This is a genomic window from Nostoc sp. (genome assembly GCF_036917135.1).
Classification (GTDB): Bacteria; Cyanobacteriota; Cyanobacteriia; order Cyanobacteriales; family Nostocaceae; genus Nostoc.
This window is the reverse complement of sequence record NZ_JBALEA010000077.1, coordinates 115,344-173,014: the sequence shown is the minus strand read 5'-3', so window position 1 is coordinate 173,014 and position 57,671 is coordinate 115,344. Positions and strand designations below refer to the sequence as shown.

Below are 57,671 nucleotides of genomic sequence, written 5' to 3'. Positions count from 1 at the left end.
TCGCAGTTAACCACAATCTCAATATCCCTGGTTTAACTGTCGCCCAACTCAAAGATATCTACACGGGCAAGATTATTAATTGGCAACAGGTGGGTGGGCCAAATTTACCAATTATAGTCTACTCTCGCACCAAAGAAGCTGGAGGGACAGTGGACTTCTTTGTGGAAAATGTTCTAAATAAAGAGAATTTTGCTGCCAATGTTAGTTATGTTGACAACACCACAGATGCAGTACGAAAAGTAGCAACGAACACTGGCGCAATTTACTATGCTTCTGCCTCAGAGATTGTACCCCAATGTACGATTAAGTCCCTACCAATAGGGCGGATAAGTGGTCAATTTCTGCCTCCTTACCAAGAACCAGTTATACCTCAATCTGAATGTCCTAACAAGCGTAATCAGTTGAATAATAAGGTGTTTCGTAGTGGTGACTACGCAATTACCCGCAACTTATTTGTAATTGTTAAAGAGAATGGTCAAACAGATCAGCAAGCTGGCTTTGCTTATGCAAATTGGCTGCTGACACCTCAAGCTCAAGAACTGATCCAAAAGGCTGGATTTGTCAGAATTAAATGATCAAAGTACTTAGATTTCAGAAAATAATCAAATAATAAACATTTTTTCTTTATTGAATTCATGTCCCAAAAGAATGAAACCAAAATTTTAGCCTTGGCTCTGTTGCTGACAGTTGGCATAGTTTGCGGTGGTTTTTGGTGGTTTACTAACAACTCTGGAGTCAAAATTGGTAATACTGCAAATCAGGGAGCAGTTAGCAATCCATCCTTACAAGATCGCACTAGTTTTGGTGAAAAATCCTTGACTCCGGGTGACGTGTCTCCAGTTAAACAAGAAGGAGTACAGGCGATCGCTGCGAAAAGTTACGATAAAGCGATCGCTAATTTCACAGCCGCCCTAAAACTCAACCCTAACGATCCAGAAACGCTAATTTTTCTTAACAATGCCCGCATCGGCTCTTCCAAGAGCTACACCATTGTGGCTTCTGTACCATTCGGCACTGATCCTAATGCTTCTTTAGAAGTTTTACGTGGCATAGCTCAAGCCCAAAATCAAGTTAATCGCTCTGGAGGAATCAAGGGAGTACCTTTAAAAGTAGGGATAGCTAATGACGACGACAATCCAGAAATAGCCAAGCAAATCGCTTCTAGCCTAGTCAGCAATTCCGAAGTATTAGGTGTAGTTGGGCCGATTACTAGCGATTCCACCTTAGCCGCAGGTACTATCTATAATTCTGGACAACTTGTAGCCATATCTCCTACCAGCACATCTGTAAAAATTTCTAACTTTAGCCGCTACGTTTTCCGCACGGTTCCCAGTGATTTTATGGCTGCTAGAAGTTTAGCCAACTATATGGTGAGAACCTTGCAGAAAAAAAATGCCGTGGTTTTCTTTAATTCTCAGAGTAACTATAGCCAGTCTTTAAAGTCGGAGTTTGTTTCATCTGTTTCCCTAGAGGGTGGACAGGTATCCAGCGAATTTGACTTATCCAAGGCGGATTTTAGCGCGGCTAAAAGCTTAGAACAAGCAACAAAGCAAGGTGCAGAAGTGTTGATGTTAGCTGCTAACACTGAAACTCTCGATAAAGCGCTGCAAGTAATTCAGATTAACCAGAAAAAGTTAACTCTGCTGGCAGGAGACGATGTTTACACCGTTAAAACTTTAGAAATTGGCAGAGAGCAAGCTGTGGGGATGGTATTGGCAGTTCCCTGGCATATTGATGGCGATCTTAAGTCAGATTTTCCTCAGAAATCGCGGCGCCTATGGGGCGGTGATGTGAGTTGGCGAACTGCCCTCAGCTATGATGCCACTGTAACTCTAATTGCCGCATTAGAACGCAATCCCACACGTTTGGGAGTCCAAGAAGCATTAACCTCCTCTGACTTTTCTGCCACTGGCGCTTCTGGCACAATTCGGTTTTTAGCATCAGGCGATCGCAATGCGTCAGTCCAACTTGTAAAAATTGTTCCTGGTTCTCGCTCCCGCACTGGTTATGACTTTGAACCAGTACGATAACAATTCAAAATTAAAGACATTTTGTCTACGGCACGCTATGCGAACAGACGGTGATTTAAACCCCGTCTGAAAATGATACTACGTGTAGACTTAAGTGGCTTAAACCCTTGAATTTACGATAAACTTTGCTTTCTCTTAACTTTTCATTAATTTTCAGGTAACAAAATACAAAGGTAGAGATTTTTAGCAACTGGTGAGGTAGGAGTAACTACCAAACCTAAAGGGCTAATGGACAAGTGGTTTAATAGCTTGTCCCTTGTGGGGAAAATCAAGAATAATTTGATGCGATGGAAATCGGATCAGGTTATAGGTGCAGTCATTTCTGACTTCTGGATTTTTCTTTATACCTTCAAGCCTAGCGATCGCAGTCTCTTCACTTTGGGATTATTTTCGGTGTGCAAAAAGCGCACTTACCTAAATATGGGCAAAAATATTAAGACCAAACTTATGCTGAGTGCAACACCTTTAAAAAGGTTATCGCCAGCAACTGCTACCGCAGTAGTTGGTTTTGCTATGCTTGCAGCTATTGGCACAGATCCTGCCCAGGCTGTCAATTTGAAAACATTTAATATTTCAGGAGATTTTGCTTCTGCGGCTCTTGATGGTTCAGTAGGGCTACCTGTTAATTTAGCAAATGCTTCTTTTAGTGGGACTTACACAGTAGATGTGGATCAATTACCCGCTTCTAGTGGTTTTGTGGGTTTGAAAAGTTGGACACTCAACTTAGTCAAAAACAATACTGTTTTACGAACATTATCCAACAGTTTGGCTGGCAATACAGCTTATATTCAAGAGAACATACTTGCTTTTTCCGACGCAGGTTTATTGACAGGTAAAAACAACAATTTGTACAGTTTGCAACTGGATTTTGACAGCAATTTCACAGGCACTGGTAGTACCAATGATGGAAAATTTTTGGACAATAGTGACCTGGGAATTGTCCGAAGTTATGGCATTACTGCCGTTAGTTTCGTGAAAATTCAGCCTGTTCCTGAACCTGGAACTTTTGCAGGAACAGCAGTTTTTGCTACGAGTATTTTGTGGCTGAAAAGAAAGCAAAAAGCTTAAATAGCGGCATAATTTTGCTTTTCCTCAATGGTGTTAAGTTTTTCTCAATTTCGGAACCAATAAAGTACGGCGTAACCAAAATACCTATTCTAAATCGATGAAATGCTTGCAGTATGTGAAGACTAATTCTAAATTCCGTGTAGCGATATTAACTGGATAGAAATTACTAAGGAGATGTGCTTTGAGACGATTTACAAAGTTCTATTTTGTTCTGGCACTTTTGCTACTTCCCTGCTCTATCGTCCCAGCGATCGCAGAGGATTCTTCTCCACAAAACTCAACTATTACGACTCAGCCAGATGCAACGCCAGACGTGGCGCGATACTTAACTGATCCAGCGAAGGAACCTCAGCTACCACCGAAAGTACTCAAAAGACTGCTTCAGGAGCGGATCAAGTACGTCTTCGTCATCTTTAACGAGAACCACTCCTTTGACAACGAGTATGGCACATTACCCGGTGTGAATGGACTCTACTCAGATGGACAAAAGCCTCGCGATCCAAAGAAAACGCCGGGCTTCACCCAGACTTACACGGATGCTAACGGCGCAACCGTGACGGTTCAGCCATTCCGAATCGGGGCAGAGCAGAACGCCAGCGCCGTTGACAGCGTTGACCACTCCCACACCGGACTAGCAACCAAGATCCATGTTGTGGACAGCAAGCCACAGATGGATCAGTTCGTCAACGACGAGTACACGCGCTTTGCCTCCAAGGGTGGAGCCGCCAACATTGCTGAGGGCAAGCAGTTCGCACGCCTTGTAATGTCGCACATCGACTGCGACACCATTCCGTTCTTCTGGAAGTGGGCTAGTCGTTTCACTGTCTTCGACAACATCTTTGCAACCGAGGACACGCCCTCAACCCCCAATGCGGTAGCGATGATTGCGGGGCAGTCCGGTGAAACGCAATGGGTCAAGCACGGTGCGAGCGGCAAATCTTACACCGTAGGCAGCCACACTGGTACAACGCAGGGTGTACCCCTAGTCAACGATCCACAGCCCTTCTATGGTTCCCAGTTCGACACAACCACAGATAACAAGCAACCTGCTGGCGCGAAAGAGAGCTACGCCGATGGCAATATTTCTTCAAACCTGACCTTCGCCAGTCTGCCGCTCACCTTCCAGGGGCGCAATATTCGGTCGGTTTTGGCTGGTAACAACAATCCTTTATTCGATCTAGCCGACGTCCAGAAGGATATCCCCTATATCCACAAACTCCAGACTGAGCCTGTGAATTGGCGCTGGTATCAAGAAGGCTACGATCTCGAACCAACCGATACCAACGGCATCGCTTCCCACAATGCCTATGTCAGCCATCACAATGGCGCACAGTATTTTGGCTATATTGCCAACACGCCACAGGTGAGCAAAAATCTCCGGGGGCTGAATGACTTCTTTAGCGACATAGCCAACAATACCCTACCGAAAAGCGGCGTGTTCTACATTCGTGGTGGCTACACTAACCAGCAGGGTCTGAAGCCGCCGATCACGAACCCCAACACGCCGGCAGATGAGATCGCCGCCATTAATGCCGCGAAGTCTGGTGATGACGACCATCCGGGCTACAGCGATCGCCAACTCAGCGAGGGGATGGCGGCCAGGACAATTAATGCGATCGCCTCAAATCCGAAAATCTGGCAGCAGAGTGCCATCATCATTACCTACGACGAGTCTGATGGTTTCTACGACCATGTACCACCAAGGATTTTGTCCTATGGTCCTGATGGGCTGCCGCTTTCCCGTGGTGTCCGTGTACCACTGATCCTAATCTCACCCTACGCCCGGACACACGCCGTTTCCCACGTCGAGGGCGATCACAACTCGGTGATCGAAACAATTAATACGATCTTTGGTTTGCCCGCCCTTGCCAGCTTGCCCGATGAAGCACAGGCACTCGCTGCTGGCAACTCCCCAGAGTTCAACAAGTTCGGGCCGCCAGGATTCCAGCAGAGGTACCTCGGCCCACGGGACATCAATTCGCCGATCACGGACAGCTTGCTGTCAGGCTTCGATCCCAAGCGCCTACTTGGTGTCACACCGCCACTGCCAGCCTCCTTTGCGAAGATTCCAGATGATGTGGTGAACACACTACCGCACTATGGTGGTGAAGGCTGCCGAGCGATCGGAATCACACCGGAGGACAAGCGCCAGGGAATAGTTAACAAAATCCCCAAGGGCTTCAATCCGCTACCAAGCACCTATCCAGCCGCTAACCCTTAAAGACTTAACGTGAGTTCGATGAACCTCTCCCTCCCAGCCTCCCTCTCCGAAACGGAAAGAGCAACGAAAAATTCAGCTTTTTGCTCCCCTCTCCGTGTCGGAGAGGGGCTGGGGGAGAGGTCAAATAAGACTTGTCGAACTCACGTTAAAGACTTAGATCGATGGGGCACAACCCATCTATTCTTCAGTCTAAGACACCTTTTGATTGCACTGACTGCTGAGTGAGGGACTGACAAATAAAAAACATCCCAAATTTTCTTGTGGGATGGGTGTCCCCACCCGTCCCATATTCAGGGCGGGCAGGATGCCCATCCCAGAAGATGGATAATTTATTTCTTGTCAGTCCCTAAAGAAGTGAGATTCCCCACTCAACAATCTTTATACCCCGGTTTTTCGATATTCCCTGAGGAGAATTCATGCGCTTTGTGTTAGTCTTCCTGACTCTGTTTGGTGTCTGCTGCTCAATTTCCGACGCTCAGGCGGGTTCCGTCATCAAACGTGTAAAGGAACGCAATGTGGTTCGTTGTGGTAGCGTCGAGCGGGCGGGTTTAGCAACTCAAGCCGAGCCAGGTGGCTGGAGTGGTGTTAACGTCGATATTTGCCGTGCGATCGCCGCCGCCGTGCTAGGGTCTTCTGACCGCATCGAATATCATGAGTATGAAACATCAAAGTCCTTCGATGCGGTACGTAACCAGCAGGACGACGTATACTTTCTCACCGGATCGGAGATTGAGGAGCAGAAGTTGACTGGTAAGGTGCTGCCTGGTCCGACTGTCTTCGTAGAATCCAATGCGGTGATGGTGGCGTCCACCTCGGCTGTACACCACGTCAGCGACCTGGCTAAAGAAAGCATCTGCTTCATGATTGGCAGTTCAGTTGAGCGGAGCCTCACAGCTTACTTCGGTGCGCTCCACAAAAACTGGTTCCGTCGGCCTTTCTCTGAGGATGGGGAGATGATTGATACATACAACGTGCAAAATTGCCACGCCATCGCCGGTGAGATCACAACCCTGGCAAATATCCGCCTTGACCCTGGGGTGAACCGATTATCAAGCCGCATTCTCCCGGAGTCGTTGACTACCTTTCCGGTGATCGCCGCCACTGGAACCCAGGACGGCGAGTGGTCGGCGATTGTCGGGTGGACAATCCATACATTGATCAACGCAGAGAGACCGGAAACAAGCTGGTATGCAGGCGGTGCTGGGGTGATGCCGATATCCGCACCAGAACTGGGTCTAGACAAGGATTGGCAGCGCCGCGTTCTTGGATCTGTAGGTAACTACGGCGATATCTTTGATCGCCATCTAGGGAAAGGCTCCCCACTCAAGCTCGATCGCGGATTAAATGCGAACCATTTCCGGGGAGGACTTTTTCTAAGTCCGTTCCTTGAGTAATTTCAACCAAACTATTGAGGTGTCAGAATTCGTTAATAAAATACCCGTCCTCCAAATACAATCTCAAGTAGCAAGCACTTGTTTTGAATGGACGCGCGGTTAATTTAGTATGTCCCAAAAAAATGAAATACCTATTCTTGTCTTATCCATCCTAATCACCGTCGGGCTAATAGCTGGTGGTTTTTGGTGGTTCAGCAGAAAGTCTGGTCTTAACCTAAATACAATTAATTCTGGTAACACCAAAACGCCCCAATCGGCATCAGAACAGCCTAGTGGTAAGACTTTTACCTCAGTACAGGATGTTCCTAAAGGATTATTTAATTACGGGGGCAGTACATCTTGGGCACCGATTCGACTAGTAGTTGATCCAGTAATTCAAACCGCGCGACCAGAGTTTCGGCTGCGCTATGTAGAACCCAGTAATGCCTCTCCTGGTTCTGGTACTGGTATCCAATCCCTGATAGACGGTCAACTAGCTGTTGCCCAGTCCTCCCGACCAGTTCTAGATCAGGAATTAAGTCATGCCCAGCAGCGTGGATTTACTTTAAAACAAATTCCTGTGGCAATTGATGGTTTAGCGATCGCAGTTAACCCCAACCTCAATATCCCAGGACTAACAATAGACCAGTTAAAGTTAATTTACACAGGAAAAATTAATAATTGGAGCCAGGTGGGTGGCCCCAATATCCCGATTAAGCCCTATTCCCGCCGCATTACTGATGGCGGTACGGTTGAGCTTTTTGTCCAAGACATTTTGGGTGGCCAAGCTTTCAGCCCCAATGTGGAATATATCTCCACAACCACCCAAGCCTTGAAAAAATTGGCTGATAGTGCTGGTAGCATCTACTACGCTTCTGCCCCAGAGGTGATACCTCAATGCTCAATCAAAGCCTTACCGTTAGGGCGGACGCAAGGACAATACATTGCTCCATACCAAGAACCTTCTGTCCTCCCGTCTGAATGTCCTGGTAAACGGAACAAGTTGAACATTGAGGCTTTCCAATCAGGAAAATACCCAATTACCCGGAATCTGTTTGTGGTGGTCAAACAGAATGGTCAGACTGAGCAGCAAGCAGGTGTCGCTTACGCCAACTTACTGCTGACTGAACAGGGACAAGAACTGATTAGCCAAGCTGGGTTTGTGAAAATTCGCTGACAATTGCGATCGCCCACCGAGGGGCAAAGCCACTCGCACTCAAGACAGAGTGGCCTAAATCGCCGCTCTGAACTGTACTTTAACCAGCTCTATTAATCGACTCTGCTGGCAAGCATATTAGATTATCGCCTTGAGTCAGAATTAAGCCACGTTGACGTAGCTTACCCATTAAGCGGGTGACGGTGACACGAGTAGAACCGATCGCGCTACCAATTTGGGCATGGGTGAGGGGGAAGGGCAGACAATAACCGCGAATCACATCAGGATCAGTGTCGCTCATTGCTGGCTCTCCATATTCCTCAATTAACAATGTGAGAAATCCTAAGAGTCGGTCAATTGTGCGGCGTTGTCCTAAGGCACTCAGCCACAGCAGCTTACGCTGGTGCTGATACCTAAAGGCATCCATAACTTCGCGCCGGAAATGAGGCCAATTGTCTAAATCGTGCCAGTACATCCACAGCACCGCAGTTTGGTCAACATGGGCGTAAGCCTGGAGTGTGAATGGTGATTGAGCAACAATTTCAAATGGCTGCCCCGCTCCCACAAAACCCAAGAACGCTTCTTCTGGAGTTCTATTGATTCGTCGAGACGTTAGCTGACTAGCAGTAGCACTAACCTGTGCGGTTCCTACCATGCGGATCGCACCCCTTTGCACCAAATACAGCAATCCAGGTCTAGCTGGAATGCGCTCATCTTTGCTAAAGGTACGGCAGCGGTAGTGTTCTTGAGCCCAGTCAAGAATTCGTTGCCAAGTCAAAAAAGGCCGTGATGCCTCAGAAAAGGAGGATGGAGATTGCATAGGTAACAAAGAGCGTTCGGCTGAAGACAAAGACGTAAATAAAAAGGTGCAAGGAGTGTCTTTGTGTTGGCAAGGCAGGCTTAACGCCTAACAGCGCCAGCCAATCCAAAGAATAGAAAGCAAATTACTCTCTAATCTTTGTTATACTTCCTACTGTACAATGATGGTAGTAAAGTTTACTTACTATTCATCAATTATTCATCAAATTTTATCCTCTTCTCATTTTTCTTCATCTAAATTAAATTTATACCGCAAGAAAGATGACAGAAAAGTAACAAATATATCTTACATGATGATTTAAATAATATTACGTGCATTATAAATTACCAGTTAGCAAATATACGTCAATAAAACAGCTACTATACAGTTATTTCATAAAATCACTAAGCATTGATACTTATAATGCAGAAAATAGATGCATAGGGGATGTAAAAATACATCTATATAAAGATAGAGATGACAATAAAGTTTTATATATATCAAGTGTGTGTCTGGGACTATCAAAATCTCAGAATCGAAAAGCGATGGAGCTTGCCAGGGCGATCGCCTCAGATATATCAGGGATTTGTGAGGACGTTTTTAGCATCCAAGTAGTTCCTCCTGGTTGGATACATTTTGAATTAACTCACTCAACCTTAGCGACTTGGTTACAAAGTCTCGTAGAGGGGAGTGGGGAGTGGGGAGTGGGGAGTGGAGAAGAAGCAGGGGAGCAGGGAGCAGGGAGCAAGGGAGAAGAATTTTCCCCTCTGCTCCCTGCTCCCCGCCCATCTGCCTCTTCTCCATGCCCAATGCCCAATTCGCTGTTTAGTGTTCAATATGCTCATGCACGCTGCTGTTCGCTAGTGCTTCTGGCTCATCGAGAGGGATTGATTAAACTTAGAGAACCAGTTCCAAATACTAGTCCAGCATTTTGGGATGTGATCTCTCCCAGCCCCCTACCTTGGCTTAATTGTGACGGAATACTGCGGCTAAATCACCCAGATGAGCGCCGTCTAATTGGTGAGTTAATACAAGTGGTAGACAATATTGAGTGCCCTGATGTTGGTAATTCTGTGAAATGGGAAAAAGTAGCGCTGAATTTGAGCCAAGCTTTTGAAAAGTTTTGGTGTAATTGCCGAATTTGGGGTGAGGTGAAAATTACATCACCAGAGCTAGCCCAAGCTAGACTGGGATTGCTCATGGCTACTCAGTCAGTATTAAGATTTGTCCTAGAGGAAAACCTGGGTGTTTTTGCGGCTTTGAAGTTATAAATCGGTAATCTCGCTTAGGCAAAAATAAAAACTTTTTATATAGCTATTGACTCAATGCACCACCTCGGATACATTAGCAGGTGTGTGAGGAGCGAACCAGCTAGGGCACCGAGACGAAACACGGCAAGTCGTCGGTGTCCTTTCTGATTTGTATGGGTTAGATTTGAAAAAATGCCCTCACTAGTAGTCCACCACACTAACTTTCATGGGTGAATAAGTTCGTAGTAAGGACTTTAGTGCTTGACTTGACGGACTACTAGAGCAAAAACTTTTCAATTGCTACTGCTACTCCATCTTCTTCTACGCTAGGAGCCACCCACTGGGCGATCGCTTGTACTGCTGTTGGTGCGTTGCCCATAGCTACACCAAGTCCAACATACTCCAGCATTTCCACATCATTGAAGTTATCACCAATGGCCATAACGTTGGCTAACTGTAATCCCAACAATTCCTCCGCTAGGTAACGGACAGCAGTCCCCTTGTTCACAGAGGCGTTAGTTGCTTCAAAAAAGGTAGCAACGGATTTTGTAAGATAAAGTTCAGCCGGTGTGTATTGGCGGCGCAAATTTCCCAATAGCTTGTCGATTACATCAGTGTCATCACACAAAGCAAGAATTTTTGTCGGTTCATTCGTTAAAACTTGACGCAAATCACCTACGGGAATCGGGATAACACCAGAACGTTCTGCATAAATTTGGGTTTCTCTAGTTAATTCACGGACGTATAGCTGATCATTGATATAAAAGTGGACAGATAGGAGCGATCGCAACTCAGGTTGTTCAAAATAGTCGAGTAACTTGTGGGCGATTTCCCTGGAAACAACCCAATGGCGATGAATTTTTTGGGTGATTGGGTCTTGAATCCAGGCTCCTTGATAAGCCATTAATGGTAGGGTAGAGCCGATATCTTGGTGAAAGCGCAATGCTGAACCATACATCCTACCTGTTGCGATCGCTACTTGAATTCCTCGTGCTTGCGCCGCAAAGATTGCTTGCTTTACAGCTGGGTTGAGGGTGTTAGACTCTCCTGCGATCGTGCCATCTATATCCAAAACTAGTAGTTTAATGTCTTTTGCAACAGCCTGATGATCGGTAGATGCCTTCTGCATAATTTCCTAGATTTTAAGTTCCAGTAAGAGTTGTATTAAATCAGTGATTTCTTATCTAAAACACTTCAAACTTGATCAGGTTAATCAAGTTTCTCTTGTAACCATACTTCAATTGCATCCCAAAACTTGGATTGCCAATTAGGGATTGGACTGACCTTATCCCGGATACCAGGACGTAGCTTTAAAGTCAATGGTTTAGGATCTAGTGATAAAATTCTGTTGGCAGAAAACGAAATTCGTGATTTTTCGGAAATGGCATTGCTCAGAGTTGCTAATACTCGTCGTATACTCGTATGAGTATCAAACATAAATCCATGTTTGCCATCAAGCGAGAATTAAAACTGAATAATGTTGAAACTTCCTTGATGCGCGGCAATGCAGGCTTTAAGCGGCTTGTTTACAACTATGGGCTAGACCTGATTCAATCCTCTTGGGATTTTGAAGATATAAAAGCCTCTGATAGTAAGCGCCTTGATGCTATCAAAAAAGTATTTACTCAAGTGACAATGCACAAGCCTGAATATGCATGGATGAGATTATATCCATCCACAGTGTATCAGTCTGCATTTATCGACTTAAAAAAGGCTTTTGAGCGATGGCGCAAAGGTATATCCGGGTTCCCTAAAAAAAAGTCCAAGAAAAAAGGAGATTCGTTCAGTGTATACAAAACTGCTGGAATTTACCCAGAAAAAGGTAAGCTACCATTAGCATTCACCAACCGAGTTGTAATTAAGTCGGGTAAAGAAATTAAATTACCTGGACTGAAAACATTCCGACTAAAGGAACGAATTGACTTTACCTGTAGTTCTCAGACATTTACTGTGTCCAGAACTGCTGATAAATGGTTTGTGGCGTTTATGTTGGATGCAGAAAAGCTTCCGCCTATTATTCATCCAATTGAAAAAATCGGAGTGGATTTAGGTGTTAAGGTTTTAGCAACTTGTTCCGATGGTACAAAATACGATATGCCTATTACTACCAAAACGGCGAAAACCAAGCTGGGTAAGCTACAGTGGCGTAATCGGAGTAAAGTCCAAGGTAACAAAAAACTAAAAATCAAAGCATCAAACAATGCCAAGAAATACTACACTTGTCTATCTCGATATCATGCTCGAATTGCGAATATCCGGCAAGATACCATCCAAAAAATGACGACTGACTTAAGCCACAAAGCTTATGTAATTAGGATAGAGGATTTGAATGTTCAGGGGATGATTGCTAACCAGAAATTAGCACAAGCTGTAACTAATAATTGCTTCTATGAGATCCGTAGGCAGTTGATATACAAACAATCTCCTTATGGTACTAAAGTTGAGTTAGTTGATAGATGGTATCCATCATCAAAGATGTGTTCTAATTGCGGACATATTCAACCGATGGGATTAAGTGAACGTGTTTACAACTGTGGTAAATGCAACAATATTCAAGACCGTGATCAAAATGCCGCAAACAATTTGAGAGATGCCCCTCAGGGTAAAATACGCTTGGCTTGAGCGAAATTTACGCCCTTGGACAAGCAGATGCCGACATCCTTGGTGGAAGAGGGAAGAAATCTCTATTCTTAGCTTTGACTAAGTTTAGGTAAGTATTTTGAAGCAGGTTAACAGGCTCTAGCGACTTGTGAGGGAATGAATTTCTCTTGTCGCCAAAGCAAAGCTGAACGAGTATCAGAAATTGCTAAGGGACTGACAAGAAATAAATTATCAAAATGAACGAACCACAGAGGCAAGGCAGCGCGGTCTTGGGGGTTTCCCCCATGAGCGACTGCCGCACAGAGAACACAGAGAAAGGAGAAAGGAGAAATATAGAGGGTTTTTGGGTCAGTTTTGGGACATTTTTTTATTTGTCAGTCCCTAACTATGTGACAAAGCTTCTGGCTAAAATAGGGCTATGTCTGAAACTTTCACTTCTGCAACTGCAACACGCCCCACGTTCATCCTTGTAGATGGGCACTCCCTGGCTTATCGTTCATATTTTGCTTTCGCCAAAGGGCGAGATGGAGGACTCCGTACTAAAACGGGCATTCCCACCAGTATATGTTTTGGTTTTGTGAAGTGCTTGCTGGAGGTAATGGCAACACAACAGCCCCAAGCAATGGCGATCGCTTTTGATTTGGCTGAGGCAACTTTTCGCCACGAAGCTGACGAAACTTATAAAGCCGATCGCCCGGAAACGCCAGAAGACTTCATTCCTGACTTAGCAAACCTCCATGAGTTGCTGAATGGCTTCAATCTGCCATTTTTTACTGCCCCTGGTTATGAGGCAGATGATGTTTTGGGAACCTTAGCACAACGAGTCACTGCTGCTGGGTATAGGGTGAAGATTCTCACTGGCGATCGCGATTTATTTCAACTAATCGACTCTGACAAAGAAATCACTGTTTTAAATTTTAGTCCAGATGCCCTAAAGCGCTCTACAAATAGCATCACGGAATTTGAAGCAGAACAAGTCAAAGAGAAGATGGGCGTTTTACCTTCACAAATTGTTGATTTCAAAGCTCTTTGTGGTGATAAATCAGATAATATTCCTGGTGTCAAGGGAATTGGGGAAAAAACAGCAGTGCAACTGCTAAATACATACAGTTCACTTGAAAATGTTTATGCTGCCTTAGATGAAATTAAAGGCGCAACTCAGAAAAAACTGGCAGCAGGTAAAGAAGATGCTGAAAAGTCTCGCTATTTGGCAACCATAGTTTTAGATGTTCCTATAGAATTTGATTTAGAAGATTGCAAATTAAAAGGGTTTGATACAAGCGTCTTATCACCAATTTTAGAGAAATTAGAATTCAAGTCTTTTTTAGGCAGAATCAACGACCTTCAGCAACGTTTTGGTGGGCAAATTGAAGAAAAACAAGAAGCCAAAAAAGATGTAAGTAATCCCAATACTAACTCAGAAATCAGCGCTGATGAAGATAATGATTTGTGGTTTTTCAGTGCTAGTGATATAGCAGCAGTTCCACAAAAATCTACTTCACCAATTACACCACGCATCATTAACACTGAAGCAAAATTAACTGAGTTAGTGGAACTTTTACAAAAATTTACTAATCCAGAAACACCCGTCGCTTGGGATACTGAAACCACCGATTTAGAACCAAGAGATGCTGAGTTAGTAGGAATTGGTTGCTGTTGGGGAACTAACCCAGATGAAGTAGCCTATATTCCTGTGGGGCACAAAACTGGGGAAAATTTGCATAAAGATTTGGTGCTAGAAGCATTACGCCCAATTCTCGAAAGTGCTGATTATCCCAAAGCTTTACAAAATGCCAAATTTGACCGCTTAGTTCTAAGATGTCAAGGAATTAACTTGATGGGAGTAGTGTTTGATCCCATGCTGGCAAGTTATATTTTAAATCCCGATTCAAGTCATAATTTGATGGATTTGTCGCAGCGATATTTGGGATTGATAGCTAAGAGTTATTTAGATTTAGTTCCTAAAGGCAAAACTATCGCTGATATAGATATTCCCGCCGTAGCAGATTACTGTGGTATGGATGCTTATTCTACCTTTGGTTTAGTGTCTAAATTGCGCGAGGATCTAGAGAAAATTCCAGCTTTGTCTACGCTATTAGTTGAAGTGGAACAGCCGCTAGAAGCAGTTTTAGCCGAAATGGAATATACAGGTGTTCGGATTAATTCGGCTTATTTGCAAGAACTTTCGCAGCATTTAGAAACAGAGTTAGCCAGGTTGAAAGAGGAAGCAACTGAAATAGCTGGGGAAAATTTTAACTTGGGTTCTCCTAAACAATTAAGTCAAATATTGTTTGAAAAGTTGGGGTTAAGTACTAGACATTCTCGTAAAATTCAAACAGGATTCTCTACAGATGCAGCAACACTAGAAAGACTCCAAGAAGATGATAAAACTGGGTTTGTTGAGGCGATTATTGAATATCGCACCCTATCTAAATTAAAGTCTACTTATGTTGATGCATTACCTGTATTGGTGCGTCCAGATACCCAAAGGGTGCATACTGATTTTAATCAAGCAGCAACATCAACAGGTAGGTTATCTTCTTCTAATCCCAATTTGCAAAATATCCCGATTCGTACAGCTTTTAGTCGCCAAATTCGGAAGGCATTTTTACCGGAATCTGGTTGGTTAATGGTGGCTGCTGATTACTCACAAATTGAATTGCGGATTTTGGCTCATTTGAGTCAAGAGCCGATATTAGTGCAAGCATATCAGCAAAATGAAGATGTTCACACTGTGACGGCGCGGTTAGTTTTTGAAAAAGAAAATATAACCTCCGAAGAACGAGGGATGGCTAAAACTATCAATTTTGGCGTGATTTATGGAATGGGTTCTCTCAGGTTTTCACGCTCAACTGGGATAGATAAGAATATTGCTAACGAGTTCATTAAGCGGTTTAATGAACGATATCCGAAAGTTTTTGCATATTTGGAGCGAGTGAAAAAAGAAGCGATCGCTCTTGGTTATGTAGAAACTATTTTCGGTCGTCGTCGTTATTTTGACTTTACTAATAACAGTTTACGCAAATTAAAAGGCAGTAACCCAGAAGATATTGATCTGAGTAAATTGAAGAATTTGGGCGCTTACGATGCGGGTTTATTACGTTCTGCGGCTAATGCACCAATTCAAGGTTCTAACGCTGATATTATCAAAATTGCAATGGTAAGATTGCATGAGGTTTTAAAGAGCTATCAGGCGCGTTTGTTGTTGCAAGTTCACGATGAATTAGTGTTTGAAATCCCCCCTGATGAGTGGGGAGAATTACAACTGCAAATTAAGTCGGTGATGGAAAATGCAGTCCAGTTGAGTGTGCCGTTGCTGGTAGAGGCGCGTGTCGGTGAAAATTGGATGGAGACAAAGTAAGTTTGATTGGGGATTAGGGATTGGAACAATTACATTCGGATGGGCGTACATCTGTTTTAGAGGTTGTTTGAAAAGTAGTTAGGTGTGATTTTAGGCACTCATTGATCCGCCCTAACCCCCCTTAAAAAGGGGGGAACCAGAATCAAAGTCCCCCTTTTTAAGGGGAGCCACTGCGGTCTTGGGGTCTCCCCAAGTAGAGCAAGTGGCGTTGATTTAGGGGGATCTCCAAAGGTTAGGCGTATAAAAAACTTTTCAAACAACCTCTTAGCAGTTACAACAGCCCTAATCGATATCAATCTTATACCATTCCAGGACTTATGCAAAATCATGAAAAAACGAACCGCAAAGGACGCAAAGGACGCAAAGAAACAAGAGTCTCAGAGAGTTTTTGCGGGGAGCATCCCAATTATTTCAAAAATTCACGGGACTGACGCACAAACCCTTTATAACTGTCTTCCCTTTGCGCTCTTTGCGTCCTTTGCGGTTCGTTTCTCCATTTTCTTATTCCTATCCTAATGCAGCGCAATAGGAAATTTAAAAATCTGGGATGCTCCCGTTTTTGTGTAAGTCCTACATTCTTACCCCAGAAGGAATTTTAATATGCATCGTCGTTGGCTCTTATCTGCTTTAGCAATTTTGTTGAGTATAGTTTTAGCCGCTTGCACCACTGCAAATACTCAGCAACCACAAACCAAAGTGGAAAATACCACTGAGGCGATTAATACGAACTCTCAACAATTACCAAAAGGATCAGCAAAAAGAGTTGTTGCTCTTTCTTCTCTTTCTGCTGATATTATCTCTCGACTCGATCAAACAAAAATTGTTGGTATCACTGGGAGTAAATTATTTAAGAATGACTCAAGATTTAAGGATATTCCCCGCGTTAGTGAAGGTCAAAGTCCACCCAATTTAGAAAAAGTGGTAGCACTGAAGCCAGATTTAGTTATTGGTGCTGAAGGTTTTTCTAACATTCCCATTCAAAAACTTCAGCAGCTAGGAATTCCGACTCTGCTCACTAAGATAAATAGCTGGGAATCTCTAGAAGAACTTACTAAAAAACTGGCTGGGTTAATTAATGCTGATCCTCAGCCTTTGTTAAATCGTTATAAAACTTTTTTGCCAGATAAGCCAACTCAAAGTCCTTCTACTCTAGCGCTGGTTAGTCGTCAACCAATTTTAGCGCCGAATAAAAATAGTTGGGCGGGGGATTTGCTGGCGAAATTCCAAGCGAAAAATATAGCAGCAGATTTACAAGGAAAAAGCCCAATTGGTGGCTATGTGACGCTTTCGGCTGAGAAAGTTTTAGAAGCAAATCCAGAGGTGATAATTTTAGTTAATCCTCCACAAGGAAATTCGGAAGCAGCGCTTTTAGATTCTTTGAAAAAGGAAGCTTTTTGGCAGCAACTGCAAGCTACTAAAAATAACCGAGTCTATATTTTTGATTATTTTGGTCTGGTGAATCCAGGTAGTATAGATGCAATTGAAAAGGCTTGTCAGCAGCTTAAGAAAGTGTTGTTTGCACCAGTATCATTGATGAATAGGGGAGGCGGAGCCTCATAATACAATACAGTTCAGTTAGTGATCTTTGATCTCGGAAGATCCCCCCAACCCCCCTTAAAAAGGGGGGCTAAAAATGCCTTATTTTCCCCTTTTTTAAGGAGGGTTAAGCCTTAAATGAACTGTATTGCCTCATAATAGGCATTCCCAGTCGGAGACTGGGAACGAGACAAAATTGACTGTGCTTTTAATCTTTTGCAGGACTAATTGGTTTTTGACCAAAGGGGATATTCTTTTTACCTTGAGGAGAAGCACTTCCAAGGCTGCGGAAATACAGTCCTCCAATAGTGAGTAAAAATGTCACATATCCCACTGCTTGCACTAGATAGAGATTGTCTCTATAACCAAATAAAGATTTGAGAATAATGCCAGGAAATTGCTCGTCGGGCAAGATTGTGGAAGTATTTGAAACCATTGGCCCCAAAATACAGGAGTGGATTTTTGTAAAACGTTCGTAATAGAAACAAAGGCTTTCTGTAGCACGACTGCTAAGGGCAAGGTTAGCCACAGCTTCGTCAAAATGTTTCAAGCCTGAAACTACTAACCCAGCGACAATTAAGACTAAGAAAACGCCCATTACCTGAAAAAACTGGCGGATGTTAATTTTGACACCCCATTTAAATAGCAGCACTCCAATGGCAGATGCGGCTATTAAACCAGCAATGGCACCCAAGGCTGGCATTAATCCTTGTTGAAAATTAGCTGCGACGAACAAAACAGTTTCAAAGCCTTCGCGGACAACGGCAACTAAAATTAAGGTAAAAACACCCCAACCAGCATTTGAGTTTTGTGTCAGCGCTTCTGTTACTGCTCCCTCAACTGTAGCTTTCATGAATCTGGCTTGTTTCGTCATCCAGATTAGCATCCAACTGAGCATTGCGATCGCTAATACACTAAACACACCCTCCAGCGCTGGCTCAACTACGGTGGTGTATTGAGGATTCGCGGCTCCCAGTATTTGAATTACCCAACTGAATAACACGCCTATTAAGGCACTGACGACAATACCAACGCCGACACCAGCATATACCCAAGAGTTGAGCCGGGATTGTTTAGCTTTTTTCAGTAAAGCTAGCACAATCCCAACAACAAGGGCAGCTTCTACTCCTTCTCGGAGCGTTATTACAAAAGTAGGTAGAGCAGTACTAAAATCCATCTTTTATCCTTTGTCTTTTGTCCTTTGTCATTAGTCCCTAGCCAATAACTAATGACTAATAACTAAGGACTAATGACTATTAACTAAAATCACGCAGCATCTTTTTCAGTTCGAGATTATGCATCTCTTCTTGTCCAATCATACCGCGAGCGAATTCTTCAAGGTAAATGCTGGCATTGGTAACAGTATCTAGCAAATTTTTATACAGATCCAATGCCTTCTTTTCGTGGGATAAGCTTTCTTCCAAGATATCCTTGACTTTATGCCGGTAGGTTTCTTCCATTGGGGCAATTTTCAGGGAGGGATGCCCATCTAAACCGGTGAGAATTTCTCCTACTTGTTCGGCATGAAGTAAAGATTCACTTGCCTGTGCTTTGAAAAAAGCCACGATTGGAATACGGTTAGGGCCAGTCACCATCAAAGAATAATGTGTGTAGCGCACTACCCCTGCTAGTTCAAATTCCATGATGGCGTTCAGCAGGTCAATGGTTTTTTTCTGGTCAAGTTCTTGCATTAGTTGTTAGTTCAAGTAACGAATGGAGTGTAATTAGTTAGGAGTTAGAAGTGAGGAGTTGGAAGTTAGGAGTTAACAGTTCGGATTCATAACTCATAATTTATAACTCCTAACTCTTGTACAGACCCGATTAATCGCGTCTCTCCTAACTATTTTAAACTCCTTACCTTATGCTTCCCATTAAAATAAAGTGTTATCGCTGTGCTTAGGCATTGGATTTGTCAACCACTTTTTGAGAGTTTTCCTCAATGGTTTTCACCAACTTGGTAACATCATTAGGTATTTTGACTGCTTTCGCTGGTGGAATAGCACCAGGCCAAACTTTTATTAGTTCAGCAAAACTAGTATCGATCGCTTTGTGTGCTTCGGGATCTGCTTGAGCTACTTGGCTAGAAATTCCTTTGTATAATTCATTGGCGTAAAAGACAAAACCACGGGAGTCTTGATACTCAATTGGCGCGGTTATTTTACCATTTGCGATCGCAGCGCCATATTCTGAGTTGGCTGAATCTAGCAATTCGTTAATTACCTGTAGCGCAAATCCTGGTTTTGAGCGTTGAGATTCTGGCAAAGCTGCGATCGCTCCATCAACTGCTTGCACTGATGAGGCAAAATTAGTTTTAACTTTGCTATCTTTTGGACTAGATTTCACTAAATCTTGTAAACTTACCAATGTTGTCTTAAATTCTTTGACTTTGCGCTCATTAAGTTGATCTTCTACATCAACATAAATCTCTTCAACTGGATGTCCAATATGAGGTTCTGCCTGTTTTGGCTGATTCTGATCCAGAAGTTCTCGTGCTACTAAAAGATGCCCTTTCATTAAGCCTAATTTAGACATATAATCAACATCTTTTGCCTCACCGGTGAGTACCACTTCTTGAACACCAACTTGGTCTTTAATTTGGTCGAACTGCTCTTGAGTAATTACTTTTTTAGTAACTAAATCTTCTGGGCTACCATAAGGACGACTTGCCTGAATTTTGTTCGATAAAGCCGGAACACCTAGTTTCGCTTCAAACTTATCTAATTCTGACAATATAGCAGTGTTAATGTTAATTTTTTCTTTGCTAGCGTGACCACTATGACTGTTATTACTTACTGCTTCTGTAGCCGGAGGACTAGCAACTGGTGCTGATGGATTTTCTGCGGTTGGCGTACTACTACAAGAACTCAAAGTAACTATTACTGCTGCTGCTGCTGCTAAACAGACATAACGAAGTTTTATCATCTTTGCTCCTCACACAACTAAAAAGGTATTCATTGAAACATTTCAAACTATTACTAAAAACTAGTTTGTTTTACACATTGTCATAGATTTTACTGTCGCACATAATGACATTTTTTATCAACTATTCTTTAAACTTTAATGAATTAATTACAAATTACTAATAATATTGTCAGGACTTTTTAACAGAATTTTGAGAGTTGCTTTCAGCAAGTACTTCAAATTGACCCATGCAACCGTTTTCGGCGATCGCATCCTGATGGGGATGGAACATATACTTACCTGGATAGCGAAAAGCAAATTCTAAGATGTGCCTTTCGGCGACACCCATTGTAATCACATCTGCTTTCTCGCTAGGAGTCATAGTCATGCCATAGCGATAGACATCAAAGAAGTTGGCGTGGAGATGAAACGTCACCGCCGGATCGTATTCAATGATGTTGAGAACATATAGCCGAATCAACTGATCTTTGTAAATGCGAATCGGGTTATGCATGTAATAGTGGGGCAGACCGTTGAAGGCGTAATAATCGTTATGGCTATCATCATTCACGTCATACCCACCCATCACTAGTACGATTTCATCAGCCGGGGGACGGGGAGTAGGTGGATCGATGATAAACATTCCGTATAGTCCCTTGGCGATGTGCCGGGTGACTGGTTCAATATGGCAGTGGTATAAGTGAACACCATAAGGTTCAGCATCAAATTCATAAATTGTGGCATTACCATTGCTGATTGGGCGAACACCGTCCATTTCTGCCGGATGAACGCCATGAAAATGCAAAGAGTGAGAGTGTCCCGCATTATTGAGAAATAGTACTCGAATGCGATCGCCTTGTTTTGCCCGTAGCGTTGGCCCTGGTATGCGACCATTTAAATCCCAGATGTTGTAAGAGACAGCACTATTGAGCTTGATGATGGAAGTACCAGCAGTTAACTGAAATTCCCGGATAGTCCGCCCATTTTCTTGCTTTACCGTCCCATAATCAAAATCCCTTACCATCCTCATTGGGTTAGTAACGTCGTCTGCTGCTTCCATCTCGAATGGTGGCACTTTGACGATTGACTTACTTTGTAGATTTAGCATCTGCCAAAGTCCAGCTGCACCAGTCACTCCAGCACCTACTAGCCCCAGCTGCAATAATTGACGGCGGCTCCACGGTTTTACGTTACCCAGAGCGATGTTGTTGGGCATGACATTTAGTTACGGTTAGCGCTAAAAAAGAATTGCAAATCTTTTGCAATTGCTTTTAAATATTAGAAGAATTAATAATTATTGTCAATAATTTTATAGTGCTTCAAAATTGCTACTGAAGTTATTAGATTCAGACCGAGCTATAATCTGTCTTGAAAATAGGGAGTAGGGTATTCCTTTTTCGTTCTTGGTTGTGGGATTTTACCATGATTAGCTGTCTTGCAAAACTCTAGGCAATTTTTCTCCTTTCAATAGTATTTTTACTTAAATAAAAAGTATAAAGAAGTTAAGTTTTGAAGTGTTTTATTCCAACTCCAAAGAATTCAATGCCCTCATATTTTTCTAAATGGTAATGAACCCCATTACTCATGAAAGCAACAAGTACTTACATAAGTGTTTAGGGAACTTAGTAAAATGTCTATTGACACGGCGGCATCGGTGGAATCCGTGCGATCGCTCCGGCTCTGAGTAGTTCCGGGCGCTTGGCGTATGGGAGCAAACCATCTAGCTTGGTGTGATACTGACTAGCACAGTCAAGTATGGCAGTTGCTGTCTTCTCTACACATTCAGCATCAGCAGGCAGATCGCCGAATAAGTAGGTGTGTTTGTTAGAAGAGACGAAAGCAATTGCACAAGCCTGGTCACAAACACCCATGCATTCAACGGGTCGAATCGAGAACTCGTCTTGCAACACCCAGTTATGATATAGGGTTTGTAATTTCTCTAGCAGCAATTCACCACCGCTTTTAGCAACACACTCTTTTGTCTGATGACTACTTCCACACCTCGTGCAGACGAATATAATGTGTTGATGATTCATAGATAAATTGCAGGGTTCAATTTCTGATGCTGTGTCTGTAAAAATCCATATCGAACACTCAATCGTATCCGACATGGATTTTACGCAATCAGCCTGTCCGGTCATTGAGCAAAGAAACTAAGGACAAATGTATTTACAACCAAATGACATAGCAATAACGCTAGTTGACACTGACTTATGAAACACTACGCTTCCAAGTCATGCCACTACGCGGAGTCTGCCGTTGTCGCAGCCACAGTCCCAGCAGCAAACCAATTACCACAACTCCAGTGAAGTAAGTCAGCGAAATCAACCGCACATGCATCGGCGGAGCGACACCTTCGACTAGAATATTCTCTGCAACTTGAAATGGCTGAAATTGCCGGCTTACGTTTGCTTGCGGCGCAACCTCGACAACAACGCTATGGGGGGCACCGTCAAAGAATTCCTGCTCCCACACTAATTTTCCGTTGCTATCTGGAGTCCCTTCATAAGCAAACGCCACCCAATTATTTTCGAGTTGGGTGGTTGTTACCTTCAACACTACATCTGTCACGGGTTGGCTGGTTTTGGTATCACTGACGCTAACCTGCAATCTGGCAGGTTGACCCACCGTTGCACTCTGGTCACCCGATAGTTGCATATAAAGTCCTTGAGACTGCAATTTAGCGGGCTTACCGGAGGGCGGAACTTCTTCTCCCATACCTGGCATCGACATCGTATGGTGCGATTCGGCAAGTTCAGCGCTGATATTGACCCAGAGGAGTGCAGCGATCGCTACTACAATCAATCCACTCAACAACAATCGCACCTGTTGCGGGGCAATTTCTCCCGGTTGAATTGGTTGTCTGCCCCCAATCACCCAACCTCCTAGTAGCCCAACTGCCAGCAAAATCACAACCAGGATGCCAAAGTAGCGAAACTTTAAGGGATTTTCAGGCAGCGTCAGCGTCAGCGTTTGCTTTATCGGCTCAAAGGCATTGGCAATGAGCGGAGTAACTGCTACCTGGAGTTGATACGTTCCCCGGATCGGCAGGGTTTGTTGAACCTGCAACTGACCTGTTGGTGCATTGCCCTCAATGTCCAGCAACTTTGTCCCCTCGACGATGGGAAAATCTGTTGTAAACCACGGGTTTTTAGGACGGGTGAACAATTGCAAGTGGATTTTGGCATCCTTTAAAGATTGCCCTTGAGCATCTACGGCTTGCAGCATCAGCTGCACTGGCGGATTGTAGTGTCCTGATCCCAAAACTGTGGTGGCTTCAGCCTCGAGGGGTTGAACCTGATTAATGGGTGGATTGGTTGTTAGCCGCACCGATGGTTGAGGGGATTGTCCAAGTCCGATCGAAGCATACAGGATAATTCCGATCATGCAAATCGCACCGATCAGCTTAGACCACTTAAGTAAAGTCATTTGATTTCTCTCCTCCTGCTAATCATTGACTCAATCAACTAATGGCAACTCACCATCAGTGTGTGGTGACGCAGAGTATGAGTCGTGTCATGGATAGCGGGGTATGTAGTGAAATAAATTGTCCACAGAGTCAAAGAACACAGTGCGACATAGAGCGCTGATTGTACAGGCACTGATAGAACGCGACGGGCGACTTGTTGCTGAATCGAACTAGAAGATTGAACTGTCATTTTGTACCTCTTAGATAAAACGATATTAATGATTGATTCGGCAGGTATTCTGACTTCTACAGGGAGCAGTCAGCAGTAAATCACTGAAAACAGATGAATAAGACTCTGTATGAGCCGTATTAGCATACTGAGCCAGCTATTTCGTTTTCATTCATGAAGATTACCTATATTAACACCTACGTAAGGTTTAGTAAAACCTATCTAAATGACAGAGGCATTACAATCTTATGTCCTAAGTGTGGCTAGTGGTGTCGCTTGCTACTCACGGACGGTGGGAGAGTTACCCTTACCTTTTTCGCTAATTTATTAGTTTTACTTATCTTGAATTTCTCAACAAATTCCTCAAAAATGTATTTTATAATCTGGTTATTTGTACAATAATTGTGTCTATAGCTATCGATCACAAAGCGATACCTTTTTACAGCCTTTGTCGGCATTGGTATGGCCATTGGGTTGCTAATACAACATCGACGAACACCGCAAATAAGGGGAAATTAGTAATATCAGTACTTTAGTGAGAATTCCAGCCAATATATAGCGTTTCCTAAGCAGCTGAGGTACACCCAAATCTTTGTTAGGAAGGTTAGTAGCTTTGAAAACGTACCTCAGCTGATCGAGAACCGCTATATAGTTCGATATTTATGATCAACAGACAATCAGTACTTTCAAAATATTTTCCTCCGATTTGGCTACGATTTTTAATCATCATTTTGTTAATATTAGGAATATTTTTTCGCTTCGCTTATCTGGATCGAAAACTCTACTCCCACGATGAAGCTTATACCTCATTACGAATTTCTGGTTACACTAAGACAGAATTTGTTCAAAAAGTGTTTAATGGACGCGTGTTTGCTGTTAGAGATATACAAAAATATCAACAGCCTAATTCTGAAAAGGGTTTAATCGATACAATCAATTCTTTGGCGGTGGAGGATGCTCAACATCCTCCACTTTATTACGTGATGGTTAGATTATGGATGCAATGTTTTGGTAATTCAGTAGCGACTACGAGAAGCTTATCAGCCATAATTAGCCTGCTAGCCTTTCCTGGTATTTATTGGCTGTGCTTAGAATTATTTCACTCACCCATAACAGCATGGATAAGTGTATCTCTTCTAAGTATTTCACCCTTCTATGTGCTGTACGCTCAAGAGGCAAGGGAGTTCGGTTTGTGGATGGTGACTATTTTGCTAGCGAGTGCTGCACTGCTGCGAGCAATAAGGCTGGGTAGCAAGCAGCTTTGGGGAGTTTATGCAGTAACAGTGACCTTATCATTGTACACCTTTTTGTTTTCTGGATTTCTAGCGATCGCCTACGGGATTTATCTATTTACAATTGAAAGCTTTCGATTTACCAAAAGCGTTAAAGCTTATCTAATAGCAACTAGTGCCGGTTTTTTAGCTTTCGTTCCTTGGATTTTAACTGTTATTCATAGCTTATCTGAAATTGAAAGCACAACAACCACTGCTCAAACCAGACAATCTGTATCAGCTTTGGTTTCTGGTTGGATTAGTAATATTAGCTATTTATTTGCTGATTTTTGGCGCTACGAACCATTTTTTCCAGATTTGAATTTGCCAGTTTTGCGCTGGGGTCGATTTTTAATTCCCTTAATACTAATCTTGGTAGTATATTCATTCTTATTTCTTTATCGCCAAGCAGAAAAACGAGTTTGGTTATTTGTTTTTACTTTAAGTGGATTACCTGCTTTAGCTATGATATTGTCTGATTTAATTATTGGAGGTAAGCTCAGTCTGCGACCTAGATATGTCATTCCATGTTATGTCGCCATTCAACTATCTGTTGCTTACTTGCTGGCGACTCAAATTATTTCTTCTAAGTTAATAGCCCGAAAATTTTGGCAAGTAGTAATGATAGTACTAATTTCCACTGGAGTTATATCCTGTGCTGTGAGTTCTCAAGCCGAGACATGGTGGAATAAAGGCAGCAATTTCAACCCTATAATAGTTCGCATCATCAATCAGGCTAATCACCCACTATTAATTAGTAGTAATTATTCTTTCAATATTGGCGATCTAATGTCTCTAATTCATGTTTTAGATGACAAAGTGCAGATGCAATTGGTAATTCAACCAATTATACCAAATATTCCTGATAGTTTCAGTGATGTATTTTTGTATAATCCTTCTAAAATATTTAGATATGAGCTTGAGAAGAAATACAAATTGGTCAATTTTTTCCAGTATAGTAGGCTGTGGCGACTAGAACAGAAAAGCAACTAAATTTTATTACTTCCCAGATTATAAAATTAAAATTTACTTAAAAATTAAGAAAATAATGCAGACAAAAATCGCTGTTGAAAAAATTCTTGACCGTGCCTTGATGGGGTACGATTTATCTCTTGAAGAGGGAGTGGTGTTGTTACAACAAACTGAGCCGGAGGCGATCGCAGCAATACGTGCTACATCCGACACACTCCGCCACACTCAAGTAGGCGATACGGTTACATACATAATTAACCGTAATATCAACTTTACTAATATTTGTGAGCAGCACTGTAGTTTTTGTGCTTTCCGCCGAGATGATGGTGATACTGATGCATACTGGTTAGATTCGGCGCAAATTTTGGAAAAAGCGACAGATGCAGTGCGACGGGGGGCGACGGAAATCTGTATGCAGGGGGGATTAAACCCACAAGCCCAGATAAATGGTAAATCTTTGCCCTACTATCTCAAGGTAGTGGAAACCATTAAACAGGAATTTCCCCAGATACATTTACACGCTTTCTCACCCCAGGAAGTGGAATTTATCGCCAGACTTGACGGACTGCAATATGCTGATGTGATTACTGCTTTGCGGGATGCTGGTGTTGGCTCAATGCCGGGAACAGCAGCCGAAGTGTTAGATGATGAAGTTAGACGGATACTTTGTCCAGAGAAGATTAACACAGCCACTTGGCTAGAAATTGTCAGCACAGCTCATAAATTAGGCTTGCATACCACCAGCACCATGCTATCTGGGCATATTGAAACTCACGAACAGCAAATTGGACATTTAGAAAAATTGCGATCGCTCCAAAAAACCGCTATCAATCAGGGATATCCAGCAAGGATCACAGAGTTTATTTTATTACCCTTCGTTGGACAAGAAGCGCCCAAATCCTTACGTCGCCGTGTCGGACGCGATCAACCAGTTTTGAGTGATGCGTTGCTGTTAGGGGCTGTAGCGCGGATTTTCTTAGGTAATTGGATTCCCAACCATCAACAGAGTTGGGTAAAATTGGGGCTTGCAGGGGCGACAGAAGCCTTAGTTTGGGGTTGCAACGATATCGGTGGCACCTTGATGGAAGAGCATATTACCACAATGGCGGGTGCTTTGGGTGGTACGTGTATGGAAGTGGAAACTTTGGAAACTGCGATCGCTTCTTTAGAAAGACCTTACCAACAACGAGATACCCTTTATCATAAAGTTAGGAATTAGGAAAAAAATTTCTCTTTAATCTTCTTGCTCTGTGTTCTTTGCGCCTCTGTGGTTAAATAAATTACTTTCAAACCGCAGAGGCACAGAGAGAGCAGAGATAAGAAAATAGATTTTACGAGTCAGCTTAAAAGAACTAATCTTCAACGTTTAAGTGATTTAATCTTAACCTTGTAGGTAAGATAATCCTTGCTCAGTGTTAGCAAGCTCTAATAATTTAGAGGTGGAGCATTATGAGAATTTTGATAGTTGAAGATGACGATCGCATTGCGAAGCCATTAGCCGAGTTTTTAAGACGACAACACCATATTGTCGATATCACAACCGATGGATTAGCAGCTTGGGAATGGTCGCAATCAGCATTATATGAAATAATTTTATTAGATTTAATGCTTCCTAAATTAGATGGAATTAGTCTATGTAAGCGTTTACGCGCAGCTTCATCTAATGTTCTAATTTTAATGCTGACGGCACGAGATACAATGGGCGATAAAATTATCGGACTCGATGCTGGTGCTGATGATTACTTGATTAAGCCATTTGACTTAAAAGAGTTAGCAGCACGCATCAGGGCTTTAGCTCGAAGAACTCCAGAGATTCGTCCCCAGATTTTAATCCACAGTGATTTGCAACTAGACCCAGCAACTCAACAGGTTACTTATGCAGGAAATATCATATCATTAACTCCTAAAGAATATATGATATTAGAATATTTTTTGAGAAATCCAAATCAAGTTGTCACTCGCTCGGCGATTCTTGATAAACTGTGGAATTTTGATAAATCTTCGGGAGAAGGAAGTATTAAAACTCATATTACAAATTTGCGGAATAAACTTAGAGCATCTGGAAGTTCAGAAGACTTGATTGAGAATATCTATGGCATTGGTTATCGTCTAGGACAGAAGTAAAATAATTCCTAATTCGTAATACTTCGGCTACGCTCAGTACAAGTTCGTAATTCGTAGCCAGAGACGGGCAAGATGCCCATCCTACAAGATTAGATAATGTGTTTCAAAGAATCAGATATCGTTTATTGTTGTCTTACTTAGTGGTGTTCGCATTGCTGCTGGGAATATTTGCGATCGCAGTCCGATTTGCATTCACTCGCAGCTTAACTGAACAAATCACAGATAAACTCACAGCTATAGGGAAAGGTGCGGCTGCAAATGTCGAGTTTGAAAAAGGTCGCCTGACGATTGAAAGTGACTTTCGTCCCCAAGACTTAATTGCTTATCATCAAGCATTGCAGTGGTTTGATACTCAGGGAAATTTAATTAACCAACAAGGCAAAACTGTTTTAACTTTACCTTTTTTACCAAACAAAATAGTCCAAATTCAGAAAGGTAAAGTTCCTATCCAAGGAGTGACTGTACCAATTATTGCTAGCGATAATGGTGAGCTAGTTGGGTATGTGAGGGTGAGTCAATCTTTAGAAGAATTTGATGAAACCCTGCAAAAACTAGACTGGGGATTAGGCGGTGGGATTATTATAACTTTGGTTCTGAGTAGTATTGGCGGAATTTTCCTAACTCGTCAAGCAATGCAACCCATCGAAGAGAGTTTTCAAAGACTCAAACAGTTTACTGCTGATGCTTCCCACGAACTACGTAGTCCGTTAATGGCTATCAAAATTAATGCTGAGTTACCGCTAGAATATCCAGATGAAATCGGGCCAAAAGATGCAGAAAAGTTTCAGGCGATCGCTAGCGCTACTAACCAGATGACTCGCCTCACAGAAGACTTACTGTTGTTAGCACGCACTGATAGAGTTTCCCATCAAAATAGGGATACTCTCAATTTAACGTCAATATTAGAGAACCTAATACAACAGTATAAACCTCAAGCTGAAGCCAAACAAATTAACTTTAAAACTCAACTAATTGCTAATCTTCAGCTAATAGGTGATTCAGTTCAATTAACGCGACTATTTACTAATTTAGTTGAAAACGCGCTCCATTACACACCATCAGGAGGCGTAGTTGAAATTAAAACCAGTTGTGTTGGTTCTCAGCTTTATGTCAACGTCCAAGATACAGGTGTGGGAATTGCACCAGAGCATATCGATAAGGCTTTTGAGCGTTTTTGGCGAGCAGATCAGTCTCGTTCTTATTGGTCAGGTGGTTCTGGCTTAGGGCTAGCGATCGCTCAAGCGATCGCCCAAAATCACGGCGGATTAATTACTATCACAAGTCAATTAGGTGTTGGTAGTTGTTTTACAGTGCGCTTACCAACTTCCTGACAATGTGATTTTAAGTTCCCTATTTACTTAGCATCATCATTGGTTTTGCGATCGCTATCACTAGTTTCTTGAACTTGAATACTACTCTTAGGACGAGTAGCTTCATTTTTCTCATCTTGTTGATTGGCATTCTCCGCATAGAGAACTTTGCCATTACCAGCATCGACTGTAACTTCTTGCTGACCAATTTCTACGGCATAAATTAAGTTGCCATCTTCATTTTCGAGCTTGACACTTTTCGCCTTACCTCCCACAGATGTTTCAACTGCTTGCTGTGCTTGTTGTGCTGTAATTTTAGCTAGCGGTTGCAGTTTTGCTGCTTCTTGTGCATCATCGTTTGTTTCACCGTCGCCATCACTGGCTTCAGCAACTTGGGTAGCACTATGATGCTGACGTGCAATTACTACAAAAGATTGTGGTTGTTTTGCAGATACAACTCTTGACAATCCAGCAAGTCCCAAAGTACCAACAAAAGCTGCTGCCAAAATGATTTTTGTTGAAGTTTGCATACTTGTAAAATCCCTTAAAGTCTGGGTTTGTATTTTCATAGTAGGTAATAAAAGTCAAGAAATAGTCAAGATTAGTTTGAGTTCAATAAATTAAATATCAAATAGTGAAATTAACTTTTAATTAGAAATTCCAGATATTTATCATGAGTAAATTTCGCTTTAAATCAAATCTTGACTATTTCTTGACTTTTTATCTCTACGATAAAATCACAAATTCAGATCAAGTAGGAGCAACAATGAACAAACTTCCACAAATCACCGCATTCTTTTGGATCATGAAGATATGTGCAACTACTCTGGGAGAAACGGCAGGAGACCTTTTATCGATGACGCTAAATGTGGGCTATGCGGTTAGTTCTCTGATATTGGTTGCAGTGTTTCTACTAACTCTTACGACTCAATTGATCTCGAAAAGCTATAACCCATTACTTTATTGGACAGTTATCCTTTCAACTAGCACTGCTGGCACCACAATGTCAGATTTCATGGATCGTACTTTAGGGCTGGGCTACGCTGCGGGGAGTACAATTTTAGTTACCATTCTCTTCGGTATTTTGGCGTTCTGGCGATTCAGTATTGGCTCTCTATCTGTTAACAATATCAAAACCCTTAAAGTTGAGCTGCTTTATTGGACTGCAATTCTATTTTCAAATACTTTGGGTACTGCCTTGGGCGATTTCTTAGCTGATAGTTCTGGGCTGGGATTTGCAGGAGGAGCGCTGCTAATTGCTGGTTTGCTTGCCCTAGTATTGGCAGCGCATTACTATACCCAAATTTCCCAAGTTATGTTGTTTTGGATTGCCTTTGTCCTAACCAGACCATTTGGTGCCACACTGGGGGATATTCTGACAAAATCACACACTAAAGGTGGCCTCGATTTTGGCACTATCGGCTCATCTATAGTTCTTGTGTCAATACTTGGAGTTTGTATCTTGTTCACAACTCTAAAGCATCAAAAAATAGCCGTAGCTAGACCTTCTAATGATGAATAATATCAAAGTATGCTCCGACAAATTTCTAACTTATGGTTGCGTTATATACATCCTCGCTTGGCTTCCTTAATTGCCACAATTGGTATTGTTGGACTTGCTAGTTGTCTGCTCATCCTTTTTGTTTTAGCAAAACTAGCTGAAGAGGTTTTGGAGCGAGAAGCTTTTGCATTTGATACTAATTTTCTGTTATGGCTACATCAGTTCGCCAATCCAAATTTAGATCATTTAATGCTGTTTATTACCAATCTCGGCAATCCTAGTACAGTGGTTATAGTTGCAGGCGTTAATGTCTTGTTACTTTGGTGGCGACGTTACCGAGAAGAAGCGAAAGTTTTTGTACTTGCTTGTTTGGGGGGATTAATGTTAAATACAGGGCTAAAGTTGTTTTTTTCTAAACCTCGCCCGGAACTGTGGCATCAATTGATTTCTGAAAAATCTTTTAGTTTTCCTAGTGGTCATGCACTAGGTTCTATGGTGCTTTATGGTTTTATTGCTTACGAGTTGGCAACTCACTATCCTCATTTTGCCAAATTTATTTACAGTTTGATAGTTATTTTAATTGCTGCTATTGGTATCAGCCGCTTATATTTAGGAGTCCATTGGCCGACAGACATAATTGCAGGTTATGGAGTCGGTTTTTTGTGGCTGATGATATGTATTACGATGCTGAAATTGCAAAGAGTGAGGTTGGAAAGTTAGTTAATTTACTTGTAGGGCGGGCATCTTGCCATTGGTTTCAAGTTAAGAGGATGTTTGAAAAGTCCTCTTCTCGGTAAAAAAACGTTTAGATCCCCCTAAATCCACGCCACTTGCTCTACTTGGGGAGACCCCAAGACCGCAGTGGCTCCCCTTAAAAAGGGAGACTTTGACTCCGGTTCCCCCCTTTTTAAGGGGGGTTAGGGGGGATCTAATGAGTGCAAAGATACAGCCAACTACTTTTCCAACAACCTCTAAGGTCGATGCCCAAATGTCATCTCCCTAAGAGATTTCCAAATAAAAAAATATCCAAGTAACTCTTAGTAACTCTTGTGGGGTGGGCATCTTGCCCGCCCAAGTCATACTGCGGGCAAGATGCCCACCCCACAAGATTGGATAATTTATTTGTTGGAGTTCCCTAAGCTTACACACTTTTGTAAAAGGCTATTTTGGAGACGCTCGATCCTTCGTATACGCAGAATATTTTAGCTCTGCATTCCGCGCATTGATAAGTTTATTAATGTTTCATAAGGAAGATAAAAAGGGCTACTTTATTTTTCTCGTAGTGATTAAACTAAGCGTCACATTCAAAATAAAATACAAGTTACTTTACGGACTACTCATTAGGTAATAAATAATTTATTGGCTGTATTATTTTTATCATTTATCGGTTTAAATGTTCTTTAACTAACTAAGATAAATTTTTCAAAAAATAGCGCTAATTATAAAAAGTTGAGTTAATCTTGGAAACTAGCAATTGTTAATAACATACGTTGTTACTGGGTGGCAACATTGGAGATTCGCTAGATGTCTCTATGTAATCAAACCAGCAAGTAAAATGATTACCAGAGAATATGCAAGAAGGAAGCTTTATTTGGAGTCATCTGGAAAAACAGCATCGCACGGTTGGCAAATGGGTTGATTGGGTATGGCTAATAGTCTTGCTGTTGGCAGCAGTGTTACTGTTTAGCATCAATCTGGGAGGATTGCCGTTGCGAGATTGGGATGAAGGTACTGTGGCACAGGTTGCTCGTGAAATTTGGCACGCACCAGCAGGTTCAATGCGTTGGCTTTACCCAACGCTAGGAGGCGAACCATATCATGACAAGCCGCCTTTGATGCATTTGTTAATTGCTTGGGCTTATTCTCTAGGAGGTGAAAATGAATGCACAACACGTCTACCTGGAGCAATTTTAACAGCGACATCTGTACCTTTACTGTATTGCATTGCTCGAGAGATATTTCGCCAGCGTTGGGCAGCGATTTATAGCGCCTTGATTTACCTCACAATGCTACCCGTGGTGCGTCATGGGCGGTTGGCAATGTTGGATGGGGCAATGGTAAGTTTTTTGATGGTGATGATGTTGTGCGTGTTGCGATCGCGCCGGGATTTACGTTATTGTCTTGGTGTTGGTATTAGCTTTGGGTTCATTTGCCTAACTCAAGGATTGCTAGGCATATTACTAGGTGCGATCGCACTTGTATTTTTATTCTGGGATACACCACGACTACTCACCTGTTACTATCTCTGGATCGCAATCTTAATTGGCATTCTGCCTGTAGCTGGTTGGTATAGTGCCCAACTAATTCACTATGGTTACACTTTCGCCCAAATTGGCCTTGCAAACCCATCACTAGATCGAATTGGCTCTATTGTAGAGGGCAATCCTGAACCACCTTGGTACTATGTCCTTGAACTTCTTAAGTACACATGGCCGTGGTTATTATTCTTACCGCAAACTGTCCGCTTAACCTGGGAAAATCGTAATCTTAGCTGGGCAAAACTAGTAATGGCGTGGAGTGGTGTTTACCTGATGGTAATTTCCTTCATGATTACCAAAGTCCCCTGGTATCTATTCCCGATTTATCCTAGTTTAGCCTTAGCTTTTGGTATCCAATTATCAGAAACGGAAAATTCGCCTTTACTCTCATCTTATCCCCGTGCTTGGGTTGCTGGTTTGGCGATACTTGCGATAGTTGCTTCTGCTGGTAGCATTTATTTCAGTTGGGGTGCAATACCCAAAACAGACTTACAACTGATTTTCGCCGCAGTCGCTTTAACTATGACCTTAGCAGCTATTTTAGCAGAACGAGGCGACGGGCAATTTCTGAAGATTTTGTTTTGGGGAAGCTATATTTCGCTGCTGCTGTTAATGAAATCTAACTATTGGGTTTGGGAATTATCTGAAGCCTATCCAGTTAAACCAGTGGCCGCCATGATTGTGCGGGCAAATCCAGCTACGAGGAAGATTTACACATCTTTTCCTTACCATCGTCCCTCGTTGGATTATTATAGCGATCGCACCATCATTCCGGCTTCTGTTGGTGAACTGGAATATTATTGGCACTACAACGGCCAACCATACTTCCTGCTTCATGCATCTGCTTTCAACAATCTTGAACTAGAGTCGATGAAGCTAGTTGACGAAGCAGAAGGTTGGAAGTTAGTGACAAAAGATATTAGTCGATTGTAAATGTAATGTGGGGCATTGGGCATTAGACATCTCCAGAAATTAATTATTCTTTGCCTAAAACCCATGTAATTCCTGCTAAATCCACCCCACATCCTTCAAGTCGGCAGAGCCGCCCAACGCAGTAACTCCCCTTAAAAAGCAGGGCTGTTTCACTCCCTAAAAGGCGGTGATTTACAAGGGTTTCAAGCAAAAAAATCAGGTGACTCGCTACCATACATCCAGCATTTGTTTTTGCCTAACAAAAAACCAATACTAGATGCAATCGTTATCACCCGCCTTATATCCCGCCACTGTAAACGGAAGTACCAAATTCAGTGGGGGACTTACGGCGTAATAGTTAAAATTGGTATAGGGAATCAAACTTTACTCAACCACTCATTTTCCTCTGGGTCTTTGAACAGTGAGGTGCTGAGGTAGCGTTCGCCGAAGCTAGGCTGTATCATCACGATTAGGCGACCTGCATTTTCTGGCCGTTGTGCTACTTGAATAGCCGCATATAAAGCCGCGCCAGTAGAAATGCCCGATAGCAATCCTTCTTCTTTTGCGAGACGACGGCTGTAAGCGATCGCTTGCTCATCTGCTACCTGAATCACTTCATCTACCAGTTGTGAACGGTAAATTGCTGGGACAAATCCCGCGCCAATACCCTGAATTTTATGAGGCCCTGATTTACCGCCTGTTAATACTGGACTGCTGCTGGGTTCAACTGCGATCGCTTGAAAACTCGGCTTCCGTCCTTTAATAACTTCTGAAACCCCTGTAATCGTCCCACCAGTACCCACTCCCGCCACTAGAATATCCACCTCTCCATCAGTATCATTCCAGATTTCTTCTGCCGTGGTTTCGGCGTGAACTTTCGGGTTTGCGGGGTTTTTGAACTGCTGCAACATATAAGCATTGGGCGTTTGAGCTACAATCTGCTCTGCATGAGCGATCGCTCCTCGCATCCCTTCTACCCCTGGCGTTAACTCTAATTGAGCGCCATAAGCTTTGAGCATCAATCTTCTTTCCTGGCTCATTGTGTCAGGCATCGTTAGAATAAGATGATAACCCTTGGCTGCTGCCACCATCGCCAGCGCAATTCCTGTATTTCCTGAAGTCGGCTCGACTAAAACGGTTTTCCCTGGGTGAATCAAACCTGCTTTTTCCGCCACTTCCACCATACTCGCGCCAATCCGATCTTTCACCGAAGATGCTGGATTCATGCTTTCTAGCTTCACCACAATCCGAGCAACCGCTCCTGAAGCTTGGGGAATCTTGTTTAATTGAACTAAAGGAGTCCGTCCGATTAACTCTGTGATATCTTTCGCTATTCGCATGTGAGTGCTTCCTCGTAACTAAATATAATACATCGGACTTTGCTGGGCGCGAGTTTCTCTTTCCTGGCACAAGTCTTGGAGTGTATAACGACCCAAAACTTCGATTGAGGCAGCGTTAGCTTGCTCCCAAACTTCATAAACCAGAGTCTTTTCTAGAGTCGGAGAGTCAGAGGTATCTTTCTCTTTCCGCTCGCCTTCTACCAAAGTGACAATTTCAAGTATTGTAATCTGCCAAGGTTCACGAACTAAAACGAAACCTCCTTTAGAGCCGCGTTGACTCTGCACCACACCAGCACGCCGGAGGTTGGTCAAAATTTGTTCCAGATAGCGTTCAGGTATGGGTTGCTTGGCAGTGATCTCGCTCATGGTTAGAGGAAGTTTTTTTCCGTGGTGGATTGCCAGCTCTAAGAGTGCCAGCAGCGCGTATTCCACTTTGGAAGATAGATCCAAGAGAGCGTAGTTTTGGCTATTCAAGACTGTACTCAATATACTACGGTGAATTGAGGGACTTATCGCAGTTTATGCGAAATTAATTTTTTCCAACTGTGGAATGTGATAGCATCCCACTTACTACCCACAAAAACACTATACTCGATCGACTTACCGTAGATTATTGTCTGACACAATTCCCATAAATGGCCTGATCTTTTGGTGGGAATTATCCTGAGCTTCTGTTTTCAGAGCCTCGCTTACCAACAAAAATCTTAACAGAGTATGCTACTAACTGATTTGCGAACCATTTTTGAGCGTGACCCAGCAGCCCGTAACTGGCTAGAAGTATTGTTCTGTTACCCTGGACTCCAAGCTCTAGTGTCTCATCGATTGGCACACTGGCTGCATAAAATTGGAATTCCCTTTATACCCAGATTCATCTCTCATATTAGTAGGTTTTTAACCGGAATTGAAATTCATCCTGGGGCATTAATTGGTCAGGGAGTGTTTATTGATCACGGCATGGGAGTAGTGATTGGTGAAACTGCGATCGTGGGCGATTATGCCCTGATTTATCAAGGTGTCACCCTTGGCGGCACTGGTAAAGAAAGCGGCAAACGCCATCCCACCTTAGGCTCTCATGTCGTTGTGGGAGCGGGTGCAAAGGTATTGGGAAATATTCAAATTGGCGATCGCGTCCGTATTGGAGCCGGTTCTGTAGTGCTGCGAGATGTACCCAGTAACACTACTGTAGTTGGGATTCCAGGGCGCGTGACTCGTCAGAACAACTCCTCTACCAACGTTCTGGATCATGATAAAGTACGCGACGTAGAAGCTGAAGTCATCCGCGCTTTATTTGAACGCGTCAAAGCTCTAGAGAAACAGTTCGAGCAGTTGCAAGATCAATCAAGTTTGTCCCCAACTGAGCTTGGTAACGAACCAACCAACAAACCTAAGAACAAAAATTCTGATGGGATGATTGAAGATTTTCTGGATGGTGCGGGAATTTAATTTTGGGCATGGGGCATTGGCAGGGGAGAAATAATAACTCCTAACTCCTAACTCCTAGGGACTGTTTTCAAACTCGAAGATCCCCCCTAACCCCCCTTAAAAAGCAGGGTGGATTAATTGTGCAGAGAGAAAATTTGGAATCCCCGTAACCTCGTCAGCCTGCTAACAGGGTAACTCGATTTATGAACGCAAGAATGAGGGTTTTAATTTTTCTCTCTAGACAATTAATCCACCCTGCCTAACCCCCCTAAAAAAGGGGGGGAAAAGAAACTCTAAAAGCCCCCCTTTTTTAGGGGGGTTGGGGGGATCTCCAAAGACTCAGGTGCTTCAAGTAGGGTTTGAAAACACGCCCTAACCCCTAACCCCTAACTCCTAACTCCTAACTCCTAACTCCTCTGTTTAAAATATTCAGATGGTCTTAGAAACTGATATAAATATAATACTACGGTTAATTTATCGGATAAGAGCCTTATAAAATATGGTGTCTTTGTACACAAGCTTACCCAGCTTAAGCAGTAATAATACTAATCAAATTTTTGCCCGTAGGTCATTTCTGCCAGAGCATAAAAACGGACTTTGGAAGATTGAAAAGGGTTTTGTTAGGACTTTTACCTATCTGGAAGATGGTACAACCGTCGCCCTAGGATTGTGGGGACCTGGAGATGTGGTTGGGAAGGTTTTGTCAAAATTAGATCCTTATCAGATGGAATGCCTAACTAAAGTGGAGGCGACAGTCTTACCTCTAGAGGAGTGGACTCAACTAACAGAAACTCTACTTGCCCATATCCAACAGGCTCAAGAATTGATGGTGATTCGTAGCCATAAAAAAGTGGATACTATGCTCATCAAGCTGTTGGCATGGTTATCCAAAAAGTTTGGTTCGGAAGTTGAGAAAGGACGTTTAATCGATATGCGTCTGACTCATGAAGACTTGGCGGAAATGGTCGGTTCAACTCGTGTAACCATCACTCGTGTTCTTGGGCAGTTTGAGCAAGAGGGTTTGATTAATCGTCTTTCCCTGCATCGAATTGTGCTGCGAGAAGAAGAAATTTGGTACTATGAAATTTAGATGATTTCAGTAAAACCAGCTATCGCCGTCAGCATTGGGCTTGCCCACAATTCTCAGATTCAGCGATTCTAGGTAAGCTAAACCGCTAGAAATTTGTGACACTGTTCCCCGCAGTTCAATGTCAAAGCATCCTTCGCCATCTGTATTTGGTTCTAGCATAGCTTTAGTAATATTAACTACCAAACCGTAAGCAGAAATTAACTGCGAAATCACAGGCGCTTGCAAATAGCATTTGGGAATATGTATCTGCACACGAATCTGAGTGACTTGGCTTTTTTCAGAGACTGAAGAAAGCAGTGATAATCTGGTTTGGGAATTGTTTTTTTGGTTATTTAGTGCTGCCATTGGATAGTAACAATTTTATTAATTAGCGTAGGCGTAGCCCGCACTTCGGCTCCTTTCGACTTCGCTCAAGGCAAGTCGCTCAGTGACCGTTGTAGACATCGCTATAAACACTAGACAAATCCAGCCAAATCGGTAGCCCCAGTTTTTCTAAATAACTCAGGCTGGAGTAGAGTTGCTTTGTTCTCCCCCACAAATCTAAGTCAAACCAGCCGTCATCTTCCGTATCGGGTTGAAGTCTAGCACTAGTGATATTGACTGTTAACCCATAACCAGAAACTAACTCGGAAATCACCGGTTCTTGGTAATAGGATTTTAAGATGCACAGTTGCAAGCGCAATCGATTGGTTTTACCGAGAGAAATCCACTGCTGGAATTGTTCTTGCCATTGATTTGTCAGCCATGCAGAGTCTTGGTGACCGAGTTTGCTAGCTGGGTTAGGAAAAGTTAGAGAGTGCTGGTTGGATTGAATCTGGTTAGCGATCGCTAATTCCAGTAAATTCACTCCCAATCCCTGCAAGTAAGATAGGCTATTTGTCAGTTTTTGGGGATTTCCTGAAAGTTCCAAATCAAACCAGCCGTCGCTGTCACTTTCTGATGTCAGGGATGCAGCTTTGATATTGACAGTTAAACCATAACGAGATATAAGTCGGGAAATTACAGGTTGCCTGTGATAACTCTGAGGCACGAGAATTCGACTGTGGACTGAAGCAGGTTCTACAGATTTACTCTGAGACATCAGATTAATTCCCAATAGCGATACCTACAGTGCGCTGCGCCTACGCAATCTTTGGGTTAGGCAGAAAATCTTGCTGATGCCGTGCCTGGTTGGATTTCAGCCTCATAGAGATTTTCATATTTTTAGCTTTTATCAAAATACGGTAAATCTATCGATTTAATGCATTTAATTGTTATGTAAAGGATATTTGCACAAAGACCGCAAAAACACAATGAGTAAATTCACGTAAATTATCCTCACTTTAGGTAAACTAACTTGAGGTTAAAGCTGTAATATATAAATTTGACATATCAGCAACACAAACTTGACATCAACTAAATTAAACCTTTTGGAAAAACCAGCAGTCTAAATTTATAAATCAGTTAAATTACTGAAAATGAACTCACAAAGAATTTAACTGACTTAATCCCAGATAGTTGAACAAAGGAAAAGTAGTTATGAAACGGATGCTTGCAGGTGTATTAGTTGCTTTACCACTATTCATTACTGCTATGCCAAAACAGGCATCAGCATTAGTCATCGATCTTGGTGGGCATCATCATCAAAGGTGGATTCCTGGGCATTGGGAGAGAATACATCACCACAAGGTATGGATTCGCGGTCACTATCAACGTTAGTAATGAGTTTAGCTAAATTCACAATCACCTCTATCCAATAATTTTTTATTAGATAGAGGTAGTGAATTAGCGTTCTTTAAATTAAGGTAACTTTGCTGAATAAATAAGTTCGTAGTCAGGACTTTAGTCCTGATCTTAACTACTGAAGTGCTTACAGCAGATTGCGCTTTAATCGAATACACGTAGAGACGTAGCACTGCTAAGTCTCTACAAGGTTTTGGGTTTTATATATGTACTTCATTTACCTGAAATCTGCTGTACTATAGGAATCCGGTTTGATTCCAGGACTAGCCCTTTGAACGTGGGTAAAAATTTTGGTCAAAGAATCCCTCTTTACTCTGTGTTCTCTACGCCTAATAAGGTTAGATAAATTACTTTTAAACCGCAGGTGTGCCCCTAAGCTAAGGCGCTCATGTTGCCCAGCCCACAAGATTGGGTAATTTATTTGTTGTCAGTCCCTTACCAATCAGTTGCTTTAGTTTCATCCCAGACTTCCAACTCCAAGTCGTGGAGATAGGTTAACCCGCTCTGAATTTGTGCATCTGTTCCTTGTAATTCCAGGTCAAACCAACCATCACCGACAGCATTAGCTCCCAAAATCGCTGCCGTGATATTCACAGTCAATCCATAGTCAGACACCAGGCGAGAAATGACAGGTTCCTGGTGATAGTCCTTGGGAATTCTGAGTCGAATCCGTTTGTGGTTTAGCGTATTGTCACTAGTCATAATTGTTACTAACCGTAGAAGGTAGTGGTGGCAGAGGGAGTAGAGGCAGCAGGGGAGGATGAGGGAGATATATAGCGGTTCTCGCTTGGGTGTAGTACAGTTTTGACCTCTCTCCAAACCTCTCTCCTAAAAGGAGAGAGGCTTTGAATCTTGCTCCCCAACGCTAGAAGCGAAGGGGCTGGGGGTTAGCTCTGTATTCCCATGCAATTGGGAACCGCTATAAATAACCAATGCCCAATTCCCAATACCCCATATCTAATTATTCAACATCTTTAATGCTGGTTTTCCGTTCTAGAATCTCCTTCAGCACTAAGGTTACTACTGCTAGCAACCCTAACAGTACAGCCGCAGAAAAAGCAGCTTCAGTTTCGTATTGTTTGTAAGCATCTTCTACAAATAGTGGTAAACTCTGGGTTTGGTCAGCAATGTTGCCAGATACCACTGAAACTGCCCCGAATTCACCCATTGCTCTGGCATTGGTCAAAATTAAACCGTAGAGTAAGCCCCAACGGATACTGGGCAGGGTGACGCGCAAAAATATCTGCCAATCTTTCGCACCTAGAGTTCTAGCGGCTTCTTCTTGATCCTTACCAAACTCTTCTAAAACAGGAATCACTTCCCGCGCCACAAAGGGCATACTCACAAATGCTGTAGCCAGCACCATACCGGGGAAGGCAAAGACAATTTTGATATCATGTGCCTGTAGCCAAGTGCCAAACCACCCATTGCGCCCGTAAAGTAGCACAATCATCAATCCGGCGACTACGGGCGAAATCGAAAAGGGCAAGTCAATAATGCTCAAAACTACGGCGCGTCCGGGGAACTTGTGACGAGCGATCGCCCAAGCTGCACATAGCCCAAATACTGTATTTACAGGTAGGGAAATCAAAGCCAACAACAGTGTCAGCCAAGCTGCATGAAGAAAAGCTGGACGCGTTAGGTTGGACAGAAATGGCCCAACACCCTTGCTGAAGGCTTGGACAAAAACGTTAATTGCCGGGATGTATTGAACTAGGGCTAAATAGGCGATCGCTATCCCAATTAAAACTATTGGCACCCAACTCTTCTGCTCTTTAAGAGGTTTGGCTGTATCTGATACAGATGCAGACGAGTGAAAACTTGGCTTATCTACTGTCATATCGCCTTGCCCATCCTTGTAAGAAATTAATTGCCAATAGCAATACCAACGAAATGGATAGTAAAACTATGCCAATTACTGTTGCACCAGAATAGTCATACTGTTCTAAGCGTTGGAAAATCAGCACAGGTGCGATCAAATCTTTATAGGGCGTATTGGAAGAGATAATCACAGTCGAGCCATACTCGCCAACTGCACGGGAGAAACCCAAGGCAACACCAGTCAAAATCGTCGGGAATAAAGGTGGCAAAATCACTTTCCAAAAAGTCTGCCATTGAGAAGCACCAAGACACCAAGAGGCTTCTTCAATTTCATGTTCCATTTCCTGAAGCACTGGTTGCACAGTTCTCACAATAAAAGGTAGTGAGATAAATATCATTGCCACCGCTACTCCGGTGCGGGTAAAAGATACCTTAATTCCCATTGGTGCTAGTAGGGAACCGATCCAGCCATTATCGCTGTAAACTGTTGCCAGGGTTAGCCCTGCTACCGAAGTTGGTAGGGCAAAGGGTAAATCTACTGTGGCATCAATCAAGCGTTTTAAGGGAAAGTCGTAGCGAACCAGAACCCAAGCAATCAAAGTTCCAAATACGCCATTGAGCAAGGCAGCAAAAATTGCTGTAAAAAAAGTTACGTTGTATGTTGCTAATGCGATATCACTGGTGGCGATCGCCCAAAATTTCGCCGGACTTTCTGTACTTGCTTTCAAGAACATGGCAGCGATGGGGATAAACAACATCACTGTCAAGTATGCAATGGTGATTCGCCAAGTCCAAGGAACCCGCCCAAATTTTTTCCAAAATGGTGTTTTGCGTTGAACTTCCACAGAAGGAGATATAGTCGTCACGTCGCTTCGCTCCGAATTCAAAATTCAAAAAAAGTTTTTTGTCAGTGATTGGTTGTTTTTTCTACTGACTAATAGACATCTCCCCAAATTAAATATGCGTTATCCCTAACCCTTGTAGAGACGTAGTAGAGACGTAGCAGTGCTACGTCTCTACATTCTTTTTTGGAAATATCTAATGACTAATTACTTTTTCTTAGCTTGAATCTGGTCAAAAATCGCTCCATCTGCGAAGAACTTCTTATTGATTCCGTCCCAACCGCCGAAGTCTGCAACTGTACCCAAAGTTTTCACCTTGGGAAATTTATCTGCAACTTCTTTAGTTAGGGTCAAAGTCTCATCCACCGATCGGAATCCGAATTTGGCAAACTCCTGCTGTGCTTCTGGAGTATATAGATATTTGACAAAACCTTCGGCAACTTCACGATTACCGTGCTTATCAACGTTTTTGTCTACCACTGCGATGGGATTGTCGATGGAGATATTGACATCAGGGATGATCGCAGTTAACTTTTCACCCTTTTGTTCTGCCAAGATAATCTCATTTTCATAGTTAATCAGGGCATCACCTTGACCCTGCTTGAAAAATGCATCAGTAGCTTCACGGGCATCTTTGGTCAGCAATGGTACATTTTTGTACACTTTGGTAACAAACTCAGTGGCTTTAGCATCATCTCCACCAGTTTTAACCACTGAATTCCAAAGAGCTAAGAAATTCCAGCGAGCAACTCCTGATGTTTTCGGATCGGCGGTAATTAGTTTTATACCGTCTTTAGATAAATCTTCCCAGGTTTTGATGTTTTTCGGATTTCCTGGACGTGTGACTAATGCTGCCACCGATTTAGAAACAATACCATTGTTGGGAACTTCTTTCTCCCATCCTGGTTGAATCAATCCAGCCTTCTCAATCTTGGAAGTGTCTCCAGCTAGGGCCAAGTGGACAACATCTGCTTCCAAACCATCAATAACGGCGCGAGTTTGGGAACCAGATCCGCCATAGCTTTGCTTGAAAACAACAGTTTGATTATGATCTTTTTTCCACTGTTCGACAAACTTCGGAATGATGGCTTCGTGAGCCGCTTTGGTAACTGCAAACGACACAAGGGTTAGTTCAATATTATCTTTTTTTGCAGCAACGGGACTAGCAGCAGGGGTTTCCGTGGAAGAATTACTCCCAGTTCCACCGGAGCAGGCGGCAAGCGCCACACTCAATACGGTACCTACCAAAAAGAGTGATACAAAGCCTTTGAGCGAATTTAGTCTGAACCGATACGTTCTATGTTCAGCAATCGCTTGTAATCTTTTCAGTGGGTGTTGCCACAAACTCATTCCATTTCCTCCACTAAATCTACAATTAATTGATGGGAATACAGTTATATAGTATTTATCATACTGGATGACTATATGTATCTAGTTACAAACACCAAAATACCCCATGTTCTTTATCAAGAACATGGTGATTTTAGCAGTTTTGTGACGAATTACAAATACTTTTATTTCAAATCTGGAATTGAGCTACTTAGTATATCAAGCAACTTGCTAGGTAATTGAAAGCTAGGCATAAGAGGCTCCAGGGGCGGAGGGAAAATACTTATTGCATATTCTCTGTTCCCTAATCTCTAAAGCCTAAACCCTCAATTATTTCCTGACTTTTCACGTTATGTGGAAAAGCTAACGATTGACCTAACCCCCTAACCCCTTCCCTACGTTCGCGTAGCGGCACGAAGTGCGGGAAGGGGGAAAATTCAAAGTCTCTCTCCTTTTAGGAGAGAGAAATAGAAGTGAGGTTTTCCACATACCGTGAAAAGTCAGAATTATTTCTTGCTAATGCATAAGTGCGAACAAAATTTATCAACTGAAGCAGTAGTGAGATATATTACATATTTTTACTACGAGTTTTCCGGTGAATAAAATAAAAAATTTTAGTATAAAAAATAGTTGAATTTTGAGAATTAATCTGATAATCTCTTTTTAAAGATAAACAACTGTAAATCGACCGAATTACCGTTGTTTAATCAAGCAACTACACAACATCCAGCTTCCATGACACATCTGCAATTCAAAAAGTTACAAATTTTAGGCATAGTTAAGCAACTATTTCCCCACAAAAAACCTGCCTCAACTCCAACCTCGGCAATATTGTTAGCAACTGGCTTAAGTTTAAGCTTCCTTATTCCTGTTTATGCTGCGGGAACTGCTGATAAAACTATTTCTGTTGATCAGAAGCCTCAATTGATTAGTCAAGGTAGCAAGACAGTTGAAATTACTCTGGTTTCCTACGCAGTCACCAAAGCTGCTTACGAGAAAATCATTCCTAAGTTTGCAGCGAAATGGAAACGCGAAAAAGGTCAAGATGTAGTGATTCGGGAAAGCTATGGTGGTTCTGGCTCTCAAACTCGTGCAGTAATTGACGGATTAGATGCGGATATTGTCGCTTTAGCGCTGGCTTTAGATACCAAAAAAATTGAAAAAGCCGGACTGATTCAACCAGGTTGGGAGAAGGAAGCCCCGAATAACTCAATTGTTACCCACTCAGTAGTTGCTCTCGAAACTCGTGAAGGTAATCCGAAAAAGATCCAGAACTGGAGTGATTTAACCAAACCAGGAGTTAAGGTGATTACAGCCAACCCCAAGACTTCAGGCGGTGCGCGGTGGAACTTCCTGGCTTTATGGGGTGCAATCGTCAAAAGTGGTGGAAGTGAAGCCCAAGCTTTTAACTATGTTAGCCAAGTCTTTCGTAATGTCCCTGTGTTACCTAAAGATGCGCGGGAATCCAGTGATGTCTTTTACAAGAAAGGTCAAGGGGATGTTTTGCTTAATTACGAAAACGAGATTATCTTAGCAGCACAACAAGGAAAAACTTCACCTTCTTATGTGGTTCCCCAGGTGAACATTTCTATAGATGGCCCAGTAGCGGTTGTGGATAAAAATGTTGATAAGCACCGCACCAGAGAGGTTTCGGAAGCTTTTGTCAAGTTTCTTTTTACACCTGAAGCTCAACGTGAGTTTGCCAAAGTTGGTTTTCGACCTGTTAATTCTGCTGTCACAAAAGAAGTGCAGAATAAATTTCCCAAGATTTCTAAGCTTTATAACGTTCAGAGCTTGGGAGGCTGGGATACTATTCAAAAGAAGTTTTTTGAGGACGGCGCAATCTTCGACAAAATACAAAGTGGGCAACGCTAACATCGCCTTTCTGATCTAGATTTTTTTCAACAGTTACTAAAAACCTAACCCCCGCCTCGGTAAGGGGAAAATTTAAAATCTCTCTCCTTTTAGGAGAGAGATTTAGAGGTTGTTTGAAAAGTCCTCTTCTTGGTAGCAAAACCTTCTATATCCCCCTAAATCCACGCCATGTGCTTCTCCCAAGGGGAGACGCTGCGCGAACAAGTGGGGGAACCGCAAGGGCGCAGTGGCTACCCTTAAAAAGGGGGACTTTGATTCCGATCTCCCCCTTTTTAAGGGGGTTATGGGGTATCTAAAAGTGCCTAGAATCACAGTTAAATACTTTTAAAATAACCTCTTAGAGAGAGTTTTTTAGATATATAAAAACTATGAAAGATAAAACCCATCTAGAAATTATCTAAATGGGAAAAATCGGGCAAATACTTAATTCTTAACTGAACGCATATTTCCGGGGCAAACCATCCTGAAAAACTAGTAATTCTCCCGGTTGAATGTGTGTCCAAACTTCGTTGTCAGTGAGTGGTGTGGTAGCAATAACAGCGACGCGATCGCGTTCTGTAGTCACTTCCCGAAAATCTACGGTCATATCTTGGTCAATTAAATGGGCTGCCGCAAAGGGCGCTTGGCGGACAATGTAGCTGAGTTTAGTTGAGCAATAAGCAAAAAAGTGGACTCCATCTGATAATAAGTAATTAAATATACCGAATTTTGCAATTACAGCAGTAATTTCTTGCAGTACAGGGTACAATTCCTCGATTTCCGGCTTACTCCCAGAAAAGCGCGATCGCAATGTTTCTAGGATCGTACAGAATGCTTTTTCGCTATCGGTGTCACCAACGGCTTGATAAAAGCCCAAATTTTCTGGATCAAAATCTGGCAAATTACCGTTGTGGGCAAACACCCAATATTTACCCCACAATTCTCTGCGGAAAGGATGACAGTTGTGTAGGGCAATTTCACCCTGAGTAGCTTTGCGGATATGGGCTATGACATGGGTTGAGTGGATGGGATAACTCCGCACAAACTCCGCTACCGGAGAAGCAACAGAAGGTTGGGCATCTAAAAACATTCGACATCCCTTTCCTTCAAAGAAAGCAATGCCCCAACCATCGCTATGATCATCCGTTTTTCCTCCCCGTGCAGAAAACCCTTCAAAAGAAAAGCAAATATCCGTTGGAACATTGCAATTCATTCCGAGCAGTTGGCACATGGATGTTGCAGCTCTCAATTTTTGACTAAGGTCTCAAGATCAAGATACTTCAGAATGCTGCATGATTCTGGAGCGATCGCTTCAATCTGAGAATTTAGGCGTGTAGTTGTTGCACTATGCCAGAAGATGGTAGCGGCGGATATCTGGTGCAGCAGTTAATAAACCTTCGAGTTTGGCTGCTGCTGCTTGGAAATGTGGTGAATCTAGATGAGTATTCAGGACTTCATCAGAAGTCCACTCCTCTACAAAAGTAAAGTCTGTTGGATCGTCTTGGTTTTGCAAAAGTTTATACTCGATCGCACCTGCTTCCTGACGGCTTGGCTCAATGAGTTCCAACAGTACAGCTTTTAATTCTTCTACTTTGTTAGGCAAAGCAATAACACGGGCAACAATGCGAATAGTTTGGTTAGTCATTTGTTATGGGGCATTGGGCATTGGGCACTTGTACTGAACGAACGCGAACAGCGTCTCGTAGAGAAGCCGAAGTATTGGGCATGGTGGAAAGACTTTCTGCTTCCATGCTGCTCTGGTATTAATTTTTATTAAAACATCTGCTGTAAATATTGTTCATAGCCTAATTCTTCTAGTTTTGCTTGCTTTGCAATTACTGATTCACATAAAGTTTGGCGATATTGCTGCACTCTTTCTAACAATTCTGGTTGATGAGTTGCGAGAATTTGTATTGCTAGAAGTCCGGCATTTTTGGCATTACCGATCGCTACTGTTGCCACAGGAATACCCCCAGGCATTTGTAAAATAGAATACAAAGAATCCACACCTTGTAAATTACGGGTGGGTACAGGAACACCGATGACAGGGAGTGGAGTTAAAGATGCTACCATTCCCGGCAGATGGGCAGCACCACCTGCACCAGCAATAATTACTTTAATACCGCGTTGGTGTGCAAATTGAGCATATTTTACCATGCGTTCTGGGGTACGATGAGCAGAAACGATCGCCACTTCGCTTTCAACGCCAAATTCTTCACAAACTGCGATCGCGTCTTTCATAGTGGGCAAATCGGAATCGCTGCCCATGATAATACCAACTAGGGGAGTCATAATAATTCAAAATTCAAAATTCAAAATTATTTGAGCTAGCTTATGGAAGCTAGGTTATGCCAATTATCATCTCATCTATTGCTGTTGTTTTAATTAATTCATTGATGTTGGTTGCATCTAAAATCAGATTTAGCTCTCTTCTCGTCAGTGTGATGACCCAAGCAACACAAAATCCTGTAGATATTATCAATGCTAGAGTGCCTGGTTACAAAGATTTGCAGATGCTCTTGGTTAATCAAGAGGGCATAACTGAGCAAATCTTGCCAATGGGTACAGTCGGGGCGCACAGATGTACATCTGTGATCGATGTAGCAGGCGACTGGATTTCATTGGGTGGGGTTGATTTGCAAATTAACGGGGCATTGGGATTGGCATTTCCTGATTTGACGGCTGAAAATGCCTATAAGCTTCAGAAAATAAGGCAATTTTTGTGGGATGCCGGGGTAGATGGATTTTTACCGACAGTTGTCACAACTTCAGTAGAAAAGATTCAGCGATCGCTTGCTGTGATTGCTGATATTATCCCCAGTCAACAAGCAGGTGCCAAGATTCTCGGAGTACATTTAGAAGGGCCATTTTTGAATTACCAAAAGCGCGGCGCACACCCCGCAGAATACCTATTACCCTTAACAATTAACGAGGTAAAGCGGGTTTTGGGTGATTATGCGCACATTGTGAAAGTCATCACCTTAGCACCAGAATTAGATCCCACAGGCGAAGTAATTCCATATTTGCGTTCCTTGGGGATTATCGTTAGTTTAGGACATTCTCAGGCAACATCTGCCCAAGGGCAACTTGCCTTTGAACTCGGTGCAACGATGGTAACTCATGCCTTCAATGCCATGCCACCATTACATCACCGCGAACCAGGATTATTAGGGGCAGCAATTACCCATCCTGATGTAATGTGTGGTTTTATTGCTGATGGTGAACACGTTTCGCCCACAATGCTGCAAATTTTACTTCGCGCTAGCTATCAAGAAAAAGGGTTGTTTCTCGTCAGCGATGCCCTTTCACCTTTGGGGCTACCCGATGGCGTGTATCCTTGGGACAATCGGCAAATTGAAGTTAAAAATGGTACCGCACGACTCGCCGATGGCACCTTATCGGGGACAACTTTACCCTTATTAGTGGGAGTGCAAAATTTGGTGAAGTGGGGGATTTGTGATGTGGAGACTGCTATTTTACTAGCTACCGATGCACCTAGACAAGCCATTGGTTTACCTGGAATTCTCAAGAGTCAATCCGCTAATTTATGGCGCTGGCATTGGGATGAAGTCAACTTAAGGCTAAAAGGGCGGTTAGAAACCGCCTTTACACAGGCAAAACCCGCCTATGCGGGTTAAAAAACTTTAAACAGGTTGCAGCCACTTCAAAAAGTGAGATGTTCTCCAGCCAAAGGTAATTGAACTGTAAAAGTGCTGCCTTTACCTAATTCGCTTTGTACATTTAATTTCCCTTGATGTGCTTGAATAATAGCTTGAACAATGGCTAGTCCCAAACCAGAACCACCAGTGTTATGAGAGCGTAGGCGCAGCCCGCCGTAGGCATCGAATAATATCAGTTAGACAACAAATTTCATAATGAATACTCAAGATCAAAATACTCCTACTCCAACGATTAGATAGTAACTAAATTTCTCCAAAAAGGACTGAATTAGCTGAAATTGCGATACTTTTGACCCCATTAAAAAGAATTTTGCAAAATCCCTTGACTCTCTAGCCAGCTAGAGAGTCTATGATAAATTCATGAAGTCAGAGATTTCAGACAATCTCAAGCTGTAGTGGTTCGTGTACTTACAGTTATACTGTCTGAAATAGCAATCAAAAAAGCGTGCTAGTTAAAGCCGTAAAGGATTTGAGCCTTCTATTAACTCTATCTTTTTACTATCCAAGTTCAAGGTTTCTAAGGTTATGACACTCCAAATAACAGTTCCTAATATGGCTTGCTCTGCTTGTGGAGACACCATTATTAAAGCAGTTAAGACAGTTGATCCTACTGCTACAGTTCAAGCAGATCCAAAAACAAAAATTGTCTTAGTGGATACAAATGCTTCTGAAACAGTTATTAAGGAAGCAATTACTACTGCTGGCTATTCTGTTGCTTAAAAGCTATCGACAAAGAAAAGCAGAGCCACGTATAACCTAGTAGTCCGTCAAGTTTACATTGATGGATAAGCAATTTCATAGTAAGGACTTTAGTGCTTAGGAAATAAGGACTAAAGTCCTTACTACAAACTCTTCATTACTAGCTTGATAAAGTACTAGTACAGCACGGCGGAAAGAAGCCACCGATTTTAAATGTCTGAAACTCTTGCTAACAAGTAATTACGAATTACGTTAGTGTAGCGGTAGCGAGTCCGCGTACTCTTTCAGAGAAGCAAGCTAGGCTTTTAGCGTCTCGTAGAGAGCGTCATTACGAATTATTTTATGGATACTCTAAGTCTTAAACTTCGAGGCATGAGTTGTGCCTCCTGTGCCAACAACATTGAAGAAGCAATCCGTTCTGTTCCGGGGGTGAGCGACTGTAACGTTAACTTTGGCGTAGAACAGGCTACTATCCAATACGATCGCAACCGCACCAATCTAGAAACAATCCAAGCCGCCATAGATGCTGCTGGATACTCATCTTACCCACTCCAAGAACAAGAAATGATTACGGGAGAAGATGATGCCGAAAAAAACGCCCGTGAAGCAGAATTACGCATACTTACCCGTAAAATTGTTGTAGGAGCAATCCTCAGCACTTTGATTCTACTAGGATCAATTTCTGCGATGACAGGGCTAAACCTGCCTGGGATTCGCACATTATGGTTAGATAATCCGTGGGTACAATTGGTACTGGCAAGCGCTGTCTTGTTCTGGTGCGGTGCAGACTTTTTCAAAAATGCCTGGAAAGCCTTTAAACGTCATACAGCAACGATGGATACCTTGGTTGCGATGGGTACTGGTGCAGCATATTTTTATTCACTCTTTGCTACTGTTTTTCCCGGATTTTTTACGTCTGCGGGATTGATGCCTGATGTGTACTATGAAGCAGCAGCAGTCATTACCACCTTAATTTTGCTAGGAAAGTTATTTGAAAATCGTGCCAAGGCACAAACTTCTGAAGCTATCCGCAAACTCATCGGTTTGCAAGCCAGAGATGCCAAAGTAATCCGAGATGGGAAAGAAGTTAATGTTCCTATCCAGGAAGTTCAAATTGGTGATGTAATTTTGGTGCGCCCAGGTGAAAAAATTCCGGTTGACGGAGAAGTGATAGAGGGTGCTTCCAAGGTTGATGAAGCGATGGTGACTGGTGAGAGTTTGCCAGTCAAAAAGCAACCGGGGGATGAAGTAATTGGAGCTACAATTAATAAAACAGGTAGCTTTAAATTCCGAGCAACCCGCGTTGGAAAAGACACTTTTTTGTCTCAAATTGTCAAAATGGTGCAACAAGCTCAAGGCTCTAAAGCACCAATTCAGCGTTTAGCAGATCAAGTCACGGGATGGTTTGTACCTGTAGTTATGGCGATCGCGATCGCAGCCTTCGTTATTTGGTTTAATGTTATGGGCAACTTGACATTAGCCCTAATCACCACAGTCGGTGTGCTAATTATCGCTTGTCCCTGCGCCTTGGGTTTAGCTACTCCAACTTCAGTAATGGTAGGAACCGGCAAGGGAGCAGAAAATGGTATTTTAATTAAAGGTGCAGAAAGTTTAGAACTCGCTCATAAAATCCAGACTATTGTGCTAGATAAAACTGGGACTTTAACCCAGGGAAAACCCACTGTTACTGACTTTGTTACAGTGAATGGCACAGCTAATAGTAATGAGTTAAAACTTTTGCAATTGGCAGCATCTGTAGAGAGAAATTCAGAACATCCATTAGCTGAAGCAGTTGTAAGATATGCCCAATCTCAGCAAGTAGAACTGACAGAGGCTAAGAAATTTGAAGCGATGCCTACGGCAAGCCACTTCGTGGCTAACGCTGGGAGTGGTGTTCAAGGCATTGTTTCCGACCACTTGGTACAAATTGGTACTCAGCGTTGGATGGCAGAATTAAATATCGATACCCGCACCCTCCAAGAGCGTAAAGCCTCTCTGGAAGCTGCGGGTAAGACAGCGATTTTAATTGCTGTGGATGGGCAAATTCAAGGCTTGATGGGAATTGCTGATGCACTCAAACCCTCTTCAGTAGCAGTTGTGAGAACGTTACAAAAGTTAGGTTTAGAGGTAGTTATGCTCACAGGGGATAATCGCCAAACAGCATCAGCGATCGCTACTGAAGTCGGGATCACACGAGTCTTTGCAGAAGTTAGACCCGATCAGAAAGCGGCTGAAATACAGGCATTGCAAGCAGAGGGGAAAATTGTCGCAATGGTGGGCGATGGCATCAATGATGCGCCAGCACTGGCTCAAGCCAACGTGGGGATTGCAATTGGTACAGGGACAGATGTGGCGATCGCAGCCAGCGATATCACCCTGATCTCTGGAGACTTGCAAGGTATTGTTACTGCAATTCAATTGAGCCGTGCCACCATGCAGAATATCCGCCAAAATCTCTTCTTTGCCTTTATTTACAACGTTGCTGGGATTCCCATTGCTGCGGGGGTTTTGTTTCCGATTTTTGGCTGGTTACTCAACCCAATGATTGCAGGTGGGGCGATGGCTTTTAGTTCCGTTTCTGTTGTGACTAATGCCTTACGCTTGCGTAACTTTAAACCAAAAAATATCTAAAGTAATCGTGGAGTAATTTAGCAAATGTTCAACAAAAGTAAGATTTTTGGCAGTATTGCCGGGTTAGGATTTCTCTTTGGGATTGCGTCAAATGTAGCAATAGCAGAAATGCCAATCCATTCATCAGAACAGACAAATCAATTTCGCCGAATTGAGCAACCACTAGTATTAAAAGTCGGCGTTACCTTGGGTGGGTTAGGATTAATTGGATTAGAACTTTGGTGGTTTGTATTTACTAAAACTAAATGAGTAATGAGTAATGAGTAATGAGTAATAAGTAATGAGTAATGAGTAATAAGTAATGAGTAATGAGTAATACCCATTACTTATTACTTATTACTCATTACTTCAAAATCAAAGACAGTTGCCTTATCTCTAGATTTTGCACAATAATTCTGCGAAGTGATCTGCTAAGAAAATAAATAGATAAGAATTGTAGTTTTTAATTAGGGTAAACAGATTTAAGATTTATCAGCAATATTTAAACACACCTTAATTTTTTGTTTATCAATCGTTAAATTGACTTTAACTATAAAAAATGTAACTTATTTTAAGGCTGGAATTACAGCAGAAAAAGATTCCTTTAGTCAGAGGTAATATGATTTTTTCGACCACCACCTTGAATCGTGTCGTTGCTACTTCATTGGTGACCACTTCTGTTGCACTTAGTCCATTTTTTGGTGCGATCGCCCAAGCTGAAACTCTCAACGGCGCAGGAGCAACTTTTCCGGCTCCCCTTTACGAACGGTATGCTCGTGAAGTTAAGAAGAAATATCCAGACTTGAAAATTAACTATCAAGGAATTGGGAGTGGCGGTGGTATTCGTCAAGTGATCAGTGGAACCGTTGACTTTGGTGGTAGTGATGCTGCAATGAAAGATGATGAAATTGCTCAAGTCAAGAACGGTGTAATCTTAGTACCTACAGCAGGTGGTGCTGTTTCTGTTGTTTACAATCTTCCGGGCGTTAATGAACTCAAATTGTCTCGCAAGGTACTACCAGAAATTTTCTCAGGTCAAATTACTAATTGGAATGACTCAAAAATTAAAGCTGATAATCCAGGTGTAAATTTACCAAATCAACCAATTAAATTTGCTGTTCGTGCCGATGGTAGCGGTACAACTTTCATTTTCACTAATCACTTAAGCGCTACTAGCGGTTATTTTAAAGGCAGAGTTGGAGCTAACACTGCTCCCAAATGGAATCTACCAAACGTCCTCAAAGGCAAAGGCAATCCAGGTGTAGCTGCAATAGTATCTCGCACTCCCGGTTCTATTGGTTATGTAGAATATGCCTACGCTGTCAAAAATAACCTGAAATCAGCACTGGTACAAAATAAGCGAGGAGAATTTGTTGCTCCTTCTTTAGAATCTGCAAATGCAGCTTTATCAACTGTGACTTTTCCAGATAACTACCGCGTTTTTGTAGGAGAGCCAGCACAAGGTTATCCAATTGTAGGTCTTACCTGGATGATGGTTTATAAACAGTATGCTAATGCTTCTAAAGCTGATGCTGTCAAAAAATGGATTAATTGGGTACTTAAAGATGGTCAACAATATAACGATGATCTCAACTACACCAAGATTCCATCTGACGTGGCAAATCGGGTTCTTCAAACAGTGAATAGCACTGTTAAGTAATCTTACTACTTTCTTCTCCTAGTTAGGATGGGCAAACAGCCCAACCTACTCAATATTGCTCGGTTAAGGATTGTTAGCGTTAATCTTGGTAGAAACGCAATATTTCGCGTTTCTATTTAAGATTTTAGGTTGGGGGATTTTCTGAACCGAGCAGTATTGTCACCCCATTGGTACTAAAAAAATCTACTGTATTGATTTGTAATGGCAAATTCATCTGAACCCGCCGACCAAAATTCATCACATCATTCAAATCTAGGCGATGAAAATCTCAATCTCACAGCTATCGGCGACACAAATCTCCAGTTTGACCAAGGTTTTACACGGCTAGTATACTTTTTTGCCGTGATCACCGTTGCAGTGTTATTTGTGATGAGTTGGGTAATTTTCTCCGAAGCTCTACCAGCTATTAAGCAGTTTGGACTAGGGTTTTTGTGGGGGAAAGATTGGGATACAGGTAATAAGATTTTTGGGGCACTACCCTATATTTATGGAACTTTGGTAAGTAGTGCGATCGCTATTTTATTAGCTGTCCCAGTGGGAATAGCAGTAGCCTTAGTCACGAGTGAAAATTTCTTAGCTTCATCACTCCGAACAATCCTAGCATTTGTTGTAGAATTAATTGCAGCAATTCCCAGTGTAATTATTGGTTTGTGGGCAATTTTTGTTTTCATTCCAGTTCTAGAATCTCTACAAAAGTGGCTAGCCAGCACTTTTAAATGGATACTACTATTTAATACACAAGACCCTTCCGGCACAAATATGTTGACTGCTGGAATTATTCTAGCCATCATGATTTTGCCCACAATGGCAGCAATCACTCGTGATGTCTTAATGGCTATCCCGAAAGAATTACGTAGCGCATCTATGGCTTTAGGTGGCACCCGTTGGGAAACAATTTTTCGGGTCTTGCTACCAGCTGGATTTTCGGGAATGGTGAGTGCAGCAATGCTCGCATTAGGACGTGCTTTGGGTGAAACAATGGCTGTCACTATGGTGATTGGCAACTCTGCTCAAATCAGTGCTTCTTTACTCGATCCAGCTTATACAATTCCCTCTGTATTAGCTAATGAATTTGCCGAAGCCGAGCCGGGATTGCATATAGGCGCTTTAAGCTATTTGGGATTAATTTTGTTTGGGTTAACTTTAGCTGTAAATATTGGCGCTGTACTATTGGTGAAGTGGGTTGGCAGGAAAAATAAATAATCCTATCTTCGTCTATCTTGTAGTATTCTGCGGCAATTACTTACACATTTACGTTGGCAAAAAGCAATTTATTTTCATAACTAAGTTAGGATTTATCCATCAAAAAATGTAGGGTAAATTCATGAATTTACCCTACTATAAATCAACGATTACCTACCTTATTGTGTAAGTCTTATCAGTGTAACAAGACCTTTATCAATCAAAATTTGTAAAACTTATGAGTGGTTACATCCAGTCAAAAAATGATGAATCTCTGGCAAGAGAATTATGTAGTCCTCTGCCCATAGAACGATTAATATTTACTTATGTAATGAATGCGATCGCCTTTAGTTTGACAGGTCTAGCACTCATTCCTTTATTATCAATTTTGTGGGAAATTCTCGCCCGAGGAATATCTGGACTCAAATCAGATATGTTTGTCAAAGCAGTGATTGACAATGGCTTTGGCAATGCCATTCTGGGAACCATAATCATGGTAGCAATTGGTGCTATTTTAAGCATTCCCACAGGGATAATGACAGGAATTTTCTTGGCAGAATTTGGACAAACCAACCCAATGGCTGGATTTGTTCGTTTTATTAGTAGTATTCTGACAGGCGTGCCTTCAATCGTTGTAGGCATATTCGCTTACGGTATAATCGTTTTGCTCACTAAAGGATTTAGTGCGATCGCAGGTGGTTTTGCTTTAGGCGTGATTATGCTACCAGTGATTATATTAACAACAGAAGAATCCTTAAAACTTATTCCCATATCTCAACGCCTCGCCTCCTCTGCTTTGGGCGGAACTCGCTTCCAAACTACTTTTCGCGTTGTTGTGACTGCTGCAATCCCCGGAATTACTACAGGGATTTTATTAGCTGTAGCTCGTGCTGCGGGTGAAACAGCACCCTTAATTTTTACTGCTTTATTTAGTCTAGATTGGTCAGAAGGATTGTTAAGTCCAACAGCTTCCTTGCCAGTATTGATTTTTAACCTCTACAACGACCCCGACCCCGAAAGAAACCAATTAGTATGGACTACTGCTATAGTTCTACTCAGCTTAATTCTATCTGTCAGTATTCTCTCTCGCTTAGTTATTAGGCAGAGAAGAGTCAAGTAAAGATAAATTTTTGTTTTGTTTCGCACCTTGAGAAAGCATGAGTAACCTAATTCCAGCTATCAAAGTTAAAAATATCAGCTTTTACTATGGCACAACAAAGGCGATCGAAGGGGTGTCAATGGATATTTGTCAGAATCAAGTAACAGCAATTATTGGCCCTAGTGGTTGTGGTAAATCTACCTTCATCAAAGTTCTTAATCGCATTAGCGAATTAGAAGGGCCAGTGAAAGTTGAAGGAAATGTAGAATTTTTTGGTCAGAATATTTATGCTTCTCGTGTTAACATCAATCGGTTACGCCGCCAAATTGGTATGGTGTTCCAAAAACCAAATCCTTTTCCCATCAGCATTTACGAAAATGTTGCCTACGGGATGAGAATAGCAGGCAGGTATTCAAAATTAAAATTAGATGAAATTGTTGAATCTGCACTTCACAGCGCTGCTCTTTGGAATGAAGTCAAAGATAAGCTGGATAAATCAGCTTTAGGGCTTTCTGGTGGTCAACAACAAAGATTATGTATTGCCCGTGCTTTAGCAGTCAAGCCGAAAGTTCTCCTGATGGATGAGCCTTGCTCGGCTCTTGACCCTATTGCTACCATGAAAGTTGAAGAACTGCTCCATAGTTTGCGGTCTGAATTGACGATCGCGATCGTTACTCACAATATGCAGCAAGCCGCTCGCGTCTCTGATTTTACCGCTTTCTTTAGCACCGATGAAAGTCGCATTGGTCAAATGGTTGAATTTGGCGCTACAGAGCAAATCTTTAACAATCCACTAGACCCCCGTACCCGCGACTACATTTCAGGGCGTTTCGGTTAAGGTATGTGCTAGCGTGACTTAATGATTTTTGTCAAACCATCTAGCGTCAGAGGATACTCGTAAAATTGGGGTTAAAAAAATTACAATCATGCTGGCTGAAAGCCCCAAAGTGAAGCCTCAAAACCCAAAAAGTTTTGAGGTTAAACATAATAAAAAGTCTGTAAAAAATAAATTTTGAGACAAAATCTGAATATAAATATC

Annotated in this window: 51 protein-coding genes and 1 pseudogene (1 of these 52 only partly in view); 29 read left to right on the top strand and 23 right to left on the bottom strand. The window is 42.4% G+C overall.

Annotated elements, in window-relative coordinates; all coding sequences use genetic code 11:
• The 6 genes from V7K50_RS25265 to V7K50_RS25240 form a co-directional block, all read left to right on the top strand.
• Nucleotides 1-575 carry the 3' portion of a substrate-binding domain-containing protein gene (locus V7K50_RS25265; RefSeq protein ID WP_334964902.1) on the top strand. Its footprint begins 475 nt before the window's first position, so the window shows 575 of its 1,050 coding nt (coding positions 476-1,050); the start codon falls outside the window, past its left edge; the stop codon is at nucleotides 573-575.
• A 60-nt stretch (nucleotides 576-635) separates the two neighbouring features.
• Entirely contained in the window at nucleotides 636-2,030 is a 1,395-nt protein-coding gene (locus V7K50_RS25260) for an ABC transporter substrate-binding protein (RefSeq protein WP_334964900.1), read from the top strand.
• 228 nt (nucleotides 2,031-2,258) lie between these two features.
• Nucleotides 2,259-3,098, top strand: coding sequence for a PEP-CTERM sorting domain-containing protein (locus tag V7K50_RS25255; RefSeq protein ID WP_334964898.1), 840 nt, complete (start codon nucleotides 2,259-2,261; stop codon nucleotides 3,096-3,098).
• Nucleotides 3,099-3,279: 181 nt separating this feature from the next.
• Nucleotides 3,280-5,319: a phospholipase C gene (locus tag V7K50_RS25250; RefSeq protein ID WP_334964896.1), complete on the top strand. Its 2,040-nt coding sequence runs from the start codon at nucleotides 3,280-3,282 to the stop codon at nucleotides 5,317-5,319.
• A 416-nt stretch (nucleotides 5,320-5,735) separates the two neighbouring features.
• A complete protein-coding gene (locus V7K50_RS25245; RefSeq protein ID WP_334964893.1) occupies nucleotides 5,736-6,713 on the top strand; it encodes a hypothetical protein in 978 nt (325 codons plus the stop codon).
• 109 nt (nucleotides 6,714-6,822) lie between these two features.
• The gene (locus V7K50_RS25240) at nucleotides 6,823-7,869 is read left to right on the top strand and encodes a PstS family phosphate ABC transporter substrate-binding protein (RefSeq protein WP_334964891.1); all 1,047 of its coding nucleotides are present in this window, start codon (nucleotides 6,823-6,825) and stop codon (nucleotides 7,867-7,869) included.
• 79 nt (nucleotides 7,870-7,948) lie between these two features.
• Here the strand turns inward: V7K50_RS25240 and V7K50_RS25235 are convergent, their stop codons facing one another.
• Entirely contained in the window at nucleotides 7,949-8,668 is a 720-nt protein-coding gene (locus tag V7K50_RS25235) for a Crp/Fnr family transcriptional regulator (RefSeq protein ID WP_012412419.1), read from the bottom strand.
• 524 nt (nucleotides 8,669-9,192) lie between these two features.
• Between V7K50_RS25235 and V7K50_RS25230 the strand changes: the two genes are divergently transcribed.
• Nucleotides 9,193-9,918, top strand: a complete 726-nt coding sequence (locus tag V7K50_RS25230; protein WP_334964889.1) for a DALR anticodon-binding domain-containing protein — start codon at nucleotides 9,193-9,195, stop codon at nucleotides 9,916-9,918.
• A gap of 256 nt (nucleotides 9,919-10,174) precedes the next feature.
• Here V7K50_RS25230 and V7K50_RS25225 read toward each other — a convergent pair whose 3' ends face one another.
• A complete protein-coding gene (locus V7K50_RS25225; protein ID WP_334964887.1) occupies nucleotides 10,175-11,026 on the bottom strand; it encodes a Cof-type HAD-IIB family hydrolase in 852 nt (283 codons plus the stop codon).
• Between the two features lie 80 nt (nucleotides 11,027-11,106).
• A complete protein-coding gene (locus tag V7K50_RS25220; RefSeq protein ID WP_334964885.1) occupies nucleotides 11,107-11,334 on the bottom strand; it encodes a hypothetical protein in 228 nt (75 codons plus the stop codon).
• Between the two features lie 6 nt (nucleotides 11,335-11,340).
• Here V7K50_RS25220 and V7K50_RS25215 point away from each other — a divergent pair, with 6 nt between their 5' ends.
• The 3 genes from V7K50_RS25215 to V7K50_RS25205 all read left to right on the top strand — a co-directional run bounded on the left by V7K50_RS25215 (nucleotide 11,341) and on the right by V7K50_RS25205 (nucleotide 17,419).
• Nucleotides 11,341-12,519 (top strand): RNA-guided endonuclease InsQ/TnpB family protein, encoded by a 1,179-nt coding sequence (locus V7K50_RS25215; protein WP_334964883.1) that lies wholly within the window; start codon nucleotides 11,341-11,343, stop codon nucleotides 12,517-12,519.
• A gap of 397 nt (nucleotides 12,520-12,916) precedes the next feature.
• Nucleotides 12,917-15,859, top strand: a complete 2,943-nt coding sequence (gene polA, locus V7K50_RS25210; RefSeq protein ID WP_334964881.1) for a DNA polymerase I — start codon at nucleotides 12,917-12,919, stop codon at nucleotides 15,857-15,859.
• Between the two features lie 600 nt (nucleotides 15,860-16,459).
• On the top strand, nucleotides 16,460-17,419 hold the full coding sequence (locus tag V7K50_RS25205) for an ABC transporter substrate-binding protein (RefSeq protein WP_334964879.1): 960 nt from the start codon (nucleotides 16,460-16,462) through the stop codon (nucleotides 17,417-17,419).
• Between the two features lie 184 nt (nucleotides 17,420-17,603).
• Here the strand turns inward: V7K50_RS25205 and V7K50_RS25200 are convergent, their stop codons facing one another.
• The 7 genes from V7K50_RS25200 to V7K50_RS25170 form a co-directional block, all read right to left on the bottom strand.
• Nucleotides 17,604-18,572: an FTR1 family iron permease gene (locus V7K50_RS25200; RefSeq protein ID WP_334964877.1), complete on the bottom strand. Its 969-nt coding sequence runs from the start codon at nucleotides 18,570-18,572 to the stop codon at nucleotides 17,604-17,606.
• A gap of 79 nt (nucleotides 18,573-18,651) precedes the next feature.
• Nucleotides 18,652-19,086 (bottom strand): ferritin-like domain-containing protein, encoded by a 435-nt coding sequence (locus V7K50_RS25195; RefSeq protein ID WP_109007479.1) that lies wholly within the window; start codon nucleotides 19,084-19,086, stop codon nucleotides 18,652-18,654.
• A gap of 205 nt (nucleotides 19,087-19,291) precedes the next feature.
• Nucleotides 19,292-20,317, bottom strand: coding sequence for a helix-hairpin-helix domain-containing protein (locus V7K50_RS25190; protein WP_334964872.1), 1,026 nt, complete (start codon nucleotides 20,315-20,317; stop codon nucleotides 19,292-19,294).
• 169 nt (nucleotides 20,318-20,486) lie between these two features.
• Nucleotides 20,487-21,512: a multicopper oxidase domain-containing protein gene (locus V7K50_RS25185; RefSeq protein WP_334964870.1), complete on the bottom strand. Its 1,026-nt coding sequence runs from the start codon at nucleotides 21,510-21,512 to the stop codon at nucleotides 20,487-20,489.
• A gap of 418 nt (nucleotides 21,513-21,930) precedes the next feature.
• Nucleotides 21,931-22,332, bottom strand: coding sequence for a DUF1636 domain-containing protein (locus tag V7K50_RS25180; protein WP_334964867.1), 402 nt, complete (start codon nucleotides 22,330-22,332; stop codon nucleotides 21,931-21,933).
• Nucleotides 22,333-22,507: 175 nt separating this feature from the next.
• Nucleotides 22,508-23,725, bottom strand: a complete 1,218-nt coding sequence (locus V7K50_RS25175; protein ID WP_334964865.1) for a hypothetical protein — start codon at nucleotides 23,723-23,725, stop codon at nucleotides 22,508-22,510.
• A 38-nt stretch (nucleotides 23,726-23,763) separates the two neighbouring features.
• Complete coding sequence (locus V7K50_RS25170) at nucleotides 23,764-23,955, bottom strand: CbtB-domain containing protein (RefSeq protein ID WP_334802721.1); 192 nt, start codon at nucleotides 23,953-23,955, stop codon at nucleotides 23,764-23,766.
• Between the two features lie 641 nt (nucleotides 23,956-24,596).
• Here V7K50_RS25170 and V7K50_RS25165 point away from each other — a divergent pair.
• The 4 genes from V7K50_RS25165 (at nucleotide 24,597) to V7K50_RS25150 (ending at nucleotide 29,632) form a co-directional block, all read left to right on the top strand.
• The gene (locus V7K50_RS25165) at nucleotides 24,597-26,198 is read left to right on the top strand and encodes a glycosyltransferase family 39 protein (RefSeq protein ID WP_334964863.1); all 1,602 of its coding nucleotides are present in this window, start codon (nucleotides 24,597-24,599) and stop codon (nucleotides 26,196-26,198) included.
• Nucleotides 26,199-26,253: 55 nt separating this feature from the next.
• Entirely contained in the window at nucleotides 26,254-27,396 is a 1,143-nt protein-coding gene (cofH, locus tag V7K50_RS25160; RefSeq protein WP_334964861.1) for a 7,8-didemethyl-8-hydroxy-5-deazariboflavin synthase subunit CofH, read from the top strand.
• 230 nt (nucleotides 27,397-27,626) lie between these two features.
• Entirely contained in the window at nucleotides 27,627-28,301 is a 675-nt protein-coding gene (locus tag V7K50_RS25155) for a response regulator transcription factor (RefSeq protein ID WP_334964859.1), read from the top strand.
• A 98-nt stretch (nucleotides 28,302-28,399) separates the two neighbouring features.
• Nucleotides 28,400-29,632 carry a sensor histidine kinase gene (locus tag V7K50_RS25150; protein ID WP_334964856.1) on the top strand — a complete coding sequence of 411 codons (1,233 nt, stop codon included), beginning with the start codon at nucleotides 28,400-28,402 and terminating at the stop codon, nucleotides 29,630-29,632.
• 23 nt (nucleotides 29,633-29,655) lie between these two features.
• On the opposite strand, the gene V7K50_RS25145 is transcribed toward V7K50_RS25150, so the two are convergent.
• The gene (locus tag V7K50_RS25145) at nucleotides 29,656-30,141 is read right to left on the bottom strand and encodes a PepSY domain-containing protein (RefSeq protein ID WP_334964854.1); all 486 of its coding nucleotides are present in this window, start codon (nucleotides 30,139-30,141) and stop codon (nucleotides 29,656-29,658) included.
• A gap of 236 nt (nucleotides 30,142-30,377) precedes the next feature.
• Between V7K50_RS25145 and V7K50_RS25140 the strand changes: the two genes are divergently transcribed.
• The 3 genes from V7K50_RS25140 to V7K50_RS25130 all read left to right on the top strand — a co-directional run bounded on the left by V7K50_RS25140 (nucleotide 30,378) and on the right by V7K50_RS25130 (nucleotide 34,303).
• Nucleotides 30,378-31,133 (top strand): COG4705 family protein, encoded by a 756-nt coding sequence (locus V7K50_RS25140; protein ID WP_334964853.1) that lies wholly within the window; start codon nucleotides 30,378-30,380, stop codon nucleotides 31,131-31,133.
• A gap of 9 nt (nucleotides 31,134-31,142) precedes the next feature.
• On the top strand, nucleotides 31,143-31,832 hold the full coding sequence (locus V7K50_RS25135) for a phosphatase PAP2 family protein (RefSeq protein ID WP_334964851.1): 690 nt from the start codon (nucleotides 31,143-31,145) through the stop codon (nucleotides 31,830-31,832).
• A gap of 851 nt (nucleotides 31,833-32,683) precedes the next feature.
• The gene (locus V7K50_RS25130; RefSeq protein ID WP_334964849.1) at nucleotides 32,684-34,303 is read left to right on the top strand and encodes an ArnT family glycosyltransferase; all 1,620 of its coding nucleotides are present in this window, start codon (nucleotides 32,684-32,686) and stop codon (nucleotides 34,301-34,303) included.
• A 356-nt stretch (nucleotides 34,304-34,659) separates the two neighbouring features.
• Here V7K50_RS25130 and cysK read toward each other — a convergent pair whose 3' ends face one another.
• Together cysK and V7K50_RS25120 are read right to left on the bottom strand one after the other, a co-directional pair.
• Nucleotides 34,660-35,622 carry a cysteine synthase A gene (gene cysK, locus V7K50_RS25125; RefSeq protein ID WP_334964847.1) on the bottom strand — a complete coding sequence of 321 codons (963 nt, stop codon included), beginning with the start codon at nucleotides 35,620-35,622 and terminating at the stop codon, nucleotides 34,660-34,662.
• 18 nt (nucleotides 35,623-35,640) lie between these two features.
• Nucleotides 35,641-36,123, bottom strand: a complete 483-nt coding sequence (locus V7K50_RS25120; RefSeq protein ID WP_334964983.1) for an RrF2 family transcriptional regulator — start codon at nucleotides 36,121-36,123, stop codon at nucleotides 35,641-35,643.
• 213 nt (nucleotides 36,124-36,336) lie between these two features.
• Here V7K50_RS25120 and cysE point away from each other — a divergent pair, with 213 nt between their 5' ends.
• Nucleotides 36,337-37,065 carry a serine O-acetyltransferase gene (gene cysE / locus V7K50_RS25115; protein WP_334964845.1) on the top strand — a complete coding sequence of 243 codons (729 nt, stop codon included), beginning with the start codon at nucleotides 36,337-36,339 and terminating at the stop codon, nucleotides 37,063-37,065.
• Between the two features lie 478 nt (nucleotides 37,066-37,543).
• Nucleotides 37,544-38,134 (top strand): Crp/Fnr family transcriptional regulator, encoded by a 591-nt coding sequence (locus V7K50_RS25110; protein ID WP_334964843.1) that lies wholly within the window; start codon nucleotides 37,544-37,546, stop codon nucleotides 38,132-38,134.
• A gap of 6 nt (nucleotides 38,135-38,140) precedes the next feature.
• On the opposite strand, the gene V7K50_RS25105 is transcribed toward V7K50_RS25110, so the two are convergent.
• Nucleotides 38,141-38,479 carry an NIL domain-containing protein gene (locus tag V7K50_RS25105; RefSeq protein WP_334964841.1) on the bottom strand — a complete coding sequence of 113 codons (339 nt, stop codon included), beginning with the start codon at nucleotides 38,477-38,479 and terminating at the stop codon, nucleotides 38,141-38,143.
• Between the two features lie 79 nt (nucleotides 38,480-38,558).
• Complete coding sequence (locus V7K50_RS25100) at nucleotides 38,559-39,215, bottom strand: NIL domain-containing protein (RefSeq protein WP_334964839.1); 657 nt, start codon at nucleotides 39,213-39,215, stop codon at nucleotides 38,559-38,561.
• Between the two features lie 437 nt (nucleotides 39,216-39,652).
• Here V7K50_RS25100 and V7K50_RS25095 point away from each other — a divergent pair, with 437 nt between their 5' ends.
• Entirely contained in the window at nucleotides 39,653-39,832 is a 180-nt protein-coding gene (locus V7K50_RS25095; protein WP_334964837.1) for a hypothetical protein, read from the top strand.
• A 459-nt stretch (nucleotides 39,833-40,291) separates the two neighbouring features.
• Here V7K50_RS25095 and V7K50_RS25090 read toward each other — a convergent pair whose 3' ends face one another.
• The 4 genes from V7K50_RS25090 to V7K50_RS25075 all read right to left on the bottom strand — a co-directional run bounded on the left by V7K50_RS25090 (nucleotide 40,292) and on the right by V7K50_RS25075 (nucleotide 43,869).
• Nucleotides 40,292-40,558 (bottom strand): NIL domain-containing protein, encoded by a 267-nt coding sequence (locus tag V7K50_RS25090; RefSeq protein WP_334802736.1) that lies wholly within the window; start codon nucleotides 40,556-40,558, stop codon nucleotides 40,292-40,294.
• A gap of 259 nt (nucleotides 40,559-40,817) precedes the next feature.
• Nucleotides 40,818-41,696: a sulfate ABC transporter permease subunit CysW gene (cysW, locus tag V7K50_RS25085; protein WP_334964835.1), complete on the bottom strand. Its 879-nt coding sequence runs from the start codon at nucleotides 41,694-41,696 to the stop codon at nucleotides 40,818-40,820.
• Nucleotides 41,683-42,543: a sulfate ABC transporter permease subunit CysT gene (gene cysT / locus V7K50_RS25080; protein WP_442944662.1), complete on the bottom strand. Its 861-nt coding sequence runs from the start codon at nucleotides 42,541-42,543 to the stop codon at nucleotides 41,683-41,685. The genes cysW and cysT overlap by 14 nt, the downstream gene beginning before the upstream one ends.
• Before the next feature lie 183 nt (nucleotides 42,544-42,726).
• Nucleotides 42,727-43,869, bottom strand: a complete 1,143-nt coding sequence (locus V7K50_RS25075) for a sulfate ABC transporter substrate-binding protein (protein WP_334964833.1) — start codon at nucleotides 43,867-43,869, stop codon at nucleotides 42,727-42,729.
• A 714-nt stretch (nucleotides 43,870-44,583) separates the two neighbouring features.
• On the opposite strand from V7K50_RS25075, the gene V7K50_RS25070 reads away from it, so the two are divergent.
• Nucleotides 44,584-45,723, top strand: a complete 1,140-nt coding sequence (locus tag V7K50_RS25070; protein ID WP_334964981.1) for a sulfate ABC transporter substrate-binding protein — start codon at nucleotides 44,584-44,586, stop codon at nucleotides 45,721-45,723.
• 430 nt (nucleotides 45,724-46,153) lie between these two features.
• Here the strand turns inward: V7K50_RS25070 and V7K50_RS25065 are convergent, their stop codons facing one another.
• From V7K50_RS25065 to purE, 3 genes are all read right to left on the bottom strand, one after another.
• Entirely contained in the window at nucleotides 46,154-46,933 is a 780-nt protein-coding gene (locus V7K50_RS25065) for a class II glutamine amidotransferase (RefSeq protein ID WP_334964831.1), read from the bottom strand.
• A 114-nt stretch (nucleotides 46,934-47,047) separates the two neighbouring features.
• On the bottom strand, nucleotides 47,048-47,347 hold the full coding sequence (locus tag V7K50_RS25060; protein WP_334964829.1) for a putative quinol monooxygenase: 300 nt from the start codon (nucleotides 47,345-47,347) through the stop codon (nucleotides 47,048-47,050).
• A 128-nt stretch (nucleotides 47,348-47,475) separates the two neighbouring features.
• Complete coding sequence (gene purE, locus V7K50_RS25055) at nucleotides 47,476-47,994, bottom strand: 5-(carboxyamino)imidazole ribonucleotide mutase (RefSeq protein ID WP_334964827.1); 519 nt, start codon at nucleotides 47,992-47,994, stop codon at nucleotides 47,476-47,478.
• Nucleotides 47,995-48,146: 152 nt separating this feature from the next.
• Here purE and nagA point away from each other — a divergent pair, with 152 nt between their 5' ends.
• Nucleotides 48,147-49,340, top strand: coding sequence for an N-acetylglucosamine-6-phosphate deacetylase (gene nagA, locus V7K50_RS25050; protein ID WP_334964980.1), 1,194 nt, complete (start codon nucleotides 48,147-48,149; stop codon nucleotides 49,338-49,340).
• 26 nt (nucleotides 49,341-49,366) lie between these two features.
• Here nagA and V7K50_RS25045 read toward each other — a convergent pair.
• Nucleotides 49,367-49,546: pseudogene (locus V7K50_RS25045) on the bottom strand (ATP-binding protein); the annotation flags it as partial.
• 361 nt (nucleotides 49,547-49,907) lie between these two features.
• Between V7K50_RS25045 and V7K50_RS25040 the strand changes: the two are divergent.
• From V7K50_RS25040 to pstB, 7 genes are all read left to right on the top strand, one after another.
• Entirely contained in the window at nucleotides 49,908-50,102 is a 195-nt protein-coding gene (locus V7K50_RS25040; protein ID WP_334964825.1) for a heavy-metal-associated domain-containing protein, read from the top strand.
• A gap of 321 nt (nucleotides 50,103-50,423) precedes the next feature.
• The gene (locus tag V7K50_RS25035) at nucleotides 50,424-52,712 is read left to right on the top strand and encodes a heavy metal translocating P-type ATPase (RefSeq protein WP_334964823.1); all 2,289 of its coding nucleotides are present in this window, start codon (nucleotides 50,424-50,426) and stop codon (nucleotides 52,710-52,712) included.
• A gap of 24 nt (nucleotides 52,713-52,736) precedes the next feature.
• Nucleotides 52,737-52,961: a hypothetical protein gene (locus V7K50_RS25030; protein ID WP_334964821.1), complete on the top strand. Its 225-nt coding sequence runs from the start codon at nucleotides 52,737-52,739 to the stop codon at nucleotides 52,959-52,961.
• 349 nt (nucleotides 52,962-53,310) lie between these two features.
• Nucleotides 53,311-54,351, top strand: coding sequence for a phosphate ABC transporter substrate-binding protein PstS (pstS, locus tag V7K50_RS25025; protein ID WP_334964819.1), 1,041 nt, complete (start codon nucleotides 53,311-53,313; stop codon nucleotides 54,349-54,351).
• A 201-nt stretch (nucleotides 54,352-54,552) separates the two neighbouring features.
• The gene (gene pstC / locus V7K50_RS25020) at nucleotides 54,553-55,554 is read left to right on the top strand and encodes a phosphate ABC transporter permease subunit PstC (protein ID WP_334964817.1); all 1,002 of its coding nucleotides are present in this window, start codon (nucleotides 54,553-54,555) and stop codon (nucleotides 55,552-55,554) included.
• Nucleotides 55,555-55,771: 217 nt separating this feature from the next.
• Entirely contained in the window at nucleotides 55,772-56,653 is an 882-nt protein-coding gene (pstA, locus tag V7K50_RS25015) for a phosphate ABC transporter permease PstA (protein ID WP_334964815.1), read from the top strand.
• Nucleotides 56,654-56,690: 37 nt separating this feature from the next.
• Nucleotides 56,691-57,470, top strand: a complete 780-nt coding sequence (gene pstB / locus V7K50_RS25010) for a phosphate ABC transporter ATP-binding protein PstB (protein ID WP_334964813.1) — start codon at nucleotides 56,691-56,693, stop codon at nucleotides 57,468-57,470.
• Nucleotides 57,471-57,671: the final 201 nt, after the last annotated feature.

Coding starts and splice junctions, on each gene's coding strand:
- V7K50_RS25260 (WP_334964900.1), top strand. CDS start 636: ATGTCCCAAAAGAATGAAACCAAAATTTTAGCCTTGGCTCTGTTGCTG.
- V7K50_RS25255 (WP_334964898.1), top strand. CDS start 2,259: ATGGACAAGTGGTTTAATAGCTTGTCCCTTGTGGGGAAAATCAAGAAT.
- V7K50_RS25245 (WP_334964893.1), top strand. CDS start 5,736: ATGCGCTTTGTGTTAGTCTTCCTGACTCTGTTTGGTGTCTGCTGCTCA.
- V7K50_RS25240 (WP_334964891.1), top strand. CDS start 6,823: ATGTCCCAAAAAAATGAAATACCTATTCTTGTCTTATCCATCCTAATC.
- V7K50_RS25235 (WP_012412419.1), bottom strand. CDS start 8,668: ATGCAATCTCCATCCTCCTTTTCTGAGGCATCACGGCCTTTTTTGACT.
- V7K50_RS25230 (WP_334964889.1), top strand. CDS start 9,193: ATGGAGCTTGCCAGGGCGATCGCCTCAGATATATCAGGGATTTGTGAG.
- V7K50_RS25225 (WP_334964887.1), bottom strand. CDS start 11,026: ATGCAGAAGGCATCTACCGATCATCAGGCTGTTGCAAAAGACATTAAA.
- V7K50_RS25220 (WP_334964885.1), bottom strand. CDS start 11,334: ATGTTTGATACTCATACGAGTATACGACGAGTATTAGCAACTCTGAGC.
- V7K50_RS25215 (WP_334964883.1), top strand. CDS start 11,341: ATGTTTGCCATCAAGCGAGAATTAAAACTGAATAATGTTGAAACTTCC.
- polA (WP_334964881.1), top strand. CDS start 12,917: ATGTCTGAAACTTTCACTTCTGCAACTGCAACACGCCCCACGTTCATC.
- V7K50_RS25205 (WP_334964879.1), top strand. CDS start 16,460: ATGCATCGTCGTTGGCTCTTATCTGCTTTAGCAATTTTGTTGAGTATA.
- V7K50_RS25200 (WP_334964877.1), bottom strand. CDS start 18,572: ATGGATTTTAGTACTGCTCTACCTACTTTTGTAATAACGCTCCGAGAA.
- V7K50_RS25195 (WP_109007479.1), bottom strand. CDS start 19,086: ATGCAAGAACTTGACCAGAAAAAAACCATTGACCTGCTGAACGCCATC.
- V7K50_RS25190 (WP_334964872.1), bottom strand. CDS start 20,317: ATGATAAAACTTCGTTATGTCTGTTTAGCAGCAGCAGCAGCAGTAATA.
- V7K50_RS25185 (WP_334964870.1), bottom strand. CDS start 21,512: ATGCCCAACAACATCGCTCTGGGTAACGTAAAACCGTGGAGCCGCCGT.
- V7K50_RS25180 (WP_334964867.1), bottom strand. CDS start 22,332: ATGAATCATCAACACATTATATTCGTCTGCACGAGGTGTGGAAGTAGT.
- V7K50_RS25175 (WP_334964865.1), bottom strand. CDS start 23,725: ATGACTTTACTTAAGTGGTCTAAGCTGATCGGTGCGATTTGCATGATC.
- V7K50_RS25170 (WP_334802721.1), bottom strand. CDS start 23,955: ATGACAGTTCAATCTTCTAGTTCGATTCAGCAACAAGTCGCCCGTCGC.
- V7K50_RS25165 (WP_334964863.1), top strand. CDS start 24,597: ATGATCAACAGACAATCAGTACTTTCAAAATATTTTCCTCCGATTTGG.
- cofH (WP_334964861.1), top strand. CDS start 26,254: ATGCAGACAAAAATCGCTGTTGAAAAAATTCTTGACCGTGCCTTGATG.
- V7K50_RS25155 (WP_334964859.1), top strand. CDS start 27,627: ATGAGAATTTTGATAGTTGAAGATGACGATCGCATTGCGAAGCCATTA.
- V7K50_RS25145 (WP_334964854.1), bottom strand. CDS start 30,141: ATGCAAACTTCAACAAAAATCATTTTGGCAGCAGCTTTTGTTGGTACT.
- V7K50_RS25140 (WP_334964853.1), top strand. CDS start 30,378: ATGAACAAACTTCCACAAATCACCGCATTCTTTTGGATCATGAAGATA.
- V7K50_RS25135 (WP_334964851.1), top strand. CDS start 31,143: ATGCTCCGACAAATTTCTAACTTATGGTTGCGTTATATACATCCTCGC.
- V7K50_RS25130 (WP_334964849.1), top strand. CDS start 32,684: ATGCAAGAAGGAAGCTTTATTTGGAGTCATCTGGAAAAACAGCATCGC.
- cysK (WP_334964847.1), bottom strand. CDS start 35,622: ATGCGAATAGCGAAAGATATCACAGAGTTAATCGGACGGACTCCTTTA.
- cysE (WP_334964845.1), top strand. CDS start 36,337: ATGCTACTAACTGATTTGCGAACCATTTTTGAGCGTGACCCAGCAGCC.
- V7K50_RS25110 (WP_334964843.1), top strand. CDS start 37,544: ATGGTGTCTTTGTACACAAGCTTACCCAGCTTAAGCAGTAATAATACT.
- V7K50_RS25105 (WP_334964841.1), bottom strand. CDS start 38,479: ATGGCAGCACTAAATAACCAAAAAAACAATTCCCAAACCAGATTATCA.
- V7K50_RS25100 (WP_334964839.1), bottom strand. CDS start 39,215: ATGTCTCAGAGTAAATCTGTAGAACCTGCTTCAGTCCACAGTCGAATT.
- V7K50_RS25095 (WP_334964837.1), top strand. CDS start 39,653: ATGAAACGGATGCTTGCAGGTGTATTAGTTGCTTTACCACTATTCATT.
- V7K50_RS25090 (WP_334802736.1), bottom strand. CDS start 40,558: ATGACTAGTGACAATACGCTAAACCACAAACGGATTCGACTCAGAATT.
- cysW (WP_334964835.1), bottom strand. CDS start 41,696: ATGACAGTAGATAAGCCAAGTTTTCACTCGTCTGCATCTGTATCAGAT.
- V7K50_RS25075 (WP_334964833.1), bottom strand. CDS start 43,869: ATGAGTTTGTGGCAACACCCACTGAAAAGATTACAAGCGATTGCTGAA.
- V7K50_RS25070 (WP_334964981.1), top strand. CDS start 44,584: ATGACACATCTGCAATTCAAAAAGTTACAAATTTTAGGCATAGTTAAG.
- V7K50_RS25065 (WP_334964831.1), bottom strand. CDS start 46,933: ATGTGCCAACTGCTCGGAATGAATTGCAATGTTCCAACGGATATTTGC.
- V7K50_RS25060 (WP_334964829.1), bottom strand. CDS start 47,347: ATGACTAACCAAACTATTCGCATTGTTGCCCGTGTTATTGCTTTGCCT.
- purE (WP_334964827.1), bottom strand. CDS start 47,994: ATGACTCCCCTAGTTGGTATTATCATGGGCAGCGATTCCGATTTGCCC.
- nagA (WP_334964980.1), top strand. CDS start 48,147: ATGACCCAAGCAACACAAAATCCTGTAGATATTATCAATGCTAGAGTG.
- V7K50_RS25040 (WP_334964825.1), top strand. CDS start 49,908: ATGACACTCCAAATAACAGTTCCTAATATGGCTTGCTCTGCTTGTGGA.
- V7K50_RS25035 (WP_334964823.1), top strand. CDS start 50,424: ATGGATACTCTAAGTCTTAAACTTCGAGGCATGAGTTGTGCCTCCTGT.
- V7K50_RS25030 (WP_334964821.1), top strand. CDS start 52,737: ATGTTCAACAAAAGTAAGATTTTTGGCAGTATTGCCGGGTTAGGATTT.
- pstS (WP_334964819.1), top strand. CDS start 53,311: ATGATTTTTTCGACCACCACCTTGAATCGTGTCGTTGCTACTTCATTG.
- pstC (WP_334964817.1), top strand. CDS start 54,553: ATGGCAAATTCATCTGAACCCGCCGACCAAAATTCATCACATCATTCA.
- pstA (WP_334964815.1), top strand. CDS start 55,772: ATGAGTGGTTACATCCAGTCAAAAAATGATGAATCTCTGGCAAGAGAA.
- pstB (WP_334964813.1), top strand. CDS start 56,691: ATGAGTAACCTAATTCCAGCTATCAAAGTTAAAAATATCAGCTTTTAC.